The following is a 57,671-nucleotide window of genomic DNA, read 5'->3' as shown; positions in this document are numbered from 1 at the left end:
TCTTCCAGGGCTTCGCGCCGCGCTGCAACTTCGGCGGCTTCCCCATAATCGATAAAACCCCCAGGAATTGCCCAGCCTAGAGGCTCGTTGTGGCGTTCAATTAGAATAATTGGTCTATGGAGGCGATCGCCAAGTTCGATAATAATATCAACAGTAGGAGCCGGATTGCGATAAGTCATTGTGAAAAGAGAATTTTATCTATTGTTGAGGATTTGAGGTTTAAATCCAGGAAAATTTTACTGTTATGGCGATCACCACCTCTTAAGATAGTTTCCAAGTAGGCTGTAGCGTGGTAGATTTTTGGCGATCGCTTTTTGAGCGCAAGTTAGTTATGCCTTTTCCTAGATCTAGTGGTATTTTGCTTCATCCTACGTCTTTTCCCGGTCGCTTTGGAATTGGCGATTTGGGCTTAGAAGCTTACAAGTTTATTGATTTTTTGGTAAAAAGCAACCAGCAATTTTGGCAAGTATTGCCTGTAGGACCTACAGGGTACGGCAATTCTCCTTATATGTCTTATTCGGCAATGGCGGGAAATCCCTTACTAATTAGTCCCGAAGCATTGCTAGAACAAGAATTACTTGCAGAGGAAGATTTTGCCAATTTGCCCAATTTTCCTACAGAAAAAGTGGATTTTGAGCAAGTAATCAACATAAAAATGCCGTTGTTGAAAAAAGCCTGCGAAAACTTCAAAGCGAAAGCCGCACCCGTACAGCAGAAAGAATTTTCCGGCTTTTGCGAAACTAAAGCTTATTGGCTTGATGACTATGCTTTATTTATGGCAATTAGAGATGCTAAAAATAATGCCGGGTGGCATACTTGGGAGCCAGAATTAGCTAAAAAGCAACCAGAAGCCTTAGAACAATGGCGGCGCAAGCTGACGGAAGAAATTTTTTACTACAAATACACTCAATTTGAGTTTTTCCGCCAGTGGTCAACCCTAAAGCAATACGCCAACATGCGCGGAATTGAAATTGTTGGCGATATTCCCATCTATGTAGCTCACGATAGCGCCGATGTTTGGGGAAATCCAGAAAACTTTTGTTTGGACGAACAAGGCAACGCGGCACAAATGGCGGGAGTCCCACCAGATTACTTTAGCGAAACTGGTCAATTGTGGGGCAATCCTGTATACAACTGGGATAAATTGCAAGAGACAAATTTTAAATGGTGGGTGCAGCGATTCCAAGCAATGCTGGACTATGTAGATATCATTCGGATTGACCATTTTAGAGGCTTCCAGGCGTATTGGGCAGTGCCACAGGGTGAAACTACAGCTATGAATGGTAAGTGGGTTGAAGCCCCTGGATCGGCGTTGTTTCACGTGTTAAATGACAAGCTTGGTAAGTTGCCTGTGATGGCGGAAGATTTGGGAGTAATTACGCCAGAAGTAGATGCTTTGCGCGATGAATTTGAGTTTCCAGGCATGAAAATTTTGCAATTTGCTTTTGGTTCCGATCCTGGCAATCCTTATTTGCCTTTCAACTACGATCGCAATTGTGTAGTCTATACTGGCACTCACGATAACGACACAACGGTAGGTTGGTTTAACCAACTATCCGCCGCAGAAAAAACCGCAGTAGAGAACTATTTAGGTTGTATTAGTCCTGATGGCATTCACTGGGATTTGATTCGGTTAGCTTTAAGTTCTGTAAGCAATCAAGCAATTATTCCCGTGCAAGACTTGCTCGGTTTGGGTACAGAAGCGCGGATGAATGTCCCAAGTTTTGGCGATGGTAACTGGCAATGGCGCTATCAATATGATGACTTAACAGAGGAGTTGAGCGACTGCCTAAAAACTCTAGTTCACCTCTACGGTCGTTCTCCTGTAGTCGCGGGAGAGTAAGAATTAGACAAGGGAGACAAATATAGTCTCCCCTTTGCTTAAAGCCTCGGTGCGGCAAAGGTTAGCTCTTGCACTTCTCCTAAATTGCCCATCTGCTTGGACTCTTTCTGATTAATTGTTAGTAATACTCCGCCCGCATTACCTGCTAACACTGTTAAGTTGTCTTTTGCAACCCAAGTACGCTGAGTTCCCGACGGCAAAAGCCCTTGAAATTGCATTTTGCCGTCGGCTACTACTCGAATCCAGGATGGCGCTTTTAGAGTAACGCCAATGTGAATTTGTTTGTTATTTTCAGCTATGGGTTTTGGGGTAGCGCTAACAGACTCTAACTTGCTTGAGTCTTTAGGTAGTGCGGGTTTTGGATGATCGGCAACCATAGGCAATTCTGGCAACTGGTTATTAGTTTGCCACTCGTTACGGCTCAAAGAGCGCGATAGGGTATTAACAGCAAACGCGATCGCAATTATATACAGCACGTACAAATGAATTGGACGCAACTGCACGATAGGTAAAATTAACCCTAATCCAGGCTTAACACCCTTGGAAATGCGATCGCTATTGCCTGTTGGAAAGCGATTAGCTAGTTGTTCTCCGTCCAAGCCTAGCGCTTCAGCGTACTGCCTAATAAACTTTTGGATATATACTGGCTCTGGCAATTGGTCTAACAAACCTTTTTCAATCGCTACCAATAAATGTTGGCGAATCAAGGTTTTTGCTGCTGCTTTTTCGATTGATAGGGCTTGTTCTATACGCTTTTGGCGCAGTTCATCTCCTATTTGCCTAAGTTTGTCGGCTTGTTGTTCCTCAATTGGACGTATTGGTTCGCTTACTTTTTTCCCACACCACTTCATTTTATCCACTCCTAAAAGCATCTGGCTCCTCAACCGATACGATGCTAATCAATCTCTTGCAAAAAGCAAATTTCTGAATCTTTAAGGTAACGATAGCAACCATCGGGCAACAGAGCGCGAAGCACGCCCTTGGGAGGATTCCCTCCGACAGACTTCGCCTCTGTTGAGGGTTGCAATTCAATCGTACCAATTGCAGTCCGATGCAAGGAAATTACGGGGTATCCTAGCTGCTCGGCAATTCGCCGAATCTGCCGATTTCTCCCTTCTTGCAAAACTATCTCTAAGCAAGTAGTTGGTTCGGAATTTTTACCTTTGGCAATTATTCCAACCGAGCAAGTACGAGTTTTTCTCCCCTCTAAGATAACGCCCTGTCGCCACTTTTGTAGCACGGTTTCGGGTGGATAACCTTTGACCCAAACATGATAAGTTTTCGGAACGCTGTGGCGGGGATGAGTAAGCTTATTTGTTAGTTCGCCGTCGTTGGTAAGTATTAACGCTCCGGTAGAATCAGCATCCAAGCGCCCTACAGGGTGAATTCCCGTACCTACTTGTAAGTTCTTTGGTAGCAAGTCGATAACTGTTTTGCGTCCTTGGGGATCGTCACAGGTAGAAACTACTCCCTTGGGTTTGTTGAGTAATAAATAAACCAGTCGGGGGCGATGGGTAGATTGAAGCAGTTTCCCGTCTACAGAAATTTTATCTACTTCAAGGTCGGCTTTAACTCCAATGCCTACTACCACCCCATTACGCTGCACTCTCCCCGCCACAATTAACGCCTCTGCTTGACGGCGAGAAGCGATCCCCCATTGGGAGAGAATTTTTTGTAATCTTTCCTCCATAGTAAGTTGGGTCTAATTTCCGCTATATATTTACAGATATTACACGGGGATTTAAGTCCCTCGCTTATTATTGATTGAACGCTTTGATGACTGATAATTCCTCTCCAAAAAAGCCCAGCCAACTAATCGCCCTGATTCTATCGCCAGCAATCGAGTTGTGGCTAAGATCCCAAGTCCAGCAAGTATCTAACCTCAAGGTACAGATAGAAGGAAAAAGTCGCCAAATTCTGAAAGGAAATATCCCTTGCGTTTCTATAGTAGCTAGTTATGCCGTTTATCAAGGGTTGCACGTAGCACAAATTCACTTAGTGGCTACAGGTATTCAAATTAATTTAGGTCAGGTAATTAAAGGTCAACCGTTACGCCTACTCGCAAAAGTACCTGTAAGTGGTAAATTGCAACTACAACAGGCGGATATTAATGCGTCCTTGCGATCGCCAATACTTGCTAAGGCTTTAACAGAAATACTACTAAAACTAGCTCCCCAAGCCGTCAATGGGCAAGTGCGCTGGGATCAAGCAACTTTTAACGATGGGCAAATAAGTTTATATGCAACTATTGCGCCAAATAGCAGCGCTCCCCAACCAATCATCCTACAAGCAGGTTTGAAACTAGCTAATTGTCAGACATTAGAGATTTTACAACCAAAAATTGAAACTACCCAAGGAGTAGCTTTAGCAAATCTGGATAACTTCAATGTTGACTTAGGTAAAGAAGTGGATTTAGATGAGCTAACTTTGCATTCTGGGGAAATTGTCTGTAGGGGCAAAATAAACGTTGTTCCCTAACTTGGTAATAAAGGCAATAGTAAAGTCACAAAATAGTAAACCAGAGGAGCGGTAAAAACGTAACTGTCCGCACGGTCTAAAATCCCGCCATGACCGGGGATTAGCTGCCCAGAATCTTTGACCCCTGCATCGCGCTTCATCATGGATTCAGTTAAGTCACCAAGCAAACTTGCAATTCCAATCAATAAACCCAATGCTAAACCCGTCCAGGGCCAACCAGACCAATCTAGATACCACGCTCCAGTTATTGCCACAACTACACTACCAAACACGCCAAATACCGCACCTTCAACAGTTTTTTTCGGGCTAATGTCGGAAAGGCGGGTTTTGCCGAAAAATTTGCCGATAAAGTAAGCACCAATATCCGCCGCCCAAATACACAAGAACGTTAGTAAAGTTATCTTTAAGCCTTGAGGTATTGCTTGCACATTTGTCCAATTTTCTGGCCAGTAGCCATTCAAGGGCAAGTTACTTACCGCATCCAAGCTGCGCATTCTTACCCAATAACTCGGCAAATAACCACCATAAAATAACCCCAAAATTGAGGTAGAAATATCTGCAATGGTGGCAAGCTTGGGTTGAAATAACAGGTAAAAACAAATAAATGTCCCGGCTACAGGCATGACAACATCGGCTAAATCGGCAGATAAAGTAGCAACAATAAGCAGCAACTGACTAACAACTAAAGTAGTTTTGGCGGCGGGAGCTATACCTGTAGCACGTACCAAATCAAAGTATTCTAACTGACCTAAATAAACGATCGCGCAAAACATCAGCGTAAAATACCACCCGCCGATGAGAGTAGCACTTAAAGCCAAAGCGATCGCAATAATTCCACTGATAAGTCGAGACCAAGACATAAGCAAAAGACAAAAAAAGGCAAAACTTAAAGCTCGTCATCCGCTCAGTTTTATTTTTTACTTAAAACTGAAACCTATACATCTAGCTTTTACTTTCATATTCGCTTTAGTCTAGCTTCTCGCCGCTGAGAATAAAAATTGGATTTACTGCCGCAAAGGTTTGTTGCATCCCCCGCTTCTCCAAACGGTTAACCGCCGATTGCACTACTTCTATGTTACGGGCTTGGAGTTCTGCCAAGGTTTGAGAAATAGTATATAAGGTTTCTAGATTACTAGCGGTGGCTACAATGCGCCCCTGGACTGGTAAGTATTTCCATACAGCTTTTAAAATATCTTTAATTGGACGACCGCCTTCAATGCAAACTCGCCCTGGGGGATTTTTTAATTGCGACAAGCATTCGGGGGCGCTAGATTCTACAACTTCGACATTTTTTACTTCAAAGATTTCGCAATTGCGTCGAATTAAATTTGCGACTTCTTCATCTCTTTCAATAGCAATAATCTTACCTTGGGGACATAGTAAGCCAACTTCTACGGGGATTGTTCCCGTACCTGCGCCAATATCCCACAATACAGAATCGCTTTGCAGCCGCAATTGAGCAATGAGTAATAGCCGAGTTTCGCGCTTGGTGAGGGGAATTCCTGGGAGGCGCTCGAATAACTCGTCAGGAATGCCAGAAGTAATGTAGGGCCATATTTGGCTAGGCATAAAACTTTAATTTGCTCGTTGGTTTTGCATCAGAACCAAGGTATACAATACCTGCATAGTTCCAGACCTACTATATAGATTTTAGTCAGGAAGCTGAATAAAAACTTTTCTCTGCTCTGACTTAGGCTTTTATAGTTAATACAGTAGGGTCCGGTTAGGAGGAAATTTTTATGTTTGGTTTAGGATGGCTGGAAGTAGGTGTAATTGCAATAGTCGCAGTTTTAATTTTTGGATCTAAAAAAATTCCCGAACTAGGTAGCTCGTTAGGGAAAACTTTACGCGGTTTTAAAGAAGAACTTAAAAGCGATGACTCTATTGTTGATGACGATAAAGAATAGAAGTTATTAGTCTGTAATATGCCTTTGAGGATGTTTGCAAAGATTTATCTGTAAAAGTGCAAGAGATTAGCGCTCCCTCCTAGCCCACGGCAATAAAGCGGGTATCGCTATGCTGCCCGCTTTTTGCCTCCCCTTTTCAAGGGAGATTTAGAGGGATCTAAAATATTTGGCTACATTTCAAGCATTCTCTTACACAATATTGGCAATAGATGATTTAACACTGCCAGAATCAACCGCCACCACTCCATTAGTTTGTCCCTTTTGTACTACCGGGCGACGCGCTTCAATTAAACTAATTGCCCGGTTGACAGTTTCAGGTAAAACTACTACTAATCCACCGCTAGGAGCCTCATCTAAAGCTTTATTAATTGCTTCGGTTTCATTTAAAACGGTTTCGCAATTGCAATCTGGCTTGACTTGCATTATCCCTTTGGCGATCAATTGGGCTGCCGATCCCCGCTCCCTTCCCCGCGTGTCGTCATCTTCTTTGATGATGATGCGATCAAATATTTGTGCCGATAGCTTGCCTAATGTGACAAAATCCTCATCGCGGCGATCGCCAGGTCCGCCAATTACCCCGACTCGCTCCCCCGGCCAATTGCGGACAAAGCCGCCCAAGGCTTCGTAGCTGTGGGGGTTGTGAGCGTAGTCTACGAGGGCGTGATAGCCCCCTAAATCGAACATATTCATTCTGCCAGGGGTTTGGCTTACTGAAGCGCGGAAGGTAGTTAAACCCGCGCGGATTTGCTCGATTGTTACGCCTTGAGCAAAAGCTGCCACACTAGCCGCTAAAGCATTGGCAATCATAAAGGGCGCTCGTCCTTCCATTGTTAATGGGACGTGGACCGCCTGCTCAATTCGCAGCGTCCAATCGCCTTTTAAAATCGACAAGTAGCCGTTTTCGTATACCGCCGCTAATCCGCCTTGCTGGACGTGCTGTTGCACCAAAGGATTATTGAATTGCATGGTGAAGTAGGCAAGATTGGAAGTAACGCGCGATCGCATTTGGGCTACTAATTCGTCATCAGCATTGAGTACGGCATAACCCTTTGGCAATACAGCTTCCGCTACCACACTTTTTAAGTGCGCCATCTGATTTACGGTGTCAATATCCCCAATACCCAAATGATCCGCCGCCACGTTTAGGACTATGCCCACATCTGCCGCATCAAAAGCTAGTCCAGAGCGCAGAATCCCCCCCCGTGCCGATTCTAAGACAGCAATTTCGACAGTGGGATCTTGCAAAATTAGTTGAGCGCTTTGGGGACCTGTATTATCTCCTGGCTCTACTAAATAATCGCCGATATAAGTACCATCGGTAGTTGTAAAGCCGACCGTCTGCCCGGTTTGCTTCATAATATGCGCCAGCAGCCTAGTAGTCGTCGTTTTGCCATTTGTCCCGGTGACTGCCAATATTGGGATGCGGCTGGGTTTCCCTGGCGGAAATAGCATATCTAAAACCGCTCCAGCTACATTACGGGGTATGCCTTGACTGGGGCATAGGTGCATTCTGAAGCCTGGTGCGGCGTTTACTTCCACAATTACGGCATCTACTTCTCGTAATGGTCGGCTAATATCCGTCGTAACAATATCGATCCCCGCAATATCTAAACCAATTATTTTCGCTACTCGTTGCGCCAGCCAAACATTTTCTGGATGAATATCATCGGTACGATCTACGGCAATCCCACCCGTACTGAGGTTTGCTGTTGCCCGCAAGTAGCATATCTCGCCTTTGGGTAGCACAGAAGTTAGCTCGTAGCCTTGCCTTTCTAAGAGGGCAACACTGGTACGATCTATGGCAATGCGCGTTAAGACATTATCGTGTCCCTCACCCCGGTGGGGATCTTGGTTAATGATTTCAATTAGTCTAGCTACCGTGTTTTCTCCGTCACCAATCACGTGAGCGGGTACGCGCTCGGCAACGGCTACTACTTTACTATCGACCACCAGCACCCGATGGTCGCGCCCAACATAATAGCGTTCGACAATTACTGACTTTGAAATTTCTTTGGCGGCATCGTAGGCGTTTTCTGCTTCTTCTCGTGTGCGAATATCGATCGTAATCCCTCTGCCATGATTGCCATCAAGGGGCTTAATGACAATTGGATAACCGCCGACATCTTCCAGCGCTTGGGTTAATTCGTCTAAGTAGTTAATTACTGTACCTCTAGGTACAGGCACTCCGGCATTAGCAAGGATGCGCTTAGTACCTTCTTTGTCCGAGGCAAGCTCTACGCCCAATATCCCCGTGCGATCGCTCATTGTTGCCTGCAATCGATGTTGATGAACGCCGTAGCCGACTTGAATCAAAAAGCGAGTATCCAAAGCCATCCAGGGAATCCCTTTCAACTGGGCTTCTGTGACAATCGATTCGGTGCTAGGTCCCAAAGACGCATCTTGAGCCAATTCTCTCAAGTCTTGCAAATCTTGCTCTAGATCTTGTTTGGCATAACTACCCTTTTCGACAATACTCTGACACAGGCGCACGGCGGCTCTAGCGGCATAACGTCCTGCTTGTTCGTCTTGATACTCAACTACTACTTGATATATTCCCGCGCTTGATGTCTCGCGGGTACGACCAAACCCTACTTGCATTCCCGCCAGTTCTTGCAATTCTAGGGCTACGTGTTCGATGATATGCCCCATCATCGTGCCTTCTCGTACCCGGCTAAAAAAACCACCCCGGCAGCCTGGAGAGCAAAAGTGTTCTTCTAGACTGGGCAAGGCGGCAACTAAACCTGAATAAAAATCAGGAATTTCATTAGAGGGCAATTCTGCAAGTTCTTCCAAATCGAGCCGCATGACTATGAGTTTGTGGCGTCGAATACTCCAATAGTTGGGACCGCGTAACGTCTGGATTTTTAATATTCTCATGTCTATATGCGTTTATTGATTCGCCACAATTAAATAGTTTCCACCTGAAGATAACTAATTAACTGTTCATAGATAACAGTTTCTTGGTCATCTTTTATGCCTTTACTTTAATTGTCAACTAACTATTAGCAGAAATTTTTCAGCTATTACCGCTTAGTGTACAGGTGTCAGCTAGGAATTTGATGCACGGGAGCTAAAACAGTTCGTTGATTGAGGTGATAGCGATCGCCATGACTGAGGACGTGCAGGCGTAAATTGTGCAAACTCAACGGATCGGTTGCGCCGACATCGGGCTGATTTGTATAACAGCTTGCGCCTGGATCGACAATTGTGACCGTACCTTTGCCCATAACTTGCAGCCAGCCATCGCCTTCTACCATGGCACAAGTATCTTCATCAATCCCAATGCCTAGGCGATCGGGGTGAGTTGCGATCGCGCTAATCAATCTTGCCATGCGGTTGCGGTTTTGAAAGTGCTGATCTACGATTACCTCCGGTAAAATTCCTAGTCCCGTAGCCAAGTCTACCAGCGATCGATTGGGCGACTCGCCGCTACCACCACCAGCAATCATGTGATGACCCATCACGGCGGCTCCGGCGCTCGTCCCAGCTAGAGTAATTTGCGATTTTTGCACTCGCCGCCGGATAATTTCCATTACGGGCGTATCTGCTAGGACTCCACACAATCGTAATTGGTCGCCACCAGTTATAAATACTCCCGTACAAGCTTCTAAGACAGCTTGCATTGCTTCGTCGTCGCATTGTTCTCGTTCTCGGATATCGAGGACATCAATTTGTTTAGCGCCCATTTCCGTAAAAATGCTCGTATATCGCTCCCCAATAATACCTGGTTCGCGCGAAGCTGAGGGAATAATTGCAATATGAGCGTCTTCACCGCCTGTGCGACAAAAAAAAGTATGCAGAATTTCTTTGCCGTGAACTTTATCTTCTGCCCCACCAATAACCATTACTGCGGTTTTCGTTGCTTGGGGTGTCATCATTTCTAGTAGTTGAGCTTCTAGTTGTAGCATAATTTTTCTAAATAGCCTCAGCAGAATGTAACGCTCCAGTGTTTTTGATTAGGTTAATTTGCTTGACATTATTGTTTAAGTTCACCTCGCGTTTACCCTCTAGGCACGGAAAACCTGGCTTGGCGAGCATATATGCTGAGGCTTGCTCAATATCTTTTGAACGACTAACACTGGAGCATAAATAATTCGCAAGATGTCACAATATTTAAACATAATTTAATCAATTAAAATATCCTTTGCAAAGAGGAGATTTATTTCTCTACTCTCTATCTTCCTTCCCTTTCCCCAACAAAACAGTGCGATTTGATATTGTTAGCTTGTTTCCCGACTTTTTTACCTCTACCCTAAGTTCAGGGCTGTTGGGTAAAGCCTTAGAAAAACAGATTGCCCAAGTGCATCTAGTCAATCCCCGCGACTTCACTACAGACAAACACCGCAAAGTTGATGACGAACCTTACGGCGGCGGAGTCGGTATGTTGTTGAAACCCGAACCAATTTTTGCGGCGGTGGAGTCTTTACCCGCACTGCCTCGCCGGGGAGTTGTATTGATGACACCCCAAGGGCAAACCTTAAATCAGCCTATGCTTAAAGATTTTGCAGCGAATTACGACCAATTAGTAATTATTTGCGGTCATTATGAAGGGGTGGACGAACGAGTGCAGTTTTTAGTGACCCGTGAGGTGTCCTTGGGGGATTTTGTCTTAACGGCGGGGGAAATTCCTGCATTAGCGCTAATTAATGGCGTGGTGCGCCTGCTACCAGGAACTGTAGGCAAAGTTGAATCCTTGAGCGCAGAAAGTTTTGAAGCAGGGTTATTGGATTATCCGCAATATACGCGCCCTGCCGAATTTCGCGGCTGGAGAGTGCCGGAAGTATTGCGATCGGGCAATCATGCGGCGATTTCCAAGTGGCGCTACGAACAGCAATTACAAAAAACCCGTAGATGCCGCCCCGATTTATTGGAAGGTTAATTATTAATTACAACTTGAGGAAAGTTGTTTCGTACGCGCGATCGCTTTTCCTCAAAATTACATGGGTGACGAAGAACGGCTACTTTCAGTGTATATCCTCATCTTTATCGTCATGGGCAAACCTATGGTAGAGGAAGTCTGGAGGGTAATTTCGCAGTTGATAATAGATGCGAGGGCGATCGCGCGGATGAGAAAAAGGACTTTCTATTAGTTTCCTAACAATTGCGGCGGGATTATTGACCATTATTACTGAGCGATCCTCCAAAAAGCCTTGTTTTGAAGTTAGGTTAGCTGCTATAATAAATGACTGCGTCGCTGTCCATAAGTTAAGTACAAATACTAATTTATGGCTTGAATGGCTACCAGAGCGATCTATAATAGCTATTACAGCCTTGGTTTACTCAAAGCATAAAAGCTAGAAGGTAGTGCTAGAGGTAGTTTTAATCTCAGAGCGGCGACATAGCCAAGTGGTAAGGCAGAGGTCTGCAAAGGGCATAGCCCCAGCTACCTAGAGCGCCAGAGTCTTTATTAGATGGCTTCACTAGCAGAATAACTGATGACTACCCACTATTTGACTACTATTTGACTACCAGTCTGAGTCAAGGATCTACAAGGATCTTAGACAAATGGCATCAACTACAAAGCAGTCATCAGGTACAGTAGGTATTGAAGTTAAAGGAAATAAGCTAAGGCTCAGACTACCAAGGGCGATCAATGGCGGTAGCCAGAAATACATCTCCACTAGACTAGATAACACCTCAGAGAACTTTAAAAGGCTACAGTCTTTAGCTTGGCAGATAGAAGCTGATATTAGCGATGGCAAGATCGCTGAAACTATCCAAGGCTACTACAGCCAGTTCAAAGCTACACCCCTAGCGATCGCTCTAAATGCTTTGGTAGCAGTGCCAGCTAAAGCAATAACACTCAGCCAGCTTTGGGCGCAATATTGCGACTACAAGCGATCGCAGTTAGCTGTAACTACCTATCAGAAAGACTACCTTAAGAAATATGCTAACTATATCGCTAGGCTACCTCAGCAACTAACCCAAGCAATAGCCATTAGAAATACTCTGGTAGCCACTGTTAGCCCTGATACTGCTAAAAGACTGCTAACATTACTTTCAGCTTGTGCTAACTGGGCTAGTAAGTCTGGTTTGATAGAAGCTAACCCATTTATTGGTATGGCAGCAGATGTAAAGCTACCTAAAACCAACCAGAATATAGACCCATTCAGTGCAACTGAAAGAGATGCGATCCTAGCAGCATTCCAAGCCCATCCCAGACATTGCCACTACTACAGCTTTGTTAAGTTTCTGTTTCTAACTGGGTGTAGAACTGGGGAAGCGATCGCTTTGCAATGGCAGCACATTAGCCCAGACCTTAGCTACATCACCTTTGCTGAGTCTTACAGTTGCAGCCTTAAGGTTAGAAAGTCTACCAAGACTGGGGTGGTTAGAAAGTTCCCTATCAATGCTGACTTGCGATCGCTCCTAGTCGCCATTAAGCCCACCAATACCCAACCAGAGGATCTAGTCTTTACTTCTCCTACTGGGCTACCCATAAATAACAGCAAGTTTACTAACCAAGTATGGCGAGGCTGCAAGGTAGGTCAAAAGACTTACAAAGGCATATTGCCAGCATTGGTAGCTAGTGGCGCTGTAGGCTCTTACAGATGCCCATATAATGCTAGGCATACTTTTATTACAATGATGCTGGCAGTCAATGTCACCATACCCCAAGTAGCTAAGTTAGTTGGCAATAGCCCAGAGGTTATCTTGAGGCACTATGCTGGGAATGCGATCACTGAAGTCCCTAGCATTTAGAGCTAACTTAAGCCTACAACCTAGAGTTAGCACTTAGCTACCCATAAGCATTTATACTTAAACCAAAGCCAACCCAGGATCTACCCAAGGTTGGCTCTATGCTATCTATTATTATTTCTGTAAAGAAGTTCCACAAGGGTATCGAGGATCGCCTTAAGGTAGTTGGCTACCTAACTAGCTGCCTCAGCTTGGGTTAACTCAGCTTTAGCTTTAGGGTCATAGGTAAATAAGCCTGTTAGCTTCCCATTAACACAAAGGAAAATGCCATCTAGTTCAGTCCAGTGATCGCACTTGTTCAGAATATCAGCTAGCAACTCAATGTCATCTATAAGATGGATCTCTACCCCTTGTAAGGTAGTGCCAGCGATAACTTGAATATCTGAGTTAGGTGACTGCATTTATGTCTCGCTTTTGATCTTAGTTATCCTAATATTCTAACACACACACCCTAAGCTGCCACCCATTGTTGCCACCCAGAATAGCAAAATGCTTATGGGACAAGCCTTAAGACCTGCCACCCACTGAGACAAATAGGAGGCACTTGGGTGGCAGCTAGCTACCTACTACCCAATATTCTCTAGTCTCATCTGCGGGTATCCATGTCTTACCCTCTGGGTCATGCTGAGAAGCCCAGCCATTAACTAACTTTTTAATACCTACTTGACCTAAGTTAGTTCTGATAGTGTTGACCATTCCAAGGTTAGCTAGCTTAGGTTTAAAATGCTCTAATAGTTCCTCTGTGGATAGCCTCATAGGCTCAGTTGGTGGCGCTTCTGCTACTGCCTCAGTTGGTGGCTCATTTATGAGGCTAGTAGCTTCCTTAGTTGGTTCTATGGCTATTTCCTCATTAACTGTTTCGACTGCTGCTGTAGGGTCTTTTGTTGATGCCTCTGCTAATGCTGCTAGCTCAGACTTAGTAAACCACTCAAGTTGCCCAGGGGTTTTCTGCATCAAGAAAGTTCCATCAGCATTGATAGCTACTTCATCACCTGGGAAGGTAGTAAATATCTTAAACTTTGGTCTACCACTTGCAGACTTTCCATACACTGTGTAAATAATACCTAGATCATTACTAAGGTGGTATGTCACACCATCTATCTCTTGACTAACTTTTGCTGTGCCCAATATCTGGAAATGGGCTTTCGCAGACCCACCTGTTATGACCTGACCTTTTTCAAACTTAGGAGGGCTATCTTGGGTGGCAACAATGGGTGGCACTTGGGTGGCAGCCTCAAGTTTAGTCAACCTAACCTCGATCGCTTGCTGCCATTTGTCTTGTCTATCTTGGGTGGCAACAATGGGTGGCAGCTTAGGGTGTGTGTGTATGCTGGCTAAGATGATCGCATTTAGTGCATCTGTCAGGTTGCAGTTATGGGTGGCAGCATAAGTATCTAGAATAGCGATCGCCTCTGGCTCAAACCTAACTGACTTCTTTACTCTTTCTGTGGGTGGCATAGTTTTAATAGTGGGTGGCAGTGGGTGGCAGGCTTAAATGTATGTATAGCAACTATTATAGCATAATGTGTGGCACTAATGGGTGGCAGCTTAGGGTGTGTGTGTGCTGGCTTATTCTCAAGTTAGATCCTAGTTTTAGAAAATATTTGAGTTAACTAAGTTGACTCTTAGCGATCACACACACACCCTAGTGGGTGGCACTAATGGGTGGCAAATGGCTGAGAAGGTTACACAGTAACCATTTAAGCTTGCCACCCACTGGGATAGTTTTGGGGATAGTCAGGTCAACTGGTGCCGCACCAACTAGAACTCAAAAGCGACTAAGCCATGCTTGCCAGTCCTAAGATCAACAGGAAACTTCTCAAGTAGTTCTAAGTCACTAACTTGATGGACATAGCAAGCACTGCCTTGTGAGCAAGCATTATTCGAGCTAAAAGTAGCTTTTTTGAATGCCTCAGCATCAGCAGCTAACAAAGTGCCATCACCAAGTTCATAGACCACTAGCGCTATCTTGCGATCGCAATAGTCCGATACATTAAGACCCTTTAGATCTTTGTAGAACCTATTTTTAGCGCCATAGCAACTGTTGGTCGGATAAATAACTGACACTGGCTTGCCACTAGCATCTAGGTTAACTCCCTGAAACCTATTAAAGGGAACTACACAAACAGCCCCAACTGTGCCATCATAAGAATATAAAGCATTTTTTCTTGCAGTTATCATGGTTTCACCCTCCTAGGGTTAAAAGCTCCAGTTAGCTTGCTTTCGAGGGCGATCGCTATTCTGGGTAAATATTTGAGAAAGTTAAGAGGGTTAGGTAGTTGGCACTACTTAGCCCTTTTTTGGTTATTGAGCTAGGTATTCTTTCAAAGCGGTTCTAAGGACTTCGCACATTGAAAGCTCTTGCTTCTTGGACTCAGCCTCTAGTTGCGCGATAAGTTCCTCTGGAGCTAAAAAACCTATTCTCACTTGCTGGCGATATTTGGCTCGATAAGTCATTGACAAAGCTCCACTGATGTGTGTCACTACTACAGTGTTTTGTGTGTTTGTCTGTATGCTCCTAGCCAATATCCAAAAGTAGCCCACTAAATGGCTAGAAGCCTGACACAGTAGCTTATTCGCAATATCGGTTAAATGATGGTTAAAGGCTACCTAAATGGCTGTAGCGATCGCCATCAGTTGAGCTAGAATAGATAACTGCCAGTCATTCCCAGAGTAAGTATAAATACTTATGAGAGCGACTAAAATGAGCAAGTGACTACCAGATGACTACCAGAGCGATCTATAATGGCTAATACAGCCTTGGCTCACTCAAAGGGTAAAACCTGAAAGGTAGTCATAGTAGTAGCGCGATAGCGCGAGCGGCGACATAGCCAAGTGGTAAGGCAGAGGTCTGCAAAACCTTTATCCCCCGGTTCAAATCCGGGTGTCGCCTTGTTTTACATTGCCAATAATTACCCCAAACCCCCGATTTATCAAGTATCTCAGGGGTTCTTAATAATTGTAAATGTAGTTTAATGTGCCTGGATATACCTTAATGTACCCAGAAAATTAGTCCAATTTTAGTCCTGTGAGTATTCAAGCCAAATTGAACCAGGCTAACGGACGGCTGCGATCTGGAAAAGTAGGAGTAAGGATCGAAGTTAGAGGTGATCGCGTGAAACTTTGCAAAAATAGGGGATTTAAGGTGGCGCACCCATAGAACTAGGAACGATCACTGGTTGACCTACATGGGCAGGACACGCGCCCTTGCGTGTGACCCAACCTTGTCCTTCCGGTAAGGTGATGTTGTGAGGTAAGTCATATACCAAGGGAGCCTCCCCCTCGCCATAAACCTGGCGCAGGCGTAACCGCAATAACTCTGCCAGCAACAGGCGATTTACAAAGGCGTAATTTGCCGCCGTCGCTTCCGCTTGCAGATAATCAGAAACGGTTTCTGGGTGAGTGGCTAAAGAGAGGGGAAACAATCGGGAATCCAGGATACTTTAATCCCTCTTTCCACAACGCTTGAGCGTGATCGCGCCACATCCCACCAACGTACTTACCAACATTTCGAGATCCTGAATGAATCATGAAGGCAAGCTGACCTTCTCGAACTAACCCAGATTTTGGGACTAATTCCTCTGGCGACCATCGTATATGTCCTGACATTGAGCCATTGAGAAAAATGCGATCGCACTTTGTTGCCAGTTGATCGATATTTGACTTGACAAAGCTCCCTGTTGGTTTATTTGACATGGCATCTATCCACCCCAAGACTCCATCTTGAAAGATTGCCTGCATGGTTTGAGCCGTCATGGTTACATCGCGCTTGCCAAAAAAGTAATCTCCATCAATTCAACAAAGCGATCGCGCTCTTGCAAAAATTGTCCTACAGACAAATCGGCAACGTGCAACCGCATTCCGCAGTTGATGTCCGAGCCGACTGCTGCCGGAATTACCTGCCCTGATGTTTCTACAACCGAACCTATGGCAACTCCAGGATGAAAATCCGGCGTTGCACAGACACGGCAAATATGTCCCCCATCAGAATGCTTTGCCTTTGCTAGGCTTGCCAGTTGCTTAAAAGCTTTTGCCTCAATAGGGAAACTTTCAGGTAGTAGAACCTCGGCAATGGGTGCGTCAGGCGAATCTGCCCAGCGCACTGAGTAGGATTGATTTTTGTATTGCACGTCTAGCCCCTGCCGAGCCAATGCTCGCAGAAGCCGCAACATATTGTTTGGCTGCATAAAACGCTAGTCAAAAAACTTAAGTAGTGCTTGGTTTTGAAGAGAGCTTGACTTGGGTTCAGCAGCCGCAGTCAAAGTATTAGGTCAACAACTTCGCATAGAAATTAGGGATGCTCTTGAGAGTACGTAGTTCAAGTCCTACATAGTTTGTATACTATAGCACAGAAGTTTGTGGGATGAGAAAAAATGAAGGTTTGCACTCTTTAATTAGAGGACTAGCGATCGCACTTTTAGCTGTAACTTGCTCGATGTTAAGGCAATCGCTTGCTACAAATGCAAGGGTTATACAAAAATATGACCATACAAGATATCTGTGAACAGTTCAAGCTTTCTAAAAATCCGAAATAACCGACAAAAAGCCTGTTTTGTATAGTCTTTATGATGAAGATACATAAATATTATTGTCCAAAAGTCTGAACGGCTGCCAGTCCTTCGGAAAAGTTTGCACAAGCGGAAAACCGTCGTTTTACAACTACTTTCCCTACCTTATTGATATAACCACACTTATCTTTGACCTTAACTGCTGCTAATCCTTCAGAAAAGCTGTTCGCTAGATCGAATTGGGTGGTAATAACTTGTTTGCCAGTCCCATTAATATATCCCCATTTTCCAGCATTTTCTATTACTGATATGTGTCCAGGCTTGTCACTATCTATGGATTTTTTACCGATGTTTACTGCTGCTAGCCCTTGCGAAAAGCTGGCTGCTTCATTAAATTTCGGTTTAATAACCAACTGACCTCGTTTGTTGATATAACCCCAATCGTCGATATAATTGCCATTGGCATTTGGTCCACCTGTACCACCATAGGTTGCTACGGCTGCCAATTCTTCAGAAAATCCCCAAGTTCCAAAAAAAGTTGGCTCAACTATCATTTTTCCTGTTTTATCGATGTAACCGTAGGCACAGAGAACTGGACCACAAGTACCACCACCGCCAGTTTCTACGGCTGCGAGTCTTTGCGATAAGCTGTCTGCTTGAATAATTTCTGCACCAGATTCTGTTTCTGCTGGAATAATTTGTTTACCAGTTTTGTCAATATAGCCCCATTTGTAATCAAGTTTAACTGCTGCTAATCCTTCAGAAAAACTGTAGGCTTCATGCAACTGGGGTGGGATGACAACTTTTCCAGTCTTAGCGATATATCCCCAACTTTCCCAATTACTGCCAACTTGGACGGCTGCTAATCCTTTAGAAAAACCGTAGGTTTCAATAAACTGCGGTGTAATAACCATTTTTCCAGTTTGGTCAATATAGCCCCACTTGTCGTCAAGTTTAACTGCTGCAAGTCCTTGCGAAAAGCTATAAGTGTCACTGAAGTCAGGTTTAATGACTAGCTTTCCTGTCTTATTGGTATAGCCCCACTTGTCACCAATTTTGACTGCTGCTAATCCTTGCGAAAAATCCTTTACTTCACTGAACTGCGATGCAATAACTAGCAATCCTTTCTTGTTGATAAAACCATAATTTCCTGCTTTTACTGACCCTATAGAAGGCGATAAATTGAAAGTAATAATACAGGTTGAAAAAGTTATTATTGCTAGTAAAATAGCAACCAGTCTGAATTTCATCGAAAATCTGACATCCTGAAGCTTTATATTGAAGTTAAATAAAATAATTATTAGTCGAAAAATTGATTATAACTAATGAAGATTTGCTCTTTAATCTAAACTTATTTAGTCTTTAAATTCAAGTCATAAAATGAACAAGCTTTTACACCTGGAAATATTAATAACTGGGACAGTTATTATCGGTTCAGCACATTTTGAGGCAAAGTCTCAATCTCAAACACTCAAGTTAGCACAAATATTTAAGGAACAAACTCAGATTGCTACAAATAAAAAATCAAGTTCCATCGTAGCAACAAGTTCTCCTAAGTTAGGACACGATAATGGCTCCATAGTCAGTCATAAAAGTACAGAATTATATTTTACCCAAGTATCAGAAGCTACTCTGACGCAATTTATTAAACTTACTTAACCCTAACGATCCAAATGCGTACTTCTATCGGGGTCTTATTCGCACAGAGGAAAGAAACTACAAAGGCGCAGAAGCTGATTACACTCAAGTAATTAGACTCAAGCCTAATGATGCTGATGCCTACAATAGACGGGGTCTTCTCCGTGAAGCATTAGAAAATTACCGAGGTGCGGAAACAGATTTTACTCAAGTAATTAACATCACTCCTAAAGACGCTGATGCTTATATGCGTCGGGGTCTTATCCGCACCCAATTAAAAAACTATTCTGGCGCAGAAGCGGATTACTCTCAAGCAATTAAACTTGACTCTGAGCTTGCTTATGGTTACTACAACCGAGGTATTGTCCGTCAAAAATTGACAAACTATTCTGGCGCAGAAGCGGAATTTTACTCAAGCAATTGAACTTAACCCCATTGACGCTGATAGCTACAACAGCCGGGGTCTTATCCGCACCCAATTAAAAAACTATTCTGGCGCAGAAGCGGATTTTACTCAAGCAATTAAACTTAGTCCTGATGACGCAGATGGCTACTACTATCGGGGTACTCTCCGTAATAAAGTGAAAAACTATAAAGGCGCAAAAGCCAATTTACAGAAAGCGGCTCAACTAGATCGTTAGCAAAATAAGATAAAACAGCACAAAAACTATTAATCTAATTGCAAGCATTACAAAAACAATCTAGTTGTCGTGCTTCAATATCACCATAGCCAAACTCGCTCTGTTTGAGAGGGCAAACTGTGTTAGATAATTCACTATCTTAGTAATAAAAGCGCTTTGATATTATTTGTCGCAACAAACAGACAGCCTCCCTTACCGAGATTGGTTTACCGATTAGATATCTTTGTTTTGGCGACAACTAAGTACAGAAAAAAAATTTTAGGGAAGATGTGAAGTCAGCAGCTTTCACCGCCTCTACAATTACATCTGGCTCGTCTACCCATACAAAATGACTGCTTCTACTTACGTCAACTATCTGACAATTGGTTGACAAATTGCCTAGCTCTTTGTGCATCTTATTCCGCAATTGGTTAGCGCCTTGTAGAGGAATAAACATAGTCCCAAAAGACGGTTTGAAGAAGGTACTAGACTTAATACTTACTATAGGCATTGTCCCAAAATACTTGGCTACAGTGACTTGACACGCACTTTTGTCTAAATTTATTATTTCTCGACTCATTGTAATCCAGTGTTTGGGACGACAAAAAGAACGTTTCACCCAATTGAGAGAATCTGGAGGACAGTTGCGTAACTGGGGCTTTAGGAGTTTAAATACTCCGCACACTTTGAGTAATCTAATAATCCCGATTGTTAAGCCTATAGTTAACATTACAAAACCGGAGAGGAAAAAAAGTTAGTTTCAATGCTTGTAATGGAACAGACATCTTGAGCATTCCTGTCTCATGCAGCGCATCTGTAAGTACAATTCCTACGACTTTTTGGGGAAACAAATGGGCATATAGTCGTACATTGTAGCTGCCATAGGAATCTCCTACCAAGATATATGGTGGCTCGATTCCTGCTCTTGTTAGTAAGATGTCTAATTCTTTAACCATTTGATGGCTAGTGCGAGGATGGGGGCTATGGTCACTCCAGCCATATCCTGCCCTATCGTAAATACATACTCGTGCTAATAGTGCCAATTTCTCAATTAGAAAATAGCCTTCTACTCCTCCTAAGCTATGCTCTATAACGATTGTTGGTCTAGCTTTTCCCTTTACGCAAAGATGCAACCACCACCCACATCAATTAGTTGACCGGGTGGTGGTTGCTGGTTTTCTAATAAAAGTGCGATCGCTTGATAAAGTGTTGTCGCTATTAGCAAAAGAACTTGGATTGAAAGCATTTTTCCTGCTTAGGTTTGCAATATAACTGTTATTGCTCGGTAGCGTGCTTGCATCGTTCTGCATTGTGCCAGTTTAGTAAGTCAATACTGACATCAGGTTTTAGAAAATCCTCGCCATCTTCGGCAGCATCGGGGTTCAGCTTGTATAGTCCCATACTCAAGTGTTGGGGAAAGTTGGCAAGTAGTCCAGCTATAGAATCGGCTACAACGATTTGCGATCGCGCAGAGTAGCCGCTAAGCCAACCCAAAACAATTACTCAGCTTCAATCAGCACCGTAACCGCAGCAACAGCAATTAGCATTTCATCGTTTTTATCATTCAGGGAAGCGATCGCTCGACCTTGAACTACCATACCCCCTGACTCCACAATTAGAGATTTGCGACCAAACGGTAGCACAGCTAGTACCTCAGCTTCCCGAACCTGCTCTGGATAAGGTACGGCTACTTTGACTTCAACAATCATTCGATCGGGATCGCTTAATCCTGCCACCTCCCAAACCCCAGGCAAAGCATTATGAGCGATCGCATTTCTTACAGCCCTCGCCGCCGCAACCGTTGGTTCTTGCCCGTGCTGGTCAATGCCCATACCCATTTCGATAATTAAACGTTTACGAGCCATCGCTACCTTTTCAAAACTCCTTTATTAGCTTAAAGCTTCCTAGGCGCTACGAGCAGCAAAGCATACAACCAAGGCAGCACTTCGCCATGACTATACCAAAAAGCAGCCGTATTATCTAATGTCGTCAATTCGTCAATCCTTGTCCTGATTGCCGTTGGCGGTAACATTGGTCATCCGAGTTTAGACTAAAATAGTAGAGAGAAAAGACTTAGGCAGATGCTTGATTGCTAAGAAGTAGAGGTTTTAGAGCATGAAAGACTTATGGCAAAACTTGTTATTGCTCACTGGCAGTATTACTGGATTAAGCAATGAGTTGGGGGAGAATTCTACTCTCTTATTCGATTCATGTTACGCAGCAGAGAATGTTGCTTTCATGCTTGGCGGTCAATGGGACGAGTGTAATAGTGTTGTCCTATCGGTAGCCGACGAAATAGCAATCGAGACGGCTGCCAAAATAGTTGGAGCTAGATGGTGTTACAAAGGTAAGTCTTGCACTTTATTACCTAAATTGAGCGTCGAAGTATTAAAACGACGCTATGCAATTGGAGATAGACATTTTATCAATGCTAATTTAATGGGTGCAGACTTAAGTAATTTGAATCTAAGTCAAGTTAATTTCGGTTGGGCAAAGTTAAGGGGAGCTAATTTGAGTGGCACAAATCTCCGCAACGCCGATCTAACGGAGGCAGATTTGAGTGATGCTAATTTGAGTGGTACTGACCTAACGGGGGCAACCTTGAAGCGAACAATTTTGAGCTAGATAAAGCAACAATGACTGGAATAGTGGGTGAGAGGTTACGGCAAGTAATGGATCTCCACCCTGGGTAATCTTAGATTATGGAGAAACGACGTTTTAATTTCAAAAGAATCGCAATTTCACTGCCAAGGTTAATTTTTACTCCATTGGACTGATGCTTAAAAGACTTATTTAGGTTATGGGTCAAATAGCTTTTAGGCACTTTGCTACATATTGTGGCGCTCGATCTACACAATTTGACGACTTTTTAGGCAGCATAAAGTAAAACGGTAGCGTGTGCTACAATTGATTTAAGCTAAGTTTAAATCAAAACTCAATTAGAGCCTGAGATTTCCGTCTCAAAATCAACTTTACTTAGGCTTTGCGAAGACTTACTTAGATTATATATTTTTACTGGATCGAGATTTTTAAAAGTTGCAAATAACTTACAGACTTCATACTTGATAAAGTTTATGCGAAGAATTCGTACATACTGTAGAACTTTATTGTAGAGAATTTTGGCAACTTCAAAAAAACTCCCAATGATTCGGGAATAACTTGAAGGAAATTAATTTCATGGCGCTCGTTAAAGAAACAGCTTTAGTCTACTGCGAAAATCAATTTGGCTTAGTGGACGGAAAAACCGCCGCAGGTTTGATTCGACATTCGGAAACTTATACCATTGTTGGGATTATTGATAGTTCCTTGGCTGGCAAGGATGCAGGAGAAGAATTAGGGGATAAAAAAAATGGTATTCCCATTTTTGCTAACTTAGCTCAAGCTTTAGATAAACTTGCAGAAGTTCCCAATTGTTACATTTATGGCAAAGCTCCCTTAGATGCTTGTATATCCTCGCAAGAAAAGCTGCTAATTTTAGAAGCCATGTCAAAAGGGATGGATATTATTAACGGGCTGCATCAATTTTTCTCAGACGATCGCGAATTTGTAGCTATGGCTGTTAAGTGCGGCATTCAAATTAAAGACATCAGAAAACCGCCGCAATTAAAAGATTTGCACGTTTTTACGGGTCAAATATCTAAAGTAAATATTCCTGTAATTGCTGTATTAGGTACTGATTGTGCTTGCGGAAAAATGACTACCGCCGTGGAATTGAATAAAGCCTTAAATAGCCTGGGAATAAAATCGGTAATGGTGGCGACAGGGCAAACTAGCCTAATGCAGGGTTCAAAGTACGGCGCAGCAATGGACGCGCTTGTTTCCCAATTTGCAATTGGTGAAGTAGAGAATGCCGTTGTTCAGGCTTTTGAGTGCGAAAATCCCGATCTAATTTTAGTTGAGGGACAAAGTGCGGTTAGTCATCCGGCTTTTATGAGTTCTGTGGGTATTTTAAAAGGAAGCATGCCCGATGGCGTTATCCTCCAACATCCTCCTGCTAGAAAGTTTCGGTGTGATTTTCCTCATTTAACTATGCCTACCGTTGAGAGTGAAATTCAACTGATTGAAGCTATCTCCCAATCTCAAGTTATTGCGATCACACTCAGCCACGAAGACTTAACAGACGAAGCAGTTAGGAGAACCATTACTGATTACGAAAACCGTTTTCAATTGCCAACCACTGATGTATTGAACTACGGATGTCAAAAACTCGTTCAAGCATTATGCGATCGCTTTCCCAAGCTGAACCAAAAAATCAAACAAGAATTACAAACTATTCCTCTATTGGCAATGAGGTAAACGTAAAACCTCTGGACGACATACATAAAATGAAAGCATTAATGCCAAGAATAGAGATTAGCTTATCTCAAATAAGGCATAACGCTCAGGTACTATCGGAACTTTATGGACAACAGGGAATTTCCTTAATGGGAGTTTCCAAAGCCGTATTAGGAGATCCGGCGATCGCTAAAGCAATGATTGAAGGCGGAGTAAAATTTATTGCCGATTCTCGCCTTGAGAACATTCAAAGAATGAAAAATGCCGGGATATCGGCTCAGTTTGTGCTTCTGCGTACCACTTTAAGTCAGGCAGAATCTGTAATTGAGAATGTGGATATCAGTCTTAATACGGAACTTGAGACTGTCAAAGCACTTGCTCACTATGCAAGGGTTCATAACAAAATCCATCAAATAATTGTGATGGTAGAGTTGGGCGATCTGCGAGAGGGCATACTTAAAGGCAACCTTTCGCAATTCATTAAAACAACTCTTGCTCTACCCCATATCAAAATTATTGGTATTGGCTGCAATTTGGCGTGTTTTGGGGGAATTAAGCCAGATAGCCACAAAATGCGTGAGCTATCCCAGTTAGCTGATGCTATTGAAAAAGAATTTTCAATTAATTTGGAAATAATTTCGGGCGGAAATTCAGCAAACTACGAATGGTATAAAGCTTCAGAAAAAGTCGATAGAATTAATAACCTACGTTTAGGTGAATCGATTCTTTTAGGTTGTGAAACTGTCAACCGAAAATTTATTCCAGGTCTGCAAGCCAACGCTTTTAAGTTGATTGCTGAAGTAATTGAGTCTAAAGACAAGCCATCTTTACCCTTTGGAGAAAGCTGCCAAAATGCTTTTGGCAGTGTTCCCACCTTCATCGATCGAGGCATTCGACGGAGAGTTATTGTTGCTTTGGGCAGGCAAGACATTTTGGTATCTGGCTTAAAGCCTAGTGAAGATTTGGAAATACTAGGGTCTAGCAGCGATCATATTGTTCTCGACAGCAACAACTATGACTTAAAAGTTGGTAGTGAAGTGAAGTTTAGCCTAGATTATGGTGGACTTTTAGCGGCAATGACTTCTCCTTTTATTGACAAGCAATTTGTTAATTACGCTTGAACGCACTTACACTTCATGACCAAACTAAATTTTAAAGCAGCATACTACGCAGATTGCCGAAAATTAGGAGCGATCGCTTTCCTTGCTAGTAAAAAGCGATCCCGCTGTAAGAGTGTCAATTAATATACTTGAGGAACAAAGAATTGCTCGTTGCGAGGGGCGCGGGCATAATCTTCAGCCGTAGGTCTAGCCGGAAGTTCTAGAGGCGGAGGGGTCATATCTTCATAGGGGACTTTACTCAGTAAATGATGAATGCAGTTCAGTCGGGAGCGTTTTTTATCATCTGCCTCAATCGTAAACCAGGGAGCTTCGGGAATATTTGTACGGGCAAACATGGCATCTTTTGCTTGCGAGTAATCCATCCAGCGATTACGTGATTCCAAATCCATTGGACTAAGTTTCCAACGTCTTGCTGGATCGTGACTGCGGGACAAAAAGCGCCGCTCTTGCTCCTCATCGCTAACTGAGAACCAGTATTTGAGTAAAACAATGCCCGAATTAACCAACATTCGTTCAAATTCTGGGCAAGATTGCATGAATTCTTGATACTCAGCGTCAGTGCAAAAGCCCATAATCCGTTCAACCCCCGCTCGGTTGTACCAACTGCGATCAAATAATACAATTTCTCCTGCGGCTGGCAGGTGTTCTACATAGCGCTGAAAATACCACTGAGTTTTCTCGCGATCGGAGGGAGTGCCTAGGGCAACAATGCGACAACCACGAGGGTTGAGCGGTTCGGCAATGCGTTTTATCACTCCTCCCTTACCCGCAGCATCGCGCCCTTCAAAAATTATCACAACTCGATAACCGACGTGCTTGAGCCAGTATTGCATTTTGACTAATTCAACCTGGAGTTGCCGCAGTTGAGTTTCATAAATCTTCTTGGGAATTTTTTTAGTGAAGACTTCGTTACTACCATCGAAAATCTTTTTTGATTTCTTAAGTTTTTTCTTATCTTGCTTTAATAGGCTTTCTGCTAAGTCTGTAGCTTGTTTAGCTAAACCATTATTTTTTAGTTCTTCTCCCTTAACTTCATCTGTTGACATATACAATTACTCTCTACTATCTAATTGGGTTAATTTAAGCTTACTTACAAAGCAAAGATTTGGTCTGTATAACATACGTCAAATGTCTGACAGAGATAAACACTGTAAAAATTTTAACTTCGTAGCCTGTAGAATCCATTGATTGCTTAGTATCTTAGCTTGCGATCGCCATCGATCGTTGCTTTACACAGTCTCAATCAATACAATCTGGTGTGGTTTTGTGTCTTAGAATACTGTCAACTTTTGATTTCAGCAACATTACTGATGCTGCTAGTAACGCTGCTGGCAATGGGACTAGCTTATTTTTTTGTTAAACCGATTAATCAGTTGATTGGGAACGCCCGCAAGGTAGAAGCAGGACAATTAGATGTGATCGCGCCCTTGGATACAGATGATGAATTTGGGGAACTCGCCCGCTCAGTCAATGCTATGGTTCGTAGCCTGCGCGCTCAGACTAGCCTAGTTGAGGAGAAAAATCAGGAGAACGAACAACTACTACTGAGTATTTTTCCAGCAGTGATCGCCAAACGCCTCAAAAGCGGCGAGAAAAACATTGCTGAAAGTATTTCTAATGTCGCCGTTCTATTTTCCGATTTAACTGGGTTTGCCAAACTCTCAGACTTGCTCACCGCCCACGAAACTGTCAGCATTTTGAATGCTTTAGTTAGTTCCTTTGACGAAGCTACAGAGCGCTATGGGATGGAAAAAATTAAAACAATTGGCGACAGCTACATGGCAGTGTGTGGGCTATCAGTACCTTACCTCGATCGCGACAAACGAGCGAATGATCGAGCGTCAGCCTAGTGTTGCTCGTGAAATCAGCCAAATCCTTGAGCTTCGTCGCCGGAGCGTTCAATCTGTTAGGCAAACGGGCGCTGCATCGCCATCTATATAATTCATAATCGGTGTCCTTGGCTTGCTATCTAGATGGCGATTAATCAAAGTAATATCGCCACCTTTAAGTTAGACTTTCTCATTTCGCACTCCAAACCGTAACTTTGGATTGGAATGGTGGAAATCATGAGGTTGCTAGAGCATGAAAATCATATCAGCCTAACTTAAAGCTGGCTTTAGGTATCTGCTATTTGATAAACAGCATTTCCTGGTACTTAGGCAAGGGCCACAAATCGTCTGCTATTTCACCTTCTAAGGCATCAGCGTACTCGCGAACTCGATCCATCATCGGACGAATCGTTTTTGCCGAATATTGCAAGTGTTCTTCGGCGATCGCAAAATCATGCTTACTTAGCGCATCACTTAATTTACTTACATTATCCATTAGCATTTTGGTCAGCGAAGCCACCTTTTCAACGCTTTCTTTTTCAAGTTCTACCCCAATTGCTTTCAAATTGGCGATCGTGCTAGAAAGCTCAGATAAGTAGCGATAGGCAGCAGGGTAGATCACCGTTTTTGCCATACTAATCATCAGTTTGGCTTCCATCTCAATTACCTGGATGTACTGTTCAGCATAGACTTCAAAGCGACTTTCTAGTTCAGTGGCAGACAGCACGCCCGTTTTTTCAAATAGTTCCTCAATATACTTTTCTTTTAAAATGGGCAAGGCATCAGCAGTAGTCGGTAAGTTTAACAACCCCCGCTCCACCGCCATCTTGTGCCATTCTTCCGAATAGCCGTTGCCGCCAAAAATAACCGCGCTGTGTTGATCCATCACCGACTTAAGTACCGTATAAGCGGCATCATTTAGTGCAACCCCTTTGGCTAACTCAGCCTCTAGCGTATCTGCCACCCAAGTCAATGAATCAGTCAAAATCATATTCATTGCCACCAGTGGACCAGAAACAGCTTGATTAGAACCAACAGCCCGAAACTCAAAGCGGTTGCCTGTAAAAGCAAAAGGTGATGTCCGATTGCGATCGCCTGGATCTTTAGGAAATTCGGGTAAGGTATCTACGCCCAAGTTCATCACCCCAGCATGGGCAGAGTTTTTCACTTCTCCCTGCTTAATTTGCTCAAATACGTCCTCAAGTTGAGAACCTAAGTAGACCGAAATGATCGCGGGTGGAGCCTCGTTTGCACCCAAGCGGTGATCGTTACTAGCAGAAGCAACCACTGCCCGTAGGAGCGGACCGTATTTATGAACGCCCCGGACTACAGCGCCGCAAAAGAGCAAAAATTGCAGATTTGAGTGCGGCGTATCACCCGGATCGAGGAGATTTCCTTGGGTAGCATTGCCCACCGACCAGTTGACGTGTTTCCCAGAACCATTAATGCCTGCAAAGGGTTTTTCATGCAGCAAGCAGATAAAGCCGTGCTTTTTGGCGGTGTTCTTCAAAATCGTCATCGTCATCTGTTGATGATCGCTTGCGACGTTTGCCGCTTCAAAAAATGGGGCAATCTCAAACTGTCCGGGGGCAACTTCGTTATGTCTGGTTTTAGCTGGAATGCCCAACCGATACATCTGTTCTTCCACGTCTTGCATAAAGACTTGGACGCGCTCTGGAATGGCTCCAAAATAATGATCGTCAAACTGTTGACCTTTGGCGGCGGGTCTGCCAAAAAGGGTTCTGCCTGTCAATAAGAGATCTGGGCGACTATTAGCAAAGTGAGAATCGACTAAAAAGTATTCTTGCTCTGCACCACAACTAGAGTTGACCGGGGCAACCTCAGTGTGACCTAAAAGCTTGAGCAACCGAGTTGCGGCTTTGCTCATAGCGGCATTGGAGCGTAATAGCGGTGTTTTCTTATCTAGGGCTTCACCAGTCCAAGAAATGAAAACCGTTGGAATGCACAAAGTCACGCCATTGTCAGTTTTCATGACATAGGCAGGGCTAGTAACATCCCACGCTGTATAACCTCTAGCTTCAAAAGTGGAGCGAATACCGCCGTTGGGAAAAGACGAGCCATCTGGTTCACCCTGCACCAGCACTTTGGCTGTAAATTCTGTAATTACTGAGCCATCGCTTTGCACCGAGATAAAGCCATCGTGTTTCTCCGCCGTATAGTTAGTCATTGGATAAAACACATGGGCGTAATAGAGAGCGCCTTTAGAAATTGCCCAATCCTTCATCGCCGCAGCAACGACACCTGCTGCCGAGACATCAAGCTTTCCACCTGTTTGCACCGTTTGCTTGATAGCTTTAAAAACATCTTTAGGCAGACAAGCCTGCATTTTGTTTAATGTAAAAACATCAGTTGCCCATAGTTCTTCTAGGCGATTAGGAGTCTTTGGCGGCAGGAGTTCGCGGTCTGTGATTTGACAAATTGCAGCGAAACGCGATTCATTACCACTCATAATCCTGTCCTTTACATAGAAAACATATCAAGCTTACTTGGTTGCGATTTAACAAACAGTATGAGATGTAGCAAAGTTAGAAAGTTCTACAATCAAACTGTTTTCAGCCGATAAATTATCCTGGGATCTAAACTATGCCCTACTTCACCTCACCCACAATTAACGCAACCTTAACAAAAATACATATTTGAGTAGAATTAAAGAAAACGCCTTGAAAGCCAGCCACTCCATGCAGTTAAAAATTACTAATTCAAAATTACTTGCCCCTTTCCTACTAATTGCGCCTTTTTTCTTCTGGGGTACGGCAATGGTAGCAATGAAAGCAGTAATACCTAATACTACGCCGTTATTTATGGCAGGAGTGCGTTTAGTCCCGGCGGGAGTATTGGTTTTGATAGTTGCAGCAATTCTTGGCAAACCTCAGCCCAAAGGATGGATAACATGGCTGTGGATTGCTTTATTTGCCTTGGTAGATGGCACAATGTTTCAAGGATTTTTAGCAGAAGGATTAGGAAAAACTGGCGCGGGATTAGGATCAGTAATGATTGATTCTCAGCCCTTGGCAGTGGCAATACTCGCACTTTTGCTGTTTGGTGATCGCATTGGGTTATGGGGTTGGCTAGGCTTATTTATTGGCGTACTGGGGATTAGTTTAATTGGCGTACCCGACCAATGGATAATAAATTTGCTTCATCACAATGTAAGTGCGACTTCTGGAAGTTGGGAACAGTTGTTTGCGAGTGGTGAATGGTTGATGCTATTAGCGGCGCTGTCGATGGCTGTAGGGACAATTCTTATTCGTTATGTCTGCCGCTACGTAGAGCCGGTAGTAGCTACCGGATGGCACATGATTTTGGGTGGTTTACCGTTGTTTGCGCTGTCTAGTAAGTTTGAATCTCAGCAGTGGATAAATATCGATTTGGGTGGGTGGCTGGCGCTGGGATATTCAACTATATTTGGTAGCGCCGTAGCTTATGGATTATTTTTTTACTTTGCTTCTAGCGGTAGCTTAACAAGTCTGAGTTCTTTAACTTTTTTGACTCCGGTATTTGCTTTGTTTTTTGGTAATCTTTTCTTGGGAGAATTCCTTAGTCCTTTGCAGTGGACGGGAGTTGGCTTAACTTTAGTCAGCATTTACTTAGTCAATCAAAGAGAAAATCTAACCGCCGCCAATAATCAGCTTATGGAAATTACTAGCACTTCGCAGGCTGAAACGGAACTTCAACGAGCAACGGTTAGCGTCAACGAACCAGAAATCTTACCTTAAAAGTTAATTATTTTGCCTACCAATTCTCTCAAATTACTATTTGTCTCTACTCCTGTGGGTGCTTTGGGTACGGGAGTAGGCGGCGGAGTTGAATTAAGTTTATATAATATCGCTCAAGAAATGCTGCGGCGCGGACATAGCTTAAAAATACTTGCACCTGTTGGCTCAAAAATTGCCCAATTGCCTATAGTAGAAATTCCTGGCAACGTACAAATTATTGCCCAAAGTCAGGAGCGAAACACGCCAATTATGATGCCCGATAATTCCGTGCTGGCGAATATGTGGGAGTACGCGCGGCAAGTACAAGGGGAGTACGATTTAATCGTGAACTTTGCTTACGATTGGCTGCCTTTTTATCTGACTCCATTTTTTGATAAAGCGATCGCTCATTTTGTTAGTATGGGTTCGCTATCGGCAGCAATGGATGAAATTGTTGCCCAAGTAGCAACAAAATTTCCCGATACGATTGGTTTTTATACACCTTCTCAAGCGGCAACTTTTGCGCTTAACTCGCAATGTGCTTGTTTGAGTAGCGGTGTAGATTTATCTTTATACAAGTTTTGCCCCCAACCAGATAATTATTTAGCTTGGCTAGGGAGAGTTGCCCCCGAAAAAGCTTTAGAGGATGCGGTAGAAGCGGCGCAAATAGCGAATATTCCCCTCAAAATCATGGGCAAAATGCAAGACGAAGCCTACTGGCAAAAGATTTGTCACGCTTACCCCGATGCACCGATAGAATACTTGGGTTTTTTGTCTACTACCGATATGCAGCAACAATTGCGCTCGTGCAAAGCCTTACTTATGACACCGCGCTGGGTAGAAGCTTTTGGTAATGTGGCAATAGAAGCTTTGGCTTGTGGAGTACCAGTGATTGCTTATCGCCGGGGAGGTCCGGCGGAGATTGTGCAAGACGGTGAGACGGGGTTTTTGGTAGAACCAGACAGCGTAAAAGGGTTAGTAAGTGCGATCTCACGTTTGGGGCAAATTAACCGCTCTACCTGCCGCCAGAGTGCGGAAACAGAGTATTCTTTAGAGGCATTAGGCGATCGCTTTGAGGACTGGTTTAGAGCTATGCTCACATAAACTAAAATTTCCTCACTGCAAGCGGATGTTTAACAAAATGCTATTGCAGCCGCTACCAGTGAGGAATCAAGTTAAAAGTTTAGAATTTTAGTGTAATGCCGCTAAAAATTTTGCAGAGTACACACTTTATGTTGAGCTTTTTAACACGCATTCCTATTACTAGGACATTGACTGAATGATATAGTCAAAGTAAGGTGAAGCTTCTGCCGCATCTTCTGCGCTCATTAAGTTAAGAGCCGCAGTTTTCAAGCAACGGATAGATTCAACCATTCCAGGAACGGGAACGCCCAAAGAATTGTACATTTCGCGCACGCCAATCAAACCAATTTTTTCAATCGGTTCTTTATCGCCCGCAAGTACGCCATAAGTAATTAGGCGCAAGTACCAGCCATAATCGCGCAGACATAAAGCTCGTTGACGTTCGCCGTAAGCATTACCGCCGGGGGCGATAAAGTCGGGGCGCTTCTGCCAAAGTTGCTTGCTGGCTTCAGTGACAATTTTTTTCTCGTTCTCGGCAAGAGTTGCAGCAATTCTCATGCGCTGTTCTCCAGTTTGCAGAAACTCTTTGATGGTATTAAGTTCGCCAGTGCTAGGGTAGCGAAGATCGTCGTCGGCTTGCAAAATAAGTTGACTAACTACACTCATGATGATTGCGATCGCTAATTATCATTAGTAGTTTAACTAAGTCTATGTACACAAATAAAGAGAATTTAACACTATGTCTTTAAATCAATTATCCGCCGAAGATAAAAATCAGCTAGATTCGTGGCAGCAAGGGAACTTAATTGAAGTAGTTATCGGTGATTTGAGCGATACCGGAGACGGGGTAGGACGCTTTGAGGAACGAGTTGTATTTATTCCCGATACTGTACCAGGCGATCGCATTTTAGCGCGTCTAGTTAGAGTAAAACCCAAATATGCCTACGGTAAATTACACGAAATATTAGAACGCTCCCCTCACCGCATTCGTCCTAGCTGCATTGTCGCCGATAAATGCGGTGGTTGTCAGTGGCAACCTGTAGCTTATAGCTATCAGTTAGAAGCTAAGTTTAATCAAGTAGTTCAAGCATTGGAACGACTTGGCGGATTTACGAATCCACCTATAGATCCAGTTTTAGCAGCACCAGAGGTTTTAGGCTATCGCAATAAAGTTACTTATCCCCTCAGTAGGTCAGCCGAAGGGCAAGTACAAGCAGGTTACTATCAAAAAGGCACTCACCAGCTAATCAATCTCAATCAATGTCCCGTCCAAGATGAGCGACTAAATCCGCTACTCAAGGAAATCAAGCAAGATATTTACAAGCGCGGTTGGTCGATATACAACGAAACTCGCCATCAAGGTAAGTTGCGGCATTTGGGCTTAAGAATTGGTCGCCGTACCGGAGAAATGTTGCTGACGTTAGTAGTGACAGATTGGAACTTACAAGAAATTGAAGCACAAGCTCAAGAATGGTTAAATCGTTACCCAAAATTGGTAGGCGTATCGCTAAATCTCAACGCCAAAGTTACTAATACGATATTTGGCGAAAAAACTCGCGCTATTGCTGGAGAAGCTTACTTAGTAGAACAATTTGCTGGCTTAGAGTTTCAAATGTTGCCAACTACGTTTTTTCAGGTATATACAGAGGCGGCAGAGGCGTTGTTAGAAGTTATTAGAGAACAACTCAAAACGCAAGGTACGGAGGTCTTAGTGGATGCGTATTGTGGCATTGGGACGTTAAGTTTGCCTCTAGCTTCCCAAGTTAAACAAGTAATTGGCTTAGAAGTACAAGCCGCCGCCGTAGAACAAGCTAGGTTTAATGCTTGGCGCAATGATATTGCTAATGCCAGCTTTCAATTAGGTTCCGTCGAAAAGTCACTCCCATCTTTATCAATTAAGCCAGATATTGTCTTACTCGACCCACCCCGCCAAGGATGCGATCGCACGGTAATTGATGCTTTAATTGCAACTAAGCCTCAGCAAATCGTTTATGTTAGCTGCAAACCTGCTACTTTAGCCCGCGATTTAAAACTATTTTGTCAAGAGGGTAACTATCAATTAGTTAGAGTCCAGCCTGCGGATTTCTTTCCCCAAACATCTCATGTAGAATGTGCGGCTTTTCTAGAATACGCTGGAAATTAGTTTTTATGGCTGGATAACTAACGGCTCTCCCTGTCTGCTAGTACCAACAACTACAATTTTGGCATTAGTAAATGGGGCTAGTTTTTCATTATTTTATTTAGCTCTTAATCTGAGAGTTCCGTGACAACTCCCATCACTGACTTGGAGTACCAAGTACAGTGTGAGCTTCCAAGACAATCCTGCTACAGCAAACGGAGGCTCTTGGCTTTAAGGACGGGTTGACCCGCCGCCCTATTCATTATATTCACCGCTGCATTATGGTCGCGGCCCTTGCTGCATCCGCAACTGCAACTATGCCAACGTTCAGACAATTCCTTGGGTACTTTTATCCCACAAGCAGAGCAATTTTGACTGGTGTTGTAGGCACTTACTCCTATCACTAGCAAACCAGCTTTTTCAGCTTTGTTTGCAAGTATTGATAGGAAGCTTGACCATCCAGCATCATGAATAGACTTAGCTTTATTAGTACGAGCCAAGCCCTTAACATTTAGGTCTTCATGGGCGATTACGTCATATTCGTTAAGTAAGTGATTTGCAGTTTTGTAATGAAATTCTTTTCTTTTATCTGCAACTTTTTTATGTTGCTTGCCCAGAGATTTGATTGCTTTAAGCCTACGGTTGCTACCCTTTTTGCGACGAGATACCCGTTTTTGAATTACCTTCAAGCGCTTCTGTGCTTTGCGATAATACTGAGGTATAGCAACAGTTTCGTTTTGAGCAGTTGTTAAAAACTCCTTAAGTCCGACATCAATTCCAGTTATTAATTCTGGGTTGAAATCAGGTTTTATTATTGGGACTCTATCATCTTCCAGACTTAAAGTCGCATAATAACCATCAGCTTTTTTGGTAACAGAAACAGTTTTGATTTTAAACCCATCAGGAATAGGTCTATGCAAAATAAGTTTAACTTTTCCCAACATTGGTAAGTTAATTAAATTGCCATTCAAACAACCTTCTTTTACTTGAGGATAAAGGAAAGTTCGATAACGCGACCGTTGTTTAAAACGAGGTCTACCACTACGTTTGCCACTGCTATCACCCTTAAGAAACCTATCAAAAGTACCTTTTACTCTTTTAACTACGTCTTGCAGCACTTGAGAATATATTTCCGCGTACCAAGGATGCGTCTTTTTAAGGTTGGGTAGGGTTTTCTTCTGGCTGTAGTAGTCTGGATTGTCTCGCAGTTCTGGTAGATGGCAGACCAACGGACAAGCATTTACGGGGCTACGATTGCGCTCGTACCAGTCAAACCTGTCCGCCAACAAGTAGTTGTACTGACTGCATAGCATTGATACCCATCGGTCAATTTCAACTGCTTGCTGTTTTGTCGGTTTACAGCAGTTCTCATTCCGATAAAGTACAGCTTTAGGATTTAATTACTGTGAGGTCATGCTTAAGGTGTACTGCACTCAAGTGCGAACCGCTATAAGTTTGTACTGGTAAGCTGTTATCATATATCAAGAATAGCATATTGATATACAAAAGTATGAAAAAAGGTTTATTTGTCAGGCTGTCCGAGCCAGAGCTTAAGATTTTAAAAACTTATTGTGAACAGACAGATAGAACACAGTCTGATGTAATTAGAAGTTTGGTAAGAAACCTCGGCAAGAAATTGTCAGCCTCACCCCCATCGAGGGGGGTCGTCTGACCGCCTATCCATCCCGGCGCTCACCGAGACGGTAGAGCGCGGGGCTTCCGGCGACAAGCTAATTACTCTAAAAACGCTCAACTTAGCTACTTGCTTTCAAATTTTCATGAGCCATTTTAGCTAATTGGGCGACTTCTATTTGGTCTAAAGGCGGCGTTTGGCTATCCATTCCCAACCACAAAAGGTACTCAATATTTCCGGCGGGACCTTGCAGAGGCGACCAAGTTAAACCCCGATATTGCCAGCCAATTTCTAAAGCAGCTTGCAAGACGTGAAAAATAGCATCCGCTTGGTCTTTGGGGTCGCGGACAACACCTTTTTTGCCCACACGGGACTTACCAACTTCAAATTGCGGCTTAACTAGCAATACCGCCTCCCGTGGCGGGGTTAGCAATTGCCATAAAGCAGGCATCACTTTAGTTAGGGAAATAAACGACACATCAACGACTGTCAAATCAGCGATTTCTGAATCCTGATACAAGTCTTGGGGTTGGAGATGGCGCAAGTTGGTACGTTCCAACAATACTACTCGCGGGTCGTTACGCAAACGCCAATCAACTTGTCCGTAGCCCACATCAACGCCATAAACTTTTTTTGCGCCATTTTGCAGCAAGCAGTCAGTAAAACCGCCCGTAGAAATGCCGCCATCTAGACAAATTCTGTCTGTAACGTCGATAGCAAATACCGATAGAGCCTTTGCCAGTTTTTCGCCCCCTCTAGACACATAGGGCAACTTTTCTTTAACTTGAATTTGGGCTTTTATATCGACTTCTGTACCTGCTTTATCGACAACTTGCCCATTTACCCTAACTTCTCCAGCCTGAATTAACCTTTGGGCTAAGGCGCGAGAGGAGCATAATTCAAGCTCTACTAATAGAGTGTCTAATCGTTGTTTAGGCAAGGAATTTCATTGAGTATTGAAATATTGATGTTGCAGTTAAACGAGCTTTATTAAGACTTTCGCAACTTGGTTTTTTACGAATTCGGCTGTCTCACAGATATGACACTTTTGCAGGGGGTTTGGGGGGCAGACCCCCCATATTTTGGTTTTTCTTACAACAAGGTTTGGTTTGTAAGACCAACCACTAGACTTCTTGCAAAAGCTAGAGATGCTCAACTGATTCATTAGAAAATCATACCTAGCCTGCCTAGGGTTAAAACCCACTTGCTTATAGCTAAAGTCGGCTCAAGCCGACTAATAAATCTTATGCAAGAAGTCCAACCAACATCAAGAAGCCCACAAAATTAATCGGGGTTCGTAAGGACTAGACAAGTATTCGTGCTGCGGTAGTACGCGCAAAGACAAACCCTGTAAACCAGAGTGAGTATAAACAATATCTGCTGTATACACGCAACTACCATTAGAATCTTGCCCTTGGTACTCCATAACTACCGGAACACCATTTACAATCTCACCATTAGTATCAATAGCACCTTGATAAAGCTCTACTTGAATATCATTAGGAGTTAAAGTTGCCAAATCAATTTTTGCTTTAACCGCAATAGTTTGGTCTACCTTCACATCCGCCGTATCCGAAATATCAATACTATTGATTTTGATGTTGTACCAGTGGTCAAATAAATTCGCCTTCCACTGGGATAATTCGTGGGCTGGCGCGTAATGATTCACGCTTAAACTATGATAGCGATCGCTTGCCGGAAAATACGCCCTTGTAGCGTACTCGCTCACCATCCGTTCAGTATTAAAAAACGGACAATTGAGCCGAATTGCATCTTTCATTTTCGCCACCCAACTGCGAGGTATACCCTCCGCATCGCGGTGATAAAATAAAGGCACTACATCTTGTTCGATTAAGTCATACAGAGCGTTTGCCTCAATTTCATCTTGATACATAGGATCGTCATAATTTTCCCCATGTCCAATTGCCCAACCAGTACGTACATAGTCCGCTTCATCCCACCAGCCATCTAAAACGCTCAAATTTGGCAAACCATTCATTGATGCTTTCATGCCGCTAGTACCAGAAGCTTCGCGGGGACGACGGGGAGTATTGAGCCAAATATCGCACCCAGCAACCAATAACCGCGCTACATGAATGTCGTAATTAGGCACAAATACCACTTGCTTAGACAAACCCTGCTCCCGGATAAAGCGGTTAATATCGCGGATTAACTCTTTACCAGGAATATCTTTAGGGTGAGCCTTCCCAGAAATTACAAATTGCACCCGACGGTCTTTATTTCCCGCTAAAATGCGCTTGCATCTTTCTAAGTCTCGCATCCACAACGTAGCGCGTTTGTAAGTAGCAAAGCGACGAGCAAAGCCAATTGTTAATACCGAAGGATCTAGGACTTCTTGAGCTTGGGTAATTTCTGCCGGACTTGCCCCGCGATCGCGTAAATGATTTACTAAGTGTTCTCGGACAAACACCACCATATCCAAACGGCAGCGTTCGTGATTGCGCCATAACTCCTCGTCAGGAATCGTATGTACGCGCTCCCACAACGAGCTATTGACTGGGGCTGACGACCAATTTGGACCTAGATAGCGATCGTACAAAGTTTGGGTAGCGCTGGCAACACAACTACGCGCGTGAACGCCATTGGTAATTGCGGTAATCGGTACTTCCTGGACAGGCAAATTCTGCCACAAACCTCTAAACATTCCCCGCGATACTACCCCGTGCAACTGGGCAACACCATTGGCAAAAGTTGAAGTTTTTAGTGCCAACACTGCCATACTAAAAGGCGAAGTCAAATCCCCAGTATTTTCCCGCCCCAAACCTAGTAGTTGATCCTTATTTAAGCCAAAAATTTCCGCATAATGCCCCAAGTAATACAAGGTTTTATCTGGTGCAAACAAATCAATTCCCGCAGGTACGGGAGTATGAGTTGTAAAAATATTACTTGACGCAACTAATTGTCTTGCTTGGTTGTACTTTAAGCCTTCTTCTTGAACCAAGATTCTCGTCCGCTCTAGAGCCGAAAAAGCAGCGTGTCCCTCGTTCATGTGATAGGCTGTCACTCGCAAACCCAACGCTTTGAGCATCCGCACCCCGCCAACTCCCAGCATAATTTCCTGGTGGATACGCATATCAATGTCGCCACCGTACAATTGATCGGTGATGTCTTGATCGTAGGGGTTATTTGGCTCAATATTTGTATCTAAAAGGTACAAAGGTACGGTTCCAACTTGCACCCGCCAAACTCTGGCGTAAATCGTGCGCCCTGGATAATCCACCTCAATTCGCAACTCCGAACCATCGGCATTACGCTCTAAATGCAGGGGCATATTATAAAAATCGTTGATCGGGTAGCGTTCTTGCTGCCATCCATCGGCATTGAGGTACTGAGCAAAGTATCCTTGCTGGTAGAGTAAGCCAACTCCTACTAGCGGTAAGCCCAAATCGCTTGCTGACTTTAAATGATCTCCCGCTAAAACCCCCAAGCCTCCAGAATAAATCGGCAAGCAGTCAACTAGCCCAAATTCGGCGGAAAAATAAGCAAAACATTCTTGTGCGTATTTATTAGTTTTATTTTCTGTCTCCTGCGCCCGATGTTTGTCATACCAGCTACGCTCTTGCAAATAATATTCCAACTGACGTGCGGCTCTATCCATTTGGGCTAAAAAGCCTTCATCTTCTACCACTTCCTGCAAACGTGCTTGGCTAATATTGCCTAGCATATAAACCGGATTGTGGCGGCTTGCTTCCCATAAATCTGGATCTAAACGGCGAAATAAGTCTTTACTTTCGGCATTCCAATCCCAATGTAAGTTGTAAGCTAAGGGGCGCAGGCTTTCCAGCCGAGGCGGCAAAGAAGGAGAAACGTTAAAAGTCCGAATTGGCTGCATGAGTTGATAGAAATTTAAGTAAAGGTGGTTATGGCTATTGTTTACCTGGTTCTACCTTGAATTGGCAACTGTTGATACTTTTATGGGTAAAAAAATTTATTTGGGCGGTTTTTTATCTATTTGACAACTCTTAGCTTATCAGTGCGATCGCCCAGGAAAAATAGCCCGATCTTTCGGTATTATAAGAAAGCTATCTGCTTAATATTTGTTGCGGAGATAAATTCTGTGGTCACTCTTAAAATAGCTGTGTATATTGTTGTTGGTATATTTGTAGCGATGTTCTTCTTTGGCTTTTTGTCAAACGATCCTTCTCGCAATCCTAGCCGTCGCGATCTAGAATAAGCTTCGCGAGGCAAGAGACAGAAACTATTGCGCTTGAAAACAACTAACCTAAAAGGCGGTTGCCAGTGTGGTTGAATTTATGCTTCCGGGCTGATAATTAGCTACCAATTTGCTTAAATATGCCCTACCCATTACCATCACCAGCACCGCCTCCTATAGTTCAAGTAGAAAATACTCGCCTAACTACTTCAAATTCATCAATTCCCGAACCAAAACTTTCGACAAATCAAGCTGGAACTCTAACTCCTGCTCATTTATCCTTAGCTAACCGATTAAAAGCATCTAAAAAAAGCGCGGCTTCCCTAGGTGCGCCTGTTAGTGTCGGCTATCTCGTACAAGGTTCGACCACGGCAAATCAGGATAGCGCACTTCCAGGATCGACTATTAACAACCAAACACCTCAAGAAGTAGTCGCCCAAACTCCAACTCCTCCAAACGAAATTCAAAGCCCTCCAGGAAGCGTAGAAACGCCCGTAGAAGTAAAACCATTTCCCGTAGAGGAACCAACAGAAACCCAACTTACGCCCCCGGCAAGCAGGGTAGAAACGCAACCTACACCGCCTGTAGAAAACTCTCCTAATTCAGAAACGCAAACTACACCACCCGGAACAAATGCCCCTAATCCCAGCGCACCTACTAATATTGCGCCAGTAAACAGCAGAATTGTAGAATTAAACGCCGATCGCCAAGAGTACGACGAGCAAAGACAAATTGTTACGGCGGAAGGAAATGTAATATTAAGACTAAATGGCGGTGTCATAGATGCCGATAGCTTGCAAGTCAATCTATCTAACCGGATTGCTGTAGGACAAGGAAATGTAGCCGTAACGCGCGGCGAACAAGTCCTTCGCGGCGAAAGATTTACCTACAACTTTGTGCAAAATACCGGAGAATTGCTCAATGCTACAGGAGAAATTTTTATCCCTAGTGCAAGCCTTGACCTGTCTATTAATTTAGCAACCGATGTCAGCGCTGGCGCAGTACCCGCAAATCCACCCAGCGATCGCATTACTGCTAATCAACCAAGACAAAACGTTACCAGCACTGGTGGTATTGGCGTTAGTGTCGGCGCAGGTATAGACATCAACAATGTTGCCTTACCCCAGCAAGGCGGTGTAATTCGCCGCTTGCGTTTTCAGGCGCAGCAAGTAGAATTTTCCCCCCAAGGTTGGCAAGCCCAAAACGTTAGAATTACCAACGACCCATTTTCCCCCGCCGAACTAGAATTAAGAGCAGATGAAGTCACGCTAACTAGGGAAACACCGCAGCGCGATCGCATTCGTACCACAGGTCAGCGTTTGGTATTCGATCAAGGGCTATCAATCCCCATTCCCAAAGATGAGACAGTGATCGATCGCACCGAAAGGGATGTTACGCCAGGATTATTTCAAGTCGGCTTGGACGGTGACGAACGGGGCGGCGTATTTATCGAGCGCAACTTTAGTCCAATTAATACCGAACAAGTACAGCTAACTTTATCGCCGCAAATTTTCGTTCAAGAAGCGTTGCTCGAAAGCGGCGGTAACGTCCTCGATCCCGATTTGTACGGTTTGAGGTCAAAATTGCGAGTAAATCTGGGAGAGCGGACTGCAATTCGCGGTAGAGCCTCGATTACTAGCCTAGATTTAAGCCAGCTAGAAGAAAATTTCCGGGCAAGCTTGCGCGTTAGTCAATCTATAGGCAGGGTTGAAGCGCCCTATCAATTGACCGCAGAATACAGCTACCGCGATCGCTTGTTTAATGGCAGCCTTGGTTATCAAACCGTTCAAAGCAGTCTTGGCGCGGTATTGACTTCGCCAGTGATTGCGTTAGGAACTACAGGTATTGCTTTGAGCTATCAAGCTGGCGCTCAATTGATTAATGCAGACAGCGATCGCGCAGAGTTGTTAGATGTAGAACGAGATAGCGATCGCATTTCTTTGGGTCGTCTGCAAGCAAGCATCGCCCTCAATCGGGGCTTCGCTCTTTGGCAAGGAACCCCTCTAGCCGCCACTCCCACCGAGGGACTGCGCTATACCCCCGTACCAGTAATTCCTTATGTCAGCTTATTTACTGGGCTGAAGGGAGTTAGCAGCCTCTACAGCAGTGGAGATAGTCAAAACACGATTACGGGAACTATTGGCATCCAAGGACAGTTTGGACATTTTTCTCGGCGGTTTTTTGACTATACAGGCTTTAATGTCAGTTTTTCTCAAGATCTTCGGAGCGGACTATCACCATTTTTATTCGATCGCGCAGTTGATAATAAAGTTCTCGAACTTGGCTTTGTCCAACAAATCTACGGACCTTTCCGCCTTGGTATCCAAGCTTCCCTCAACTTAGATAGCGGAGAAAATATTAGTACCGACTACATTTTAGAATACAGCCGCCGCACCTATGGCGTTACTTTGCGCTACAACCCAGTATTGGCACTGGGTTCTTTAAGTTTTCGGATTAGCGATTTTAACTGGAGTGGTGGTAGCAATTTATTTTCTGACTCTGAGGTAAATCCCGTGTTAAACGGAGTGCGGCAAATTAATGACTAAGGATTAGCAAGAAAGATATTTTTGATAGCCTATAGTTTCTAATTTTGCTTGTTTATCTAAAACAGATTGAGCCAGAGATTGGCGGTAGTTTTGGACTTTCTCTAATAATTCAGTTCGAGAAGTTGCGAGAATTTGGATCGCCAACAAGCCAGCATTTTTAGCATTACCAATAGCTACAGTAGCGACAGGAATACCCGCAGGCATTTGGACAATAGAGTACAAAGAATCAAGCCCCTGTAAGTGGCGGCTAGGTACGGGAACGCCAATTACAGGCAAAGGAGCCAAAGCTGCAACCATACCCGGCAAATGAGCCGCACCACCCGCCCCAGCAATAATAACTTTAATCCCGCGCCCATGAGCAGACTTGGCGTATTCAACCATTTTTTCGGGAGTACGGTGAGCAGAAACGATCGCAACTTCAGTTGCTAGATCAAATTCATCGCAAATAGCGATCGCATCGCTCATAATCGGCAAGTCTGAATCACTACCCATAATAATGCCGATTAGTGGTTGAGTCATAGTATTTAGAGGTAAGTTTAAAATTTTTTGTAGTAAATATAGTGGTGGAATTAATGAATAGTGCGATCGCCAACTTAGATATTATTAACGCTCGTGTACCTGGCTGCAACGGTTTACAGAGAATTGGCATTGATACTCAATGTAAAATTTCTCAAATCCTGCCCATGAGGGAAGCTGCAATAGATAAGCAAGGATTAGATGTAGGCGGCGATTACATTTCCTTGGGTGGAGTAGATTTGCAGATTAATGGGGCGTTAGGTTTAGCGTTTACTGACTTACAGGAGAGCGATCGCGAATTATTGCAAAAAATCTGTCAATTTCTTTGGCAACAAGGAATAGATAGCTTTATTCCTACTCTAGTTACAACTTCTATTGAAAATATTAAACGAGTTCTGTCTACCCTTACTGATTTTATCAATATTCAAAAATCTGCACCTAAATCAACAGCCCAAATTCTCGGAGTGCATTTAGAAGGACCCTTTTTAAACCCCGAAAAACGCGGCGCACATCCCGCCGAATACCTATTACCACTCACTATTGACAACTTAAAACATATTTTGGGAGATAATGCTTCCATTGTCAAAATCATTACTTTAGCGCCCGAACTAGACCCCACTGGGCAAGCCATCCCTTACTTAACTAATTTAGGTATTACCGTCAGTTTGGGTCACTCCCTCGCTACCGCAGCCCAAGCAGAACAAGCTTTTGAACTAGGGGTATCAATGGTTACTCATGCCTTCAATGCTATGCCCTCACTGCATCATCGAGAACCAGGATTGCTCGGTGCGGCTTTAATAAATCCCGGTGTAAAATGCGGTTTAATTGCCGATGGACAACATATCTGCCCTACTATGATTCAAGTGTTACTTCAAGCAAGCCACTACGATCAAGGGTTATTTTTAGTCAGCGATGCTTTAGCACCACTGGGATTACCTGATGGCGTTTACCCCTGGGATACAAGACAAATAACTGTTACAAGCGGTACAGCAAGACTTGCCGACAATACCTTATCCGGTACAACTTTACCGCTATTTACCGGAGTTCAAAATTTAGTCAAATGGGGTATATGTGAAGTAGATAGTGCGATCGCCCTGGCTACCGATTCACCTAGAAAAGCAATAAATATCTCTAGCGAAATTGAAAATGCTCCAGTCAGCAACTTAATCCGTTGGCATTTCAACGCAGCAAGCAAAGATTTAACTTGGGCGAGACTAACAGATTCTCTTTCCTCTACGCCACTCCAGTTAATGAGTCTCTAGCACCTATAAATGCTAAGTTTAACCCTTGGAAAGTATAAAACTAACTTCATGAACTCAGCAGACGATAAGACTATTGTTAAAGAATATTTTAACTCCACCGGATTTGATCGCTGGCGGCGAATTTACGGCGACGGCGAAGTTAACAAAGTCCAGTTAGATATTCGTACCGGACACCAGCAGACAGTAGAAACTGTCCTCAATTGGCTTAAAACCGACGATTTAACTCAATTGACCATCTGCGATGCTGGATGTGGCGTAGGCAGCCTGAGCATCCCTCTAGCCCAAGCTGGAGCGACAGTTTATGGCAGCGATATCTCTGAGAAAATGATTACTGAAGCGACAGAAAGAGCCGAAGCCCAATTAGGTAAGACAGATAACCTTAAGTTTGCCGTCCAAGACCTAGAAACTCTTAGCGGACACTATCATACAGTTACTTGCTTAGATGTGTTAATTCACTATCCCCAAAACGAGGCGGATAAAATGATATCTCACCTCGCTTCTATGGCACAATCGCGGCTAATTTTGAGTTTTGCGCCGAAAACTTTGGCTTTGAGTTTACTAAAAAAAATTGGTAGTTTTTTCCCTGGTGCAAGCAAAGCAACTCGCGCCTACTTGCATCGCGAAGCCGATGTTGTAAAAATTCTGGAAAGTAACGGTTTTACAGTCCAAAGACAAGCAATGACTAAGACTAGCTTTTACTTTTCTCGCATTTTAGAAGCTACGCGCAAATAAATTTTTTAGTAGTGCAAGATGTACATAATTTTGCACTACTAACAATTTGCTGAAAGCTTTGTTATGGAAATGTTAGGCTATTTTGGTGGCGTTTCGTTTGCAGGTAAGGGATTGCTAATGGGGCTAGGTTGAGTAAATCTGTATACTATTGCCTTACGAGCAAATACTGGTAAAGCAAGCATTCGTCGCCAACGCCAAGGCTCTTGATACAATCTATAGAGCCATTCTAGATGATTATTTGCAAGTATTGCTGGCGCTCTATACTTGATACCAGACCAGATATCTAAGCTGCCGCCAACCCCAATCCAGGTAGCTTGAGGACAAAGAGCGCGATTTTCAGCAATCCACAATTCTTGACGCGGTACTCCAAGACCTACAAAAATTAACTGGGGTTGAAGGGCAACTAGACTCTCCTGCAATTTTTCTAGTTCTACGCCACTAATAAAGCCGTGTTGAGTACCTACAATGTTGATTGAATTGTATTTTTTTCTAATTGCTTGGGCTGCTGCTTCCGCAACTCCTGGTGCGCCACCATAAAAGAAAACTCGCTCTTTGTGGGAATCTTGCCCCGCCTTGCTCAATAATGCTTCTGCTAGTTCAATTCCTGGAAAGCGGTGAATTTTTTTGCCATGCAATCCGAGGTAAAGAACAATGCCCGAACCATCAGGAATGGTCAAATCTGCTTGTTGAACGATCGCCTTTAGAGCTTCATTAGTTTCGCAAAGCATGGTCATTTCAGCATTGAGTGTCACTACATGAGTGCCAATTCCTGCTTGGAGACGTGTAGTAAGCCAGCCGACATAATCATCCATTAAATGAATCGGTAGCCCCAGTATAGAAAATTGCTGAGGTGCTTCAACCATAATTAAATTTGTCGCTACCCTTAAATTACATAGTTCTCAAATTGGTAGACCCGAACTAATTTTAGCTTACTTCAAGTAGGTTGTCTGGCTAGCCATTGTTTACTGGTATATATAAAATCGCATTTCTGTAAAATACACTGATAAAATGTTTCATGCTACCCGTCGTCGTCTGGCTATTTGGTACACTATAGTAACTGCGGTACTGTTATTAGTGTTTGCTAGTGGTGTATATTTATATGTCCGTAGTACTCTAATTGAGCGAGTTGACGATACTTTACTTCACGTTGTCGAGATAGTAGAACGCGCTTTGGTAATCGAGCCAGATTATCTTGATGCAGGGAAGAAGCTACATATTAATGTAGAAGCTAGTTTTAGAGACAATGCCGATACTATGGAGGACGACCACATTGATTTAGAGTGGTTTAACTCTACAGGCAATCTGCTATGGTCAACTTTTTCAGAACCCTTGAGTATTCCAATTCATTTCAATAGCACTGGTGAAACTGTCCAAATACTCAAGCAAGAAGACGACAAAAGCAATACTAGCAGCCATCCCATGTTGTTGCGCCAAGTCACGCAAAGAGTACAAGTTGGACGGCAGGTATTAGGGTATTTACGAGTTAGTCATCCTTGGTTTGAAGTCACTAAACCAATTCAGCAATTGGCAATCGATCTTGGGCTTGGTACGAGCTTAATGGTATTTTCGGTTGCTCTTTGCGGCTGGTTTCTTTCGGGGAAAGCAATGGAACCCGTGTTGCTATCATACCAACGCCTCAAACAATTTACAGCCGACGCTTCTCATGAATTGAGAAGCCCGATTACTTTAATTCAAACTAACATCCAAGTTGCCCTTGCCGAACCAGAGTTAGGCGATTCATCTCACGCTGCTTTACAATATCGCCAAAACTTAAAAGTTTTAGAGCGATTGACTAAGCGTTTGGGTAGATTGGTTGACAATTTGTTATTTTTAGCTAGGCAAGATAGTGGAATTGTCCAACCGCAATTTGCTACTTGTCCGCTAGACGCGCTGTTAATGGAAGTTGTGGAGGAGCAACAATTACTAGCAAAAGAAAAAAATATTGTTCTGTCTCTAGAACTAATAGAACCATTGCAAGCGGAGACTACACCAGAACAGTTAGATACTTGGTTTACACTTTCTGGAGACTGGAACCAGTTGGCGCGGTTGTTTATCAATTTGATTGAAAATGCCTTGAACTATAATTCGGCGGGCGGTAAAGTACAAGTAAAGTTGCAAAGAATGGCAATTAGCGAATTACCATCACTACTCACACCCCTTGGTGCTTGGTTGCAAGTCCAGATTATTGATACGGGTATAGGAATTGCTCAAGCCGATTTACCGCGTTTATTTGACCGCTTTTATCGAGTAGATCCAGCGCGGACTCATACAAATAATAGTGGTTCGGGCTTAGGTTTAGCGATCGCTTCTGCTATCGTCCTCAATCACCAAGGTCAAATTCACGCCACAAGCATCCTCAATCAAGGTACAACTTTTACGGTTACTCTACCTGTAATCCTAGAATCTTCTTGAAGGCAATCTAGTCTAGGCACAAATTATAAGAGTGAAGTACCCCGCCGATGCCAAGAGCATCAACGAGGCTTCCAGTTTCAATGGCTAACGCCTCCTCCAGATAAATCTAGATTTGGTCTTACTTACCCTCCAGAGGTTTTGCTGAAATGGTGCAATTAGCGATACATTCCGCACTTACTCTTGTAGTACATCTTGAATACTACCCTGGCAGCCGCCCTCCTCCTGAAGGCAGTTTGATTTTTTTATGTACAACACCCCTTGGATTTACTGCAATCGCATACCAGCTAAGGATATTCCTTTCTCGAACTCTGATGTTTCTACGGCAAGCGTATGACCGCTACTTTGAAGTTAGCCTTTATGTTCCATGCAGTCGAGTGAGTCAACGACTGTATTAATTATAACACAGACTTGGTAACTCCGAATACGTCGTTACCCGCTATCCATCCCCGCCCATCAAGGCATGGACGAGGAATTCCGCGAAGATATTGTTAAAGCAGATATACTTGTCTATTCAATTTAACAAACTTATACAAACTAGAAATGCTTCCTGTGACAGATGCAAGCAAGTAACCTTTTCCAATAGCTTACAATTTAGCGGTTATATTTATTGTCAATTAATCGACCTTTAAATAGTTACACAGCGCTAATAGTAAAACTTATTTTATTAGCAAAAACTCTTAGATCGATTGAGTAAACGATAACCACTACAGCCATTTGATCGAGACTTAGGAGAAGTTAATGCCAATTCCATTAAGAGAAGACGTTGCCTACATTATTTTAAAAAAAATTAACGAAAGCGGGCAAAAAATGCACGAAATTGGCTTCGATGCTGAAGACTTTATTGGTCGAAACTTAACTCAAGCTGAACTCTTGGGGCATTTGGATTACTTGAATCAAAAGCAATTTATCAAAGCTGAATTTACTGGTAATGCTTACGCGAACCAAGAGGATGTTCCGGACGCTGTTGATGCTAAAGAATTTGACTTGAGAATTGCTAATTCCTTCGGCGCGCCGGACGGACCTTTGCCACATTTGATCAGTTTCAAAGCAGCAGAACTGACCGAAAAAGGGCGTAAAATCTTGGAGAGAATGGAAGCAAATCCTCCTGAAGCTCTCAATGAAGGCCCTTCTGTTCCCATTGCTACGGAAGAAATGCCTTTTTTAGAAAAAGTGGCAATCCGGGCAAATTTAGAAGATATTTTTGACGCTAGAGACATTACAGAAGTTGTGTTTCGGACAATGCGAGACATGATGACTAAAGATGCCTCTGACCGGGTTGCGGCAGAACTCCACGAACCCGTTGAACCTACGGAAGATAAAGCATTACAAAATGAGATTGCCGATTTGTGGAACGATACCAACCCAATTACTCGGTTTTTGAGTAGAGTTAGACCACCGCTAAAAATTAAGTCTGGAACTTTCTTATTTCGGATTAATCAAGAGGCAGGTTTACCCAGAGCAGTAGGCGCAGAAACCGCAGTAAAAGCAGTGTTTTGGGCAACAAAAGATGAATTGTCCGACGAGCGAATCAAAGAAATTGCGGGCTTTTTGCCTGATGAAATTCGTCAACTGTGGAATGAAGCTTAACTAAAAAGAAGCATCTATACAAAGATAATTTCGACTGAGGTGAATTATTTTGAGTGTAGATGCTTCTAAGAATTACTTCTTCGTCAATGCCTATCTAAAAATCGCCACTAACACGCGCGCGATCGCCCATAACTTCCAATTCTAACAACTACTTAGTGTTGGTTTAATCACAAAATTATTTGACATAAAAAAATTGCGATCGCCTTTAGGTACTTTTTTGTAGCCAGAAGGCGATTTTTAGGTGAGGACGTGCTAAAAAAGAAGTCTGTATAGGTTTGATACACTAAAATTACTAGCTAAATTTCTATAATTGGATTATTTGTAGTTGCTATGGTATTAGGTCAATTTCCCTCCACCCTAGGCGCGTTTTTCTCTTTACCCCTCGATAGTCTGCTTTCAACTCAAGGCATCATGGTCATGCTGTTGGTAGCCTACGCGGGTGCGATGTGGATGTTTCTTACCAGCGCACCCAAAGTACACACCATTATGGTGTCAGACATGGAAATTGCCAGACAATTTTATGAAGGACTACTAGACTTGCCAGTAGCAGATATACCTCTGCACTACTACTACAACTACGAGCAATCCTTGGGAGTAACTGCCAGCATCGATCCTTTATATATGTCTGCAAGCCCTGGGGTTTCTAGCAGCAGGAATCTAACTGCCCCTGATGGTTTGTGGTATCAGTTGAAAAAAAATAATCAACTGCACGTAATTTCTGGTGCTAACTTAGGCAAAAAAAATCAACAACGTCATGTTTGTTTTGATAGAGATTGTTTAGAGCAAGTGTTGATGCGCGTAGAAATGCGCGGACTAAAGTGCAAAATTCGCAATCAAAAACCATTAAACTTCTTAGTCAAAGACTTAGAAGAAAGAATTATTGAAATGGCTGAAGTGTCAAATTAATGGTAAAAGCCATTATTTGGAGCCAAGAACTCGCCCAAAACAGATAATCTTGCTAACCCTAAAGTGGTTTTTCTAGACTAATCAAAACTTGGTATCGTAAAAATGGTAAGATAGCTTGCTTCAGATAGCTAGAATTATTTTTAGCTAGATTTTGCAGTAATGTCTCCAACTAGCTGCTTATGAACCCAGATATATTGGCAAAACTACGGGGTTTCTGCATTGATGAAGTAGCATTTGAGCAGCTCAAACAAATTCTACACGAAGAAACGCGACATATGGATCGAGAAATCGATCGGGCGCATTTTCTCGTTGAACAGCACAAAAACCTGTATAAGGCGATCGCGCGCCTGCGAGAACCCTTAGAATTAGAGACAATTTTTCGCTCTACAGCAACTGAAGTTCGCCAACTGCTAACGGCAGACCGAGTAGGAATGTTTCGCTTCTATCCAGGTTCGGGCTGCAATGATGGAGAATTTGTTTCTGAAGATGTTGATGGCGCTTTCCCGTCCGCGATCGCCACAAAAGTTCACGACCATTGCTTCGGCGACCAATTTGCCATCCATTACCAACAAGGTAGAGTTCAGGCAGTAGCTGATATTTACAACGCCGGACTGAGCGACTGTCACATCCAGATTTTGGCACAATTTCAAGTCCAAGCCAACCTAGTTGTGCCGTTGCTGCAAGGTCAAAAAGTTTGGGGACTGCTCTGCATCCATCAGTGTAGCGCTCCTCGGCAGTGGCAAGAAATCGAAATCGACTTTGCCCGCCAAATTGCCAATCACTTGGGGATTGCCATCCAACACGCAGAACTTTTGGCAAACCTGCGTCTAGAAATCGACGAACGTCAGCAAGCTCAATTGCGATCGCAAGCCTTAAACCAGGAACTAAGACAAGCCATTATTGAACTGAAGGCAGTAAATAGGGAATTAGAAGCCTTTAGTTACTCCGTTTCTCACGATCTGCGCGCGCCCTTACGCAGTATCGATGGATTTGGTCAGGCACTACTAGAAGATTGTGCCGAACAACTAGATCTAACCGGACAAGACTACTTGCGGCGGATTCGCCTAGCTACGCAACGGATGGGACACTTGATCGATGACCTGCTGACGCTCTCGCGGGTGACGCGCAGCGATATGCGTTTAGAACCTGTAAATCTCAGCCGATTGGCTAGTCACCTCTGCACCAATTTACAGCAGACTGACCCAGAACGACAGGTAGAGCTTGTGATTCAACCAGAATTAGTTGTCCAAGGAGACAGTCACTTGCTAGAAGTAGTGCTAGAAAACTTACTAAATAATGCCTGGAAGTTCACCGCCAAAAACCTGCAAGCAAAAATTGAGTTTGGCGCAATCGGGCAAAATGATAATTTGGTTTACTTTGTGCGCGATGATGGTACGGGCTTCGATATGGCGTACGCTGATAAATTATTTAAACCATTTCAAAGATTGCACGCCAGCCATGAATTTCCTGGTAATGGCATTGGGCTTGCCACCGTGCAGAGAATTGTGTATCGGCATGGGGGGCGAGTGTGGGCAGAGGGAGCATTGGATAAGGGAGCAACATTTTACTTTACCTTAGACTCGGAGGGGGAGACATGAGCGCGATCGCAAATCCCAAAACAATTTTGTTAATAGAAGATAACCCTGACGACGAAGCACTGGCAATTCGCGCCCTCAAGCGCCACCACATTAGCAATGAGGTGGTAGTTGCCCATGATGGAGTTGAAGCTTTAGAATACTTATTTGGCACGGGTATGTATGCAGGGCGGGATATTAACCTCAAACCCACAGTAATTTTGCTAGACCTCAAACTACCCCGCGTTGATGGACTGGAAGTTTTGCGTCGCTTGCGAGATGACGAGCGCACCAAACTATTGCCGATAGTAGTTTTAACAACTTCCAGCGAAGAACAAGATATGCTCAGTAGTTACAGCCTTGGCTGCAACAGCTATATCCGCAAACCTGTAGATTTTGTTCAATTTTCCGAAGCAATTCGGCAGCTAGGGATGTATTGGCTATTGATGAACGAACCACCCCCACTTTAATTACCAAATTAGAAGGTAGTAAAAATGAACCTTCACCTGCGGGTTTTAATTGTCGAAGATTCAGAAGACGATATGCTGCTGATGCTGCGGGAGCTAAGACGGGGTGGCTATACCTTGGAACACCTGCGGGTAGATACCGCTTCTACTATGCAGGCAGCTTTAGGCAGGCAGAGTTGGGACATTGTCCTTGCCGACTACACCCTCCCAGCCTTCAGCGCTCCAGAAGCCCTAGCATTGCTCCAGAGCCAGCAGCAGGATTTACCATTTATTATTGTTTCTGGCACTATTGGCGAAGAACTTGCCGTCGCCGCGATGAAAGCAGGAGCGCACGACTACTTAATTAAAGGCAATCTCACGCGGTTGCTGCCTTCGGTGGAGCGAGAGCTAAAGGAAGCAGAGGAACGGCAAAAACGAGGCAGAGCCGAACGCGCTTTGCGAGAGAGCGAAGAACGCATCCGGGTGCAAGCGGAAGCGCTATCTCATGCCAACAAAGTTTTGCAAGAGTATGCTGATGAATTAGCCGAACTATACAATCAAGCCCCCTGCGGCTATCATTCTCTGGATACAGATGGCGTTTTTGCCCGCGTCAACGATACCGAACTCAAAATGTTAGGCTACGCGCGCGAGGAGATTGTAGGCAAAAAGAAATTTGCTGACCTGCTGACGGCGCAAAGCTTAGAGACATTTCAAGCAAATTTGCAACGGTTCCAGCAAAGAGGCTGGGTCCGAGACTTAGAATTCCAAATCATCCGCAAAGATGGCACGATTTTACCTGTGAGCTTGAGTGCGACGACAATAAACGATCGCGCAGGCAACTACCTAAGAAGCCGTTATGTAGTAATTGATATCAGCGATCGCAAACAAGCAGAGGAGAATTTAAAGCAAAGCGAACACAAATTTCGCGCCATTTTTAATAGCACTTTCCAATTTATGGGACTGCTGACTGTGGAGGGGATTGTCGTTGAAGCCAATCAAACAGCTTTAGATGCTGTTGCTGCCGAGCTAGTAGAAGTAGTGGGAAAACCTTTTTGGGAGACACCGTGGTGGGTTCATTTTCCCCAACAACAAGAGCAAGTGCGACAAGCGATCGCGACAGCCGCAAGTGGTAAGCTTGTGCGCTTTGAAGCTCAACATATTTGGGCTGATGGCAGTTTAGGGTTTGTAGACTTTTCCCTCAAGCCAGTGTTTGATAGCACGGGAAAAGTCGTGATGTTGATTCCTGAAGGACGGGATATTAGCGATCGCCTGCAAGCGGAGGCTAAAATTCGCGAACAAGCTGCCTTGCTTGATGTCACAACGGACGCGATTTTTGTCCGCGATTTAGAACATCGCATTCTCTTTTGGAACAAAGGGGCGGAACGCTTGTACGGATGGGAGAGTGGCGCAGTCTTGGGCAAAAAGGCGATGGAATTATTGTACCGCTCTAGAGAAACACTGCCGCAACTTACAGCCATTGAAACTACTCTACTTCAGGAGGGGCAATGGCAAGGAGAGCTTCAGCACGTTACTTCAAGCGGCAAGCCTATTATCGTCGAAAGTCGGTGGACGTTGGTACGCGATGAAGCAAGCAATCCCAAATCCATTTTGACAGTAAGTACAGATATCACCGAAAAAAAACAACTAGAAGCGCAATTTTTGCGCGTCCAACGGCTAGAAAGTCTTGGTACTCTAGCAAGTGGCATTGCCCACGACTTTAACAACATCCTTACGCCTATTTTGGCTGCCGTGCAACTGCTGCCGATGAAAATTGTCAATCTCGACGAGCAAAGTCGCGGGCTGCTAACGTTGATTGAAGATAGTACCAAACGAGGAGCCGCGTTAGTCAAGCAAATTTTGGCTTTTGCTCGTGGCGCTGAGGGCAAACGAGTGCCCTTGCAAGTCAAGCATATATTGTCCGAGGTAATGCAAGTTGCCCGCCAGACTTTTCCCAAAAATATCAAGTACAGCGATAGCTCCTCAGCAAACCTGTGGACGGTTGCCGCCGATGGGAACCAACTGCATCAAGTATTACTCAATCTCTGCGTCAACGCCCGCGATGCCATGCCAAATGGAGGGGCTCTCAGCCTGTCTCTAGAAAATCAACAGGTTGATTCTGCCTATGCCCGGATGAATTTGGAAGCGCGCGTTGGTTCTTACGTAACAATCAAAGTTGCAGATACAGGTACGGGGATTTTACCGGAACTAATGGAGCGAATTTTCGATCCTTTCTTTACAACCAAAGAGCCAGGTAAAGGCACGGGGTTGGGGTTGTCTACAGTTTTAGGTATTGTCAAAAACCACGGGGGGTTTATCAATGTATATAGCGAGGTAGGAAAAGGGACTGAATTTAGAGTATATTTACCAGCGATCGCCGATGCTGTTAGCCCGCAAGTTGAAGAACTAGCACTATTGAGCGGACAGCAAGAATTGGTTTTGATTGTGGATGATGAACCGTTCATTCAACAGGTGATTCAAACTACCTTAGAGACTTATAACTACAGCACTCTTTTAGCTAGTGATGGTTTGAGCGCGATCGCTTTGTATGTCGAACGCCGGGATAAAATTGATGTGGTGCTGATGGATATGATGATGCCGTCCATAGATGGTCCAACTACGATTCGTACTCTGCAAGAATTAAATCCTCAAGTTAAAATCATCGCAACTAGCGGTCTTGCCTCCAATAGTCAGATGGCGATTGGAGTTGGCAGCAGTGTTAAAGCCTTTTTAGCCAAACCCTACACGGCGAAAGAATTATTAGATACTTTACAAAGAGTTTTAAGTAACTAATACTTATTGACTCAATTGCAGCATCCTATTTCTCGTTAAGCCACACTGCCATAACTTATGTCCGCTCACCACCACGACCACAGCCATACTCCAGAAAATTATAACCGCGCCTTTATCATCGGCATTATTCTTAATGGCGGATTTGTGGCTATAGAGGCAACCTATGGAATTTTTACTAGCTCCCTGGCTCTCCTTGCAGATGCAGGTCACAATTTAAGTGATGTGCTTGGTTTACTCCTCGCTTGGGGTGCAAGTATTCTCGCTCGTCGCCTCCCCACTACAAAGCACACTTACGGTTTGGGTCGCTCCTCTATTTTGGCAGCCTTATTTAACGCTATTTTCCTCCTATTAGTGACTGGCGGCATTGGTTGGGAAGCGGTGCAACGCTTCTTAGCGCCGAATCTGGTGGAAGGTAGGGTAGTTATTGGCGTTGCTGCTGTAGGCATTGCTATCAATACGGCAACCGCCTTGATGTTCTTATCTGGGCGCAAAACCGACTTATACCAAGTTGCGTTCTAAAAAATCATCCTTAATTCAGGAAAAGTGGCTATACCCCAGGAACCCTGCTGCTATGTCGGAGCGCAACTTAGTATTAAATATTCGGGGCGCTTTCTTGCATATGGCAGCCGACGCTCTAGTATCGTTGGGAGTCGTGTTAGCGGGTATTGCTATTTTGACTACGGGTTGGTTGTGGTTCGATCCCGCAGTCAGCTTGATTATTGTCGCGGTAATTATTTTTGGTACGTGGCAACTACTCCAAGAATCTGTAACTCTTGCCCTTGATGGCGTACCGCCGGGAATTGAACTGGTTGCCGTCCGCACCTACCTAGAGCAAATCCCAGGGGTATCTGAAGTCCACGATCTGCATATTTGGGCAATAAGTACAACCGAAACCGCCCTCACGGTGCATTTAGTGATGCCGACAGGATGCCCTAACAATGGTTTTTTGACCCAAGTATGCGCGGAACTCCGCCACCTATTTGATATCGACCATGCCACAATTGCGGTCGAAAATGGCGATCGCAATTATCCTTGCATCCCCGCGCCCCATCATCGAGTTTAAGCTTGCAGTAACCCTGTCAAAATCGCTGCGGGGCGAGCGCGATAGGGCCAAGCAAAAGCATGACGAAAAGCCGCATCTTGACAAGCTTTGAGTTGTTCAAAGTCAATAATGTTTTGAGTCAGCAGGCTTTCGTACTCAAAGGGCAACCGGACATTGTGCAAGCCCGCATTATCGGTACAAATTGCGATATCTACTCCCGCTTCAAAACAACGGTCAAAAACAACTTTCAACTGGTTCATCTCTGCCAACGTCCCAGTTTTGAAGTAAGTAGTCGGGCAAACTTCTAAGCATTGTTTGCGTCTAGCAACTTCTCCTAATAACTCTGGATGCAGCAAGGGAATTTGAATTCCATGCCCAATTCGCATCAAGTAAGGTAGTAGTTGCGGGTAGCAGCCAGAGGAAGTTTCGTAGAGGTGTCCGGTTGTTTTCACGTCATGCGATCGCGCGTACTCGTACAAGCCGATAAATTCGTCTAATCGCTCGGCATAATGACTATCTCCCCCAGCTACATCTATACCGCAGACATAGTGCTTGTTGCTAATTGCCAAGTCTACAATCGCCTTATTGACTTCTAATGGTAGCTTTGTGTGCATACAAAGTATTTGGCTCGTGACGATGGGATACTCTGGGACGCGGCTGGCGATGCCTACAACCTCCACAATCTCCGCCATCTTATCAATCCGCTCTGACTGGCTCAAATGCTCTGGTGTCCGCAAATAAGGGGTATAGCGCAGTTCTAAATAAGCCAAATTTTCAAAAATATACGCGCCGCGAATTAAGCGGTAAATAAAATAAGGTAAAGTCTGGACAGTTTGGACGCTTTCTACTAGCGTATGTAGCTCCAAATACTCCTCTAAAGTATTGCGCGATCGCGTATAAAATTCTTCAAATCCCGGATAGTCGGGAAACCGCTCGATCAATTGCGTCGAGTGACGCTGAAAATAACGCCACAAAATCCGAGGTACAACCGAACCGCCTAGGTGACGGTGCAATTCAGCGTATAAAGTCACAACTAGCAGCCTACGATTAACATTAATTATAATTAATGTTAACAAAAACAACTTGACAAATTACAAGCAATCTACATGGTCTTTTTTGATAACTGAATCGATTGCCGACAAAAGTTCTGTAGCGCTACAAGGTTTTTTGCCCAAACCTTGTACGCCATTGCCCGCAGCTTCAGCAATTTTTTCGTTGGACATCAACCCGCTAATAGCAATAATTTTGATATCGCTGTTGAGTTGCTGCAAAGTTGCAATTGTATCTATACCATCCATCACAGGCATCATAATATCGAACAAGACGACTTTTATTTGCTCTTGATATTGAACGTAAAGCTTTAGTGCCTCTAAACCATTATTAGCAGTCAAAACTTGATAGTTGTAGGTTTCCAAGGAAGTTTTAGTTACTTCCCGAATTGCCACTTCATCATCGACTACCAAAATCAAATCGCCAAAACCCGTAAGTATCTCTCCTGCTGGCAATAACTGTGTTTCGGCAACTTCGACGGCGGGCAAGTACACCTTAAACTCTGTCCCTTTGCCAAGTTCACTATACACATTGACAAACCCACCATGACTTTTGACAATGCCAACAACGGTAGAAAGCCCCAAACCCGTACCTTTGCCTTGTTCTTTGGTAGTAAAAAACGGCTCAAAAATTCGTTCTAATACTTCCGGTTTTATCCCCGTACCGCTATCTGCTACCGTCAGCAAAATGTAATTACCTACTTGCGCCTCCAAATTCATCCGCGCATAGTAATTGTCAATGTGAAGACTTTGAGCTTTGAGACTCAATAAGCCCCCTTCAGGCATTGCATCGCGAGCATTAACCACCAAATTCATCAACACTTGATGTAGTTGGGTACTATCGCCAGAAACCGCCCAAAGTTCGGATGCAAGATCGCTAACAATTTCAATTGATTTGGGAAAAGTTTGCCTCGCAATATGCGTAACTTCTAAAATCAAATGCTTAACTTGTACCGATGTTCGCTGTCCTTCAAGTCCTTTAGCAAAAGACAAAACTTGTTTAAGTGAAGCACTCCAACCTGCTTCGCTGAGGTTGGAACTTCCAACTTTGGCGTTTCAGGGACGGTTTTATTCGTCCTCGGAGCTTCCCACTTCAAAGCGCCGATGCCTCTACTATCAGTGCGATAATGTTGGTCTTACTCAGCCTCCATAGGCAGCCGCCCTCC

The 57,671-nt window shown here is 43.8% G+C and carries 48 protein-coding genes, 1 tRNA gene and 5 pseudogenes (1 of these 54 running past the window's edge); 27 read left to right on the top strand and 27 right to left on the bottom strand.

Translation table 11 applies throughout. The annotated features are described in order from the left end of the window. On the bottom strand, positions 1-179 hold the start of the coding sequence (locus AC2VE5_RS09870) for an NUDIX domain-containing protein (protein WP_486887576.1). 256 nt of this gene lie to the left of the window's left edge; only the first 179 of its 435 coding nucleotides appear in the window; the start codon lies at positions 177-179; its stop codon lies beyond the left edge, outside the window. A 110-nt stretch (positions 180-289) separates the two neighbouring features. Here AC2VE5_RS09870 and malQ point away from each other — a divergent pair, with 110 nt between their 5' ends. Next, entirely contained in the window at positions 290-1,843 is a 1,554-nt protein-coding gene (malQ, locus tag AC2VE5_RS09865) for a 4-alpha-glucanotransferase (RefSeq protein WP_486887575.1), read from the top strand. 38 nt (positions 1,844-1,881) lie between these two features. On the opposite strand, the gene AC2VE5_RS09860 is transcribed toward malQ, so the two are convergent. Both AC2VE5_RS09860 and AC2VE5_RS09855 read right to left on the bottom strand, forming a co-directional pair. Next, positions 1,882-2,694 carry a helix-turn-helix domain-containing protein gene (locus tag AC2VE5_RS09860; RefSeq protein WP_486887574.1) on the bottom strand — a complete coding sequence of 271 codons (813 nt, stop codon included), beginning with the start codon at positions 2,692-2,694 and terminating at the stop codon, positions 1,882-1,884. 44 nt (positions 2,695-2,738) lie between these two features. Continuing rightward, positions 2,739-3,533, bottom strand: coding sequence for a pseudouridine synthase (locus tag AC2VE5_RS09855; RefSeq protein ID WP_486887573.1), 795 nt, complete (start codon positions 3,531-3,533; stop codon positions 2,739-2,741). Positions 3,534-3,619: 86 nt separating this feature from the next. Here AC2VE5_RS09855 and AC2VE5_RS09850 point away from each other — a divergent pair, with 86 nt between their 5' ends. Continuing rightward, positions 3,620-4,321, top strand: coding sequence for an LmeA family phospholipid-binding protein (locus AC2VE5_RS09850; protein ID WP_486887572.1), 702 nt, complete (start codon positions 3,620-3,622; stop codon positions 4,319-4,321). On the opposite strand, the gene AC2VE5_RS09845 is transcribed toward AC2VE5_RS09850, so the two are convergent. Both AC2VE5_RS09845 and cbiT read right to left on the bottom strand, forming a co-directional pair. Further along, the gene (locus tag AC2VE5_RS09845) at positions 4,318-5,181 is read right to left on the bottom strand and encodes a phosphatidate cytidylyltransferase (RefSeq protein ID WP_486887571.1); all 864 of its coding nucleotides are present in this window, start codon (positions 5,179-5,181) and stop codon (positions 4,318-4,320) included. The two genes, AC2VE5_RS09850 and AC2VE5_RS09845, sit on opposite strands and share 4 nt — an antisense overlap. A 106-nt stretch (positions 5,182-5,287) precedes the next feature. Then, on the bottom strand, positions 5,288-5,890 hold the full coding sequence (gene cbiT / locus AC2VE5_RS09840) for a precorrin-6Y C5,15-methyltransferase subunit CbiT (RefSeq protein WP_486887570.1): 603 nt from the start codon (positions 5,888-5,890) through the stop codon (positions 5,288-5,290). 170 nt (positions 5,891-6,060) lie between these two features. On the opposite strand from cbiT, the gene tatA reads away from it, so the two are divergent. Further along, the gene (tatA, locus tag AC2VE5_RS09835; RefSeq protein WP_486887569.1) at positions 6,061-6,228 is read left to right on the top strand and encodes a twin-arginine translocase TatA/TatE family subunit; all 168 of its coding nucleotides are present in this window, start codon (positions 6,061-6,063) and stop codon (positions 6,226-6,228) included. A 189-nt stretch (positions 6,229-6,417) separates the two neighbouring features. Here the strand turns inward: tatA and cphA are convergent, their stop codons facing one another. Together cphA and AC2VE5_RS09825 are read right to left on the bottom strand one after the other, a co-directional pair. Next, positions 6,418-9,105, bottom strand: a complete 2,688-nt coding sequence (gene cphA / locus AC2VE5_RS09830; RefSeq protein WP_486887568.1) for a cyanophycin synthetase — start codon at positions 9,103-9,105, stop codon at positions 6,418-6,420. Between the two features lie 167 nt (positions 9,106-9,272). Continuing rightward, positions 9,273-10,136 carry a cyanophycinase gene (locus tag AC2VE5_RS09825; RefSeq protein ID WP_486887567.1) on the bottom strand — a complete coding sequence of 288 codons (864 nt, stop codon included), beginning with the start codon at positions 10,134-10,136 and terminating at the stop codon, positions 9,273-9,275. A 296-nt stretch (positions 10,137-10,432) separates the two neighbouring features. Between AC2VE5_RS09825 and trmD the strand changes: the two genes are divergently transcribed. Then, entirely contained in the window at positions 10,433-11,107 is a 675-nt protein-coding gene (trmD, locus tag AC2VE5_RS09820; RefSeq protein WP_486887566.1) for a tRNA (guanosine(37)-N1)-methyltransferase TrmD, read from the top strand. 85 nt (positions 11,108-11,192) lie between these two features. On the opposite strand, the pseudogene AC2VE5_RS09815 reads toward trmD, so the two are convergent. Then, positions 11,193-11,375, bottom strand: a pseudogene (locus AC2VE5_RS09815) (ABC transporter ATP-binding protein); the annotation flags it as partial. A gap of 358 nt (positions 11,376-11,733) precedes the next feature. Between AC2VE5_RS09815 and AC2VE5_RS09810 the strand changes: the two are divergent. Next, on the top strand, positions 11,734-12,930 hold the full coding sequence (locus AC2VE5_RS09810; protein ID WP_486887565.1) for a site-specific integrase: 1,197 nt from the start codon (positions 11,734-11,736) through the stop codon (positions 12,928-12,930). 170 nt (positions 12,931-13,100) lie between these two features. Here the strand turns inward: AC2VE5_RS09810 and AC2VE5_RS09805 are convergent, their stop codons facing one another. From AC2VE5_RS09805 to AC2VE5_RS09790, 4 genes are all read right to left on the bottom strand, one after another. After that, entirely contained in the window at positions 13,101-13,328 is a 228-nt protein-coding gene (locus tag AC2VE5_RS09805; RefSeq protein WP_486887564.1) for a hypothetical protein, read from the bottom strand. A gap of 154 nt (positions 13,329-13,482) precedes the next feature. Next, a complete protein-coding gene (locus AC2VE5_RS09800) occupies positions 13,483-14,385 on the bottom strand; it encodes a hypothetical protein (protein WP_486887563.1) in 903 nt (300 codons plus the stop codon). Positions 14,386-14,688: 303 nt separating this feature from the next. Next, the gene (locus AC2VE5_RS09795; protein ID WP_486887562.1) at positions 14,689-15,108 is read right to left on the bottom strand and encodes a hypothetical protein; all 420 of its coding nucleotides are present in this window, start codon (positions 15,106-15,108) and stop codon (positions 14,689-14,691) included. A 123-nt stretch (positions 15,109-15,231) separates the two neighbouring features. After that, on the bottom strand, positions 15,232-15,384 hold the full coding sequence (locus AC2VE5_RS09790) for a ribbon-helix-helix protein, CopG family (RefSeq protein ID WP_486887561.1): 153 nt from the start codon (positions 15,382-15,384) through the stop codon (positions 15,232-15,234). Between the two features lie 364 nt (positions 15,385-15,748). Between AC2VE5_RS09790 and AC2VE5_RS09785 the strand changes: the two genes are divergently transcribed. Then, positions 15,749-15,820 (top strand) — tRNA-Cys (locus AC2VE5_RS09785). Between the two features lie 256 nt (positions 15,821-16,076). Here the strand turns inward: AC2VE5_RS09785 and AC2VE5_RS09780 are convergent. Together AC2VE5_RS09780 and AC2VE5_RS09775 are read right to left on the bottom strand one after the other, a co-directional pair. Next, a pseudogene (locus AC2VE5_RS09780) lies at positions 16,077-17,114 on the bottom strand (RtcB family protein); the annotation flags it as partial. 398 nt (positions 17,115-17,512) lie between these two features. Beyond that, positions 17,513-18,685, bottom strand: coding sequence for a WG repeat-containing protein (locus tag AC2VE5_RS09775; protein WP_486887560.1), 1,173 nt, complete (start codon positions 18,683-18,685; stop codon positions 17,513-17,515). Positions 18,686-18,815: 130 nt separating this feature from the next. Here AC2VE5_RS09775 and AC2VE5_RS09770 point away from each other — a divergent pair, with 130 nt between their 5' ends. From AC2VE5_RS09770 to AC2VE5_RS09760, 3 genes are read left to right on the top strand one after another with little or no spacing between them, the layout of a single operon-like run. After that, positions 18,816-19,094 (top strand): hypothetical protein, encoded by a 279-nt coding sequence (locus AC2VE5_RS09770; protein ID WP_486887559.1) that lies wholly within the window; start codon positions 18,816-18,818, stop codon positions 19,092-19,094. Between the two features lie 37 nt (positions 19,095-19,131). Then, positions 19,132-19,497 (top strand): tetratricopeptide repeat protein, encoded by a 366-nt coding sequence (locus tag AC2VE5_RS09765; protein ID WP_486887583.1) that lies wholly within the window; start codon positions 19,132-19,134, stop codon positions 19,495-19,497. Beyond that, on the top strand, positions 19,460-19,714 hold the full coding sequence (locus AC2VE5_RS09760) for a tetratricopeptide repeat protein (RefSeq protein WP_486887582.1): 255 nt from the start codon (positions 19,460-19,462) through the stop codon (positions 19,712-19,714). The genes AC2VE5_RS09765 and AC2VE5_RS09760 overlap by 38 nt, the downstream gene beginning before the upstream one ends. A 238-nt stretch (positions 19,715-19,952) precedes the next feature. On the opposite strand, the pseudogene AC2VE5_RS09755 reads toward AC2VE5_RS09760, so the two are convergent. The 3 genes and pseudogenes from AC2VE5_RS09755 to AC2VE5_RS09745 all read right to left on the bottom strand — a co-directional run bounded on the left by AC2VE5_RS09755 (position 19,953) and on the right by AC2VE5_RS09745 (position 21,558). Then, positions 19,953-20,939: pseudogene (locus AC2VE5_RS09755) on the bottom strand (alpha/beta fold hydrolase). A 29-nt stretch (positions 20,940-20,968) separates the two neighbouring features. Continuing rightward, entirely contained in the window at positions 20,969-21,187 is a 219-nt protein-coding gene (locus tag AC2VE5_RS09750) for a hypothetical protein (protein ID WP_486887558.1), read from the bottom strand. Positions 21,188-21,192: 5 nt separating this feature from the next. Beyond that, on the bottom strand, positions 21,193-21,558 hold the full coding sequence (locus AC2VE5_RS09745; protein ID WP_486887557.1) for a Lin0512 family protein: 366 nt from the start codon (positions 21,556-21,558) through the stop codon (positions 21,193-21,195). 250 nt (positions 21,559-21,808) lie between these two features. Here AC2VE5_RS09745 and AC2VE5_RS09740 point away from each other — a divergent pair, with 250 nt between their 5' ends. From AC2VE5_RS09740 to AC2VE5_RS09730, 3 genes are all read left to right on the top strand, one after another. Continuing rightward, a complete protein-coding gene (locus AC2VE5_RS09740; protein ID WP_486887556.1) occupies positions 21,809-22,318 on the top strand; it encodes a pentapeptide repeat-containing protein in 510 nt (169 codons plus the stop codon). Between the two features lie 552 nt (positions 22,319-22,870). Next, on the top strand, positions 22,871-23,989 hold the full coding sequence (locus tag AC2VE5_RS09735; RefSeq protein WP_486887555.1) for an N-acetyltransferase DgcN family protein: 1,119 nt from the start codon (positions 22,871-22,873) through the stop codon (positions 23,987-23,989). Positions 23,990-24,018: 29 nt separating this feature from the next. Continuing rightward, on the top strand, positions 24,019-25,089 hold the full coding sequence (locus AC2VE5_RS09730; protein WP_486887581.1) for an alanine/ornithine racemase family PLP-dependent enzyme: 1,071 nt from the start codon (positions 24,019-24,021) through the stop codon (positions 25,087-25,089). A gap of 119 nt (positions 25,090-25,208) precedes the next feature. On the opposite strand, the gene ppk2 is transcribed toward AC2VE5_RS09730, so the two are convergent. After that, entirely contained in the window at positions 25,209-26,135 is a 927-nt protein-coding gene (gene ppk2, locus AC2VE5_RS09725) for a polyphosphate kinase 2 (RefSeq protein ID WP_486887554.1), read from the bottom strand. Positions 26,136-26,378: 243 nt separating this feature from the next. Between ppk2 and AC2VE5_RS09720 the strand changes: the two genes are divergently transcribed. Beyond that, positions 26,379-26,939, top strand: a complete 561-nt coding sequence (locus AC2VE5_RS09720; RefSeq protein ID WP_486887553.1) for an adenylate/guanylate cyclase domain-containing protein — start codon at positions 26,379-26,381, stop codon at positions 26,937-26,939. A 277-nt stretch (positions 26,940-27,216) separates the two neighbouring features. On the opposite strand, the gene AC2VE5_RS09715 is transcribed toward AC2VE5_RS09720, so the two are convergent. Next, complete coding sequence (locus tag AC2VE5_RS09715; RefSeq protein ID WP_486887552.1) at positions 27,217-29,388, bottom strand: glutamine synthetase III family protein; 2,172 nt, start codon at positions 29,386-29,388, stop codon at positions 27,217-27,219. 229 nt (positions 29,389-29,617) lie between these two features. Here AC2VE5_RS09715 and AC2VE5_RS09710 point away from each other — a divergent pair, with 229 nt between their 5' ends. Both AC2VE5_RS09710 and AC2VE5_RS09705 read left to right on the top strand, forming a co-directional pair. Beyond that, entirely contained in the window at positions 29,618-30,655 is a 1,038-nt protein-coding gene (locus AC2VE5_RS09710; RefSeq protein ID WP_486887580.1) for a DMT family transporter, read from the top strand. A gap of 12 nt (positions 30,656-30,667) precedes the next feature. Continuing rightward, positions 30,668-31,738 carry a glycosyltransferase family 4 protein gene (locus tag AC2VE5_RS09705; protein ID WP_486887551.1) on the top strand — a complete coding sequence of 357 codons (1,071 nt, stop codon included), beginning with the start codon at positions 30,668-30,670 and terminating at the stop codon, positions 31,736-31,738. A 159-nt stretch (positions 31,739-31,897) separates the two neighbouring features. Here the strand turns inward: AC2VE5_RS09705 and AC2VE5_RS09700 are convergent, their stop codons facing one another. Next, a complete protein-coding gene (locus AC2VE5_RS09700; protein ID WP_486887550.1) occupies positions 31,898-32,383 on the bottom strand; it encodes an allophycocyanin in 486 nt (161 codons plus the stop codon). A 73-nt stretch (positions 32,384-32,456) separates the two neighbouring features. Between AC2VE5_RS09700 and rlmD the strand changes: the two genes are divergently transcribed. Next, complete coding sequence (rlmD, locus tag AC2VE5_RS09695) at positions 32,457-33,860, top strand: 23S rRNA (uracil(1939)-C(5))-methyltransferase RlmD (protein ID WP_486887549.1); 1,404 nt, start codon at positions 32,457-32,459, stop codon at positions 33,858-33,860. A 133-nt stretch (positions 33,861-33,993) separates the two neighbouring features. Here rlmD and AC2VE5_RS09690 read toward each other — a convergent pair. From AC2VE5_RS09690 to glgP, 3 genes and pseudogenes are all read right to left on the bottom strand, one after another. After that, positions 33,994-35,149: pseudogene (locus tag AC2VE5_RS09690) on the bottom strand (RNA-guided endonuclease InsQ/TnpB family protein). Between the two features lie 441 nt (positions 35,150-35,590). Further along, complete coding sequence (locus tag AC2VE5_RS09685; protein WP_486887548.1) at positions 35,591-36,409, bottom strand: TlyA family RNA methyltransferase; 819 nt, start codon at positions 36,407-36,409, stop codon at positions 35,591-35,593. 327 nt (positions 36,410-36,736) lie between these two features. Next, positions 36,737-39,322 carry an alpha-glucan family phosphorylase gene (gene glgP, locus AC2VE5_RS09680; protein ID WP_486887547.1) on the bottom strand — a complete coding sequence of 862 codons (2,586 nt, stop codon included), beginning with the start codon at positions 39,320-39,322 and terminating at the stop codon, positions 36,737-36,739. 225 nt (positions 39,323-39,547) lie between these two features. Here glgP and AC2VE5_RS09675 point away from each other — a divergent pair, with 225 nt between their 5' ends. Continuing rightward, positions 39,548-39,664 (top strand): photosystem II reaction center protein I, encoded by a 117-nt coding sequence (locus AC2VE5_RS09675; protein ID WP_071994145.1) that lies wholly within the window; start codon positions 39,548-39,550, stop codon positions 39,662-39,664. 119 nt (positions 39,665-39,783) lie between these two features. After that, complete coding sequence (locus AC2VE5_RS09670) at positions 39,784-42,189, top strand: DUF3769 domain-containing protein (protein ID WP_486887546.1); 2,406 nt, start codon at positions 39,784-39,786, stop codon at positions 42,187-42,189. Positions 42,190-42,192: 3 nt separating this feature from the next. Here the strand turns inward: AC2VE5_RS09670 and purE are convergent, their stop codons facing one another. After that, a complete protein-coding gene (gene purE / locus AC2VE5_RS09665) occupies positions 42,193-42,708 on the bottom strand; it encodes a 5-(carboxyamino)imidazole ribonucleotide mutase (RefSeq protein ID WP_486887545.1) in 516 nt (171 codons plus the stop codon). A gap of 53 nt (positions 42,709-42,761) precedes the next feature. Between purE and nagA the strand changes: the two genes are divergently transcribed. Further along, positions 42,762-43,967, top strand: a complete 1,206-nt coding sequence (gene nagA, locus AC2VE5_RS09660; protein WP_486887579.1) for an N-acetylglucosamine-6-phosphate deacetylase — start codon at positions 42,762-42,764, stop codon at positions 43,965-43,967. 48 nt (positions 43,968-44,015) lie between these two features. Next, positions 44,016-44,699: a magnesium protoporphyrin IX methyltransferase gene (gene bchM, locus AC2VE5_RS09655; RefSeq protein WP_486887544.1), complete on the top strand. Its 684-nt coding sequence runs from the start codon at positions 44,016-44,018 to the stop codon at positions 44,697-44,699. A gap of 77 nt (positions 44,700-44,776) precedes the next feature. On the opposite strand, the gene AC2VE5_RS09650 is transcribed toward bchM, so the two are convergent. Next, the gene (locus AC2VE5_RS09650; RefSeq protein WP_486887543.1) at positions 44,777-45,562 is read right to left on the bottom strand and encodes a WecB/TagA/CpsF family glycosyltransferase; all 786 of its coding nucleotides are present in this window, start codon (positions 45,560-45,562) and stop codon (positions 44,777-44,779) included. 145 nt (positions 45,563-45,707) lie between these two features. Between AC2VE5_RS09650 and AC2VE5_RS09645 the strand changes: the two genes are divergently transcribed. From AC2VE5_RS09645 to AC2VE5_RS09615, 7 genes and pseudogenes are all read left to right on the top strand, one after another. Then, positions 45,708-47,111, top strand: a complete 1,404-nt coding sequence (locus tag AC2VE5_RS09645; protein ID WP_486887542.1) for a sensor histidine kinase — start codon at positions 45,708-45,710, stop codon at positions 47,109-47,111. A 738-nt stretch (positions 47,112-47,849) separates the two neighbouring features. After that, positions 47,850-48,698: a DUF2267 domain-containing protein gene (locus tag AC2VE5_RS09640; RefSeq protein ID WP_486887541.1), complete on the top strand. Its 849-nt coding sequence runs from the start codon at positions 47,850-47,852 to the stop codon at positions 48,696-48,698. 330 nt (positions 48,699-49,028) lie between these two features. Continuing rightward, positions 49,029-49,604: a glyoxalase-like domain protein gene (locus AC2VE5_RS09635; RefSeq protein ID WP_486887540.1), complete on the top strand. Its 576-nt coding sequence runs from the start codon at positions 49,029-49,031 to the stop codon at positions 49,602-49,604. A gap of 179 nt (positions 49,605-49,783) precedes the next feature. Next, a complete protein-coding gene (locus tag AC2VE5_RS09630; RefSeq protein ID WP_486887539.1) occupies positions 49,784-51,202 on the top strand; it encodes a GAF domain-containing protein in 1,419 nt (472 codons plus the stop codon). Then, positions 51,199-51,648 (top strand): response regulator, encoded by a 450-nt coding sequence (locus tag AC2VE5_RS09625; RefSeq protein WP_486887538.1) that lies wholly within the window; start codon positions 51,199-51,201, stop codon positions 51,646-51,648. The genes AC2VE5_RS09630 and AC2VE5_RS09625 overlap by 4 nt, the downstream gene beginning before the upstream one ends. 24 nt (positions 51,649-51,672) lie before the next feature. Then, the gene (locus AC2VE5_RS09620) at positions 51,673-54,414 is read left to right on the top strand and encodes a PAS domain-containing hybrid sensor histidine kinase/response regulator (protein ID WP_486887537.1); all 2,742 of its coding nucleotides are present in this window, start codon (positions 51,673-51,675) and stop codon (positions 54,412-54,414) included. Between the two features lie 57 nt (positions 54,415-54,471). Then, positions 54,472-55,477 (top strand): annotated as a pseudogene (locus tag AC2VE5_RS09615) (cation diffusion facilitator family transporter). On the opposite strand, the gene AC2VE5_RS09610 reads toward AC2VE5_RS09615, so the two are convergent. Together AC2VE5_RS09610 and AC2VE5_RS09605 are read right to left on the bottom strand one after the other, a co-directional pair. Further along, positions 55,474-56,487, bottom strand: a complete 1,014-nt coding sequence (locus AC2VE5_RS09610) for an adenosine deaminase (RefSeq protein WP_486887536.1) — start codon at positions 56,485-56,487, stop codon at positions 55,474-55,476. The pseudogene AC2VE5_RS09615 and the gene AC2VE5_RS09610 sit on opposite strands and share 4 nt — an antisense overlap. Positions 56,488-56,547: 60 nt before the next feature. Continuing rightward, positions 56,548-57,498, bottom strand: a complete 951-nt coding sequence (locus AC2VE5_RS09605; protein WP_486887535.1) for a hybrid sensor histidine kinase/response regulator — start codon at positions 57,496-57,498, stop codon at positions 56,548-56,550. Between the last annotated feature and the right edge of the window lie 173 nt (positions 57,499-57,671).

This window comes from Aliterella sp. E5.1 (assembly GCF_057473825.1).
Note: the sequence above shows the minus strand (reverse complement) of the source record. Positions and strands in the feature narration are given on the sequence as shown.

What these genes read in the sequence shown, in the direction of transcription:
- AC2VE5_RS09860 (WP_486887574.1), bottom strand. Translation starts at nt 2,694, where the DNA reads ATGAAGTGGTGTGGGAAAAAAGTAAGCGAACCAATACGTCCAATTGAG.
- AC2VE5_RS09855 (WP_486887573.1), bottom strand. Translation starts at nt 3,533, where the DNA reads ATGGAGGAAAGATTACAAAAAATTCTCTCCCAATGGGGGATCGCTTCT.
- AC2VE5_RS09850 (WP_486887572.1), top strand. Translation starts at nt 3,620, where the DNA reads ATGACTGATAATTCCTCTCCAAAAAAGCCCAGCCAACTAATCGCCCTG.
- AC2VE5_RS09845 (WP_486887571.1), bottom strand. Translation starts at nt 5,181, where the DNA reads ATGTCTTGGTCTCGACTTATCAGTGGAATTATTGCGATCGCTTTGGCT.
- cbiT (WP_486887570.1), bottom strand. Translation starts at nt 5,890, where the DNA reads ATGCCTAGCCAAATATGGCCCTACATTACTTCTGGCATTCCTGACGAG.
- tatA (WP_486887569.1), top strand. Translation starts at nt 6,061, where the DNA reads ATGTTTGGTTTAGGATGGCTGGAAGTAGGTGTAATTGCAATAGTCGCA.
- cphA (WP_486887568.1), bottom strand. Translation starts at nt 9,105, where the DNA reads ATGAGAATATTAAAAATCCAGACGTTACGCGGTCCCAACTATTGGAGT.
- AC2VE5_RS09825 (WP_486887567.1), bottom strand. Translation starts at nt 10,136, where the DNA reads ATGCTACAACTAGAAGCTCAACTACTAGAAATGATGACACCCCAAGCA.
- AC2VE5_RS09810 (WP_486887565.1), top strand. Translation starts at nt 11,734, where the DNA reads ATGGCATCAACTACAAAGCAGTCATCAGGTACAGTAGGTATTGAAGTT.
- AC2VE5_RS09805 (WP_486887564.1), bottom strand. Translation starts at nt 13,328, where the DNA reads ATGCAGTCACCTAACTCAGATATTCAAGTTATCGCTGGCACTACCTTA.
- AC2VE5_RS09800 (WP_486887563.1), bottom strand. Translation starts at nt 14,385, where the DNA reads ATGCCACCCACAGAAAGAGTAAAGAAGTCAGTTAGGTTTGAGCCAGAG.
- AC2VE5_RS09795 (WP_486887562.1), bottom strand. Translation starts at nt 15,108, where the DNA reads ATGATAACTGCAAGAAAAAATGCTTTATATTCTTATGATGGCACAGTT.
- AC2VE5_RS09790 (WP_486887561.1), bottom strand. Translation starts at nt 15,384, where the DNA reads ATGACTTATCGAGCCAAATATCGCCAGCAAGTGAGAATAGGTTTTTTA.
- AC2VE5_RS09775 (WP_486887560.1), bottom strand. Translation starts at nt 18,685, where the DNA reads ATGAAATTCAGACTGGTTGCTATTTTACTAGCAATAATAACTTTTTCA.
- AC2VE5_RS09770 (WP_486887559.1), top strand. Translation starts at nt 18,816, where the DNA reads ATGAACAAGCTTTTACACCTGGAAATATTAATAACTGGGACAGTTATT.
- AC2VE5_RS09745 (WP_486887557.1), bottom strand. Translation starts at nt 21,558, where the DNA reads ATGGCTCGTAAACGTTTAATTATCGAAATGGGTATGGGCATTGACCAG.
- AC2VE5_RS09740 (WP_486887556.1), top strand. Translation starts at nt 21,809, where the DNA reads ATGAAAGACTTATGGCAAAACTTGTTATTGCTCACTGGCAGTATTACT.
- AC2VE5_RS09735 (WP_486887555.1), top strand. Translation starts at nt 22,871, where the DNA reads ATGGCGCTCGTTAAAGAAACAGCTTTAGTCTACTGCGAAAATCAATTT.
- AC2VE5_RS09730 (WP_486887581.1), top strand. Translation starts at nt 24,019, where the DNA reads ATGAAAGCATTAATGCCAAGAATAGAGATTAGCTTATCTCAAATAAGG.
- ppk2 (WP_486887554.1), bottom strand. Translation starts at nt 26,135, where the DNA reads ATGTCAACAGATGAAGTTAAGGGAGAAGAACTAAAAAATAATGGTTTA.
- AC2VE5_RS09715 (WP_486887552.1), bottom strand. Translation starts at nt 29,388, where the DNA reads ATGAGTGGTAATGAATCGCGTTTCGCTGCAATTTGTCAAATCACAGAC.
- AC2VE5_RS09710 (WP_486887580.1), top strand. Translation starts at nt 29,618, where the DNA reads ATGCAGTTAAAAATTACTAATTCAAAATTACTTGCCCCTTTCCTACTA.
- AC2VE5_RS09700 (WP_486887550.1), bottom strand. Translation starts at nt 32,383, where the DNA reads ATGAGTGTAGTTAGTCAACTTATTTTGCAAGCCGACGACGATCTTCGC.
- rlmD (WP_486887549.1), top strand. Translation starts at nt 32,457, where the DNA reads ATGTCTTTAAATCAATTATCCGCCGAAGATAAAAATCAGCTAGATTCG.
- glgP (WP_486887547.1), bottom strand. Translation starts at nt 39,322, where the DNA reads ATGCAGCCAATTCGGACTTTTAACGTTTCTCCTTCTTTGCCGCCTCGG.
- AC2VE5_RS09670 (WP_486887546.1), top strand. Translation starts at nt 39,784, where the DNA reads ATGCCCTACCCATTACCATCACCAGCACCGCCTCCTATAGTTCAAGTA.
- purE (WP_486887545.1), bottom strand. Translation starts at nt 42,708, where the DNA reads ATGACTCAACCACTAATCGGCATTATTATGGGTAGTGATTCAGACTTG.
- nagA (WP_486887579.1), top strand. Translation starts at nt 42,762, where the DNA reads ATGAATAGTGCGATCGCCAACTTAGATATTATTAACGCTCGTGTACCT.
- bchM (WP_486887544.1), top strand. Translation starts at nt 44,016, where the DNA reads ATGAACTCAGCAGACGATAAGACTATTGTTAAAGAATATTTTAACTCC.
- AC2VE5_RS09650 (WP_486887543.1), bottom strand. Translation starts at nt 45,562, where the DNA reads ATGGTTGAAGCACCTCAGCAATTTTCTATACTGGGGCTACCGATTCAT.
- AC2VE5_RS09645 (WP_486887542.1), top strand. Translation starts at nt 45,708, where the DNA reads ATGTTTCATGCTACCCGTCGTCGTCTGGCTATTTGGTACACTATAGTA.
- AC2VE5_RS09640 (WP_486887541.1), top strand. Translation starts at nt 47,850, where the DNA reads ATGCCAATTCCATTAAGAGAAGACGTTGCCTACATTATTTTAAAAAAA.
- AC2VE5_RS09635 (WP_486887540.1), top strand. Translation starts at nt 49,029, where the DNA reads ATGGTATTAGGTCAATTTCCCTCCACCCTAGGCGCGTTTTTCTCTTTA.
- AC2VE5_RS09630 (WP_486887539.1), top strand. Translation starts at nt 49,784, where the DNA reads ATGAACCCAGATATATTGGCAAAACTACGGGGTTTCTGCATTGATGAA.
- AC2VE5_RS09625 (WP_486887538.1), top strand. Translation starts at nt 51,199, where the DNA reads ATGAGCGCGATCGCAAATCCCAAAACAATTTTGTTAATAGAAGATAAC.
- AC2VE5_RS09620 (WP_486887537.1), top strand. Translation starts at nt 51,673, where the DNA reads ATGAACCTTCACCTGCGGGTTTTAATTGTCGAAGATTCAGAAGACGAT.